55 protein-coding genes (1 of these 55 only partly in view) are annotated in these 55230 nt (G+C 74.2%); 26 read left to right on the plus strand and 29 right to left on the minus strand.

Annotation, left to right across the window (positions count from 1 at the left end; translation table 11 throughout):
- Window positions 1-118: the end of a gluconokinase gene (locus ACMXGY_RS18560; protein WP_483774439.1), read on the plus strand. Its footprint begins 443 nt before the window's first position; the window shows 118 of its 561 coding nt (coding positions 444-561); its start codon lies beyond the left edge, outside the window; the stop codon is at window positions 116-118.
- A 60-nt stretch (window positions 119-178) separates the two neighbouring features.
- Window positions 179-1561 carry a GntP family permease gene (locus tag ACMXGY_RS18565; RefSeq protein ID WP_483774440.1) on the plus strand — a complete coding sequence of 461 codons (1383 nt, stop codon included), beginning with the start codon at window positions 179-181 and terminating at the stop codon, window positions 1559-1561.
- 33 nt (window positions 1562-1594) lie between these two features.
- Here the strand turns inward: ACMXGY_RS18565 and ACMXGY_RS18570 are convergent, their stop codons facing one another.
- Entirely contained in the window at window positions 1595-2533 is a 939-nt protein-coding gene (locus tag ACMXGY_RS18570; RefSeq protein ID WP_483774441.1) for an alpha/beta fold hydrolase, read from the minus strand.
- Window positions 2534-2607: 74 nt separating this feature from the next.
- Here ACMXGY_RS18570 and ACMXGY_RS18575 point away from each other — a divergent pair, with 74 nt between their 5' ends.
- Window positions 2608-3204: a TetR/AcrR family transcriptional regulator gene (locus tag ACMXGY_RS18575; RefSeq protein ID WP_483774442.1), complete on the plus strand. Its 597-nt coding sequence runs from the start codon at window positions 2608-2610 to the stop codon at window positions 3202-3204.
- 114 nt (window positions 3205-3318) lie between these two features.
- Here ACMXGY_RS18575 and ACMXGY_RS18580 read toward each other — a convergent pair whose 3' ends face one another.
- The 3 genes from ACMXGY_RS18580 to ACMXGY_RS18590 all read right to left on the minus strand — a co-directional run bounded on the left by ACMXGY_RS18580 (window position 3319) and on the right by ACMXGY_RS18590 (window position 7224).
- Entirely contained in the window at window positions 3319-4722 is a 1404-nt protein-coding gene (locus ACMXGY_RS18580) for a hypothetical protein (protein WP_483774443.1), read from the minus strand.
- A gap of 86 nt (window positions 4723-4808) precedes the next feature.
- A complete protein-coding gene (locus ACMXGY_RS18585) occupies window positions 4809-5963 on the minus strand; it encodes a hypothetical protein (RefSeq protein ID WP_483774444.1) in 1155 nt (384 codons plus the stop codon).
- Window positions 5964-6069: 106 nt separating this feature from the next.
- A complete protein-coding gene (locus tag ACMXGY_RS18590; protein ID WP_483774445.1) occupies window positions 6070-7224 on the minus strand; it encodes a VIT1/CCC1 transporter family protein in 1155 nt (384 codons plus the stop codon).
- A gap of 107 nt (window positions 7225-7331) precedes the next feature.
- Here ACMXGY_RS18590 and ACMXGY_RS18595 point away from each other — a divergent pair, with 107 nt between their 5' ends.
- Window positions 7332-7712 (plus strand): FKBP-type peptidyl-prolyl cis-trans isomerase, encoded by a 381-nt coding sequence (locus ACMXGY_RS18595; RefSeq protein WP_483774446.1) that lies wholly within the window; start codon window positions 7332-7334, stop codon window positions 7710-7712.
- A gap of 310 nt (window positions 7713-8022) precedes the next feature.
- Here ACMXGY_RS18595 and ACMXGY_RS18600 read toward each other — a convergent pair whose 3' ends face one another.
- The gene (locus ACMXGY_RS18600) at window positions 8023-8736 is read right to left on the minus strand and encodes a DedA family protein (RefSeq protein ID WP_483774447.1); all 714 of its coding nucleotides are present in this window, start codon (window positions 8734-8736) and stop codon (window positions 8023-8025) included.
- A gap of 248 nt (window positions 8737-8984) precedes the next feature.
- Between ACMXGY_RS18600 and ACMXGY_RS18605 the strand changes: the two genes are divergently transcribed.
- Both ACMXGY_RS18605 and ACMXGY_RS18610 read left to right on the plus strand, forming a co-directional pair.
- Window positions 8985-9578, plus strand: a complete 594-nt coding sequence (locus ACMXGY_RS18605; RefSeq protein WP_483774448.1) for a ribonuclease H family protein — start codon at window positions 8985-8987, stop codon at window positions 9576-9578.
- 118 nt (window positions 9579-9696) lie between these two features.
- Window positions 9697-10716, plus strand: coding sequence for a DNA-3-methyladenine glycosylase family protein (locus ACMXGY_RS18610; RefSeq protein WP_483774449.1), 1020 nt, complete (start codon window positions 9697-9699; stop codon window positions 10714-10716).
- A gap of 81 nt (window positions 10717-10797) precedes the next feature.
- Here ACMXGY_RS18610 and ACMXGY_RS18615 read toward each other — a convergent pair whose 3' ends face one another.
- From ACMXGY_RS18615 to ACMXGY_RS18625, 3 genes are all read right to left on the minus strand, one after another.
- Window positions 10798-10980, minus strand: coding sequence for a hypothetical protein (locus ACMXGY_RS18615; protein WP_483774450.1), 183 nt, complete (start codon window positions 10978-10980; stop codon window positions 10798-10800).
- Window positions 10981-11125: 145 nt separating this feature from the next.
- Complete coding sequence (locus ACMXGY_RS18620) at window positions 11126-11818, minus strand: DsbA family oxidoreductase (protein ID WP_483774451.1); 693 nt, start codon at window positions 11816-11818, stop codon at window positions 11126-11128.
- Between the two features lie 25 nt (window positions 11819-11843).
- Window positions 11844-12485 (minus strand): DinB family protein, encoded by a 642-nt coding sequence (locus ACMXGY_RS18625; RefSeq protein WP_483774452.1) that lies wholly within the window; start codon window positions 12483-12485, stop codon window positions 11844-11846.
- Window positions 12486-12821: 336 nt separating this feature from the next.
- Between ACMXGY_RS18625 and ACMXGY_RS18630 the strand changes: the two genes are divergently transcribed.
- Window positions 12822-13469, plus strand: a complete 648-nt coding sequence (locus ACMXGY_RS18630) for a histidine phosphatase family protein (protein ID WP_483774453.1) — start codon at window positions 12822-12824, stop codon at window positions 13467-13469.
- A 56-nt stretch (window positions 13470-13525) separates the two neighbouring features.
- Entirely contained in the window at window positions 13526-14083 is a 558-nt protein-coding gene (locus tag ACMXGY_RS18635; RefSeq protein ID WP_483774454.1) for a PH domain-containing protein, read from the plus strand.
- Window positions 14084-14104: 21 nt separating this feature from the next.
- Here ACMXGY_RS18635 and ACMXGY_RS18640 read toward each other — a convergent pair whose 3' ends face one another.
- Window positions 14105-14866 carry an MOSC domain-containing protein gene (locus ACMXGY_RS18640; RefSeq protein ID WP_483774455.1) on the minus strand — a complete coding sequence of 254 codons (762 nt, stop codon included), beginning with the start codon at window positions 14864-14866 and terminating at the stop codon, window positions 14105-14107.
- Between the two features lie 110 nt (window positions 14867-14976).
- The gene (locus tag ACMXGY_RS18645; RefSeq protein ID WP_483776906.1) at window positions 14977-16479 is read right to left on the minus strand and encodes an FGGY family carbohydrate kinase; all 1503 of its coding nucleotides are present in this window, start codon (window positions 16477-16479) and stop codon (window positions 14977-14979) included.
- 43 nt (window positions 16480-16522) lie between these two features.
- Here ACMXGY_RS18645 and ACMXGY_RS18650 point away from each other — a divergent pair, with 43 nt between their 5' ends.
- Window positions 16523-17134 carry a class I SAM-dependent methyltransferase gene (locus ACMXGY_RS18650; protein ID WP_483774456.1) on the plus strand — a complete coding sequence of 204 codons (612 nt, stop codon included), beginning with the start codon at window positions 16523-16525 and terminating at the stop codon, window positions 17132-17134.
- Here the strand turns inward: ACMXGY_RS18650 and ACMXGY_RS18655 are convergent.
- The gene (locus ACMXGY_RS18655) at window positions 17121-17396 is read right to left on the minus strand and encodes a hypothetical protein (RefSeq protein ID WP_483774457.1); all 276 of its coding nucleotides are present in this window, start codon (window positions 17394-17396) and stop codon (window positions 17121-17123) included. The two genes, ACMXGY_RS18650 and ACMXGY_RS18655, sit on opposite strands and share 14 nt — an antisense overlap.
- 3 nt (window positions 17397-17399) lie before the next feature.
- Window positions 17400-18452, minus strand: coding sequence for a C2 family cysteine protease (locus ACMXGY_RS18660; protein WP_483774458.1), 1053 nt, complete (start codon window positions 18450-18452; stop codon window positions 17400-17402).
- A gap of 156 nt (window positions 18453-18608) precedes the next feature.
- Between ACMXGY_RS18660 and ACMXGY_RS18665 the strand changes: the two genes are divergently transcribed.
- From ACMXGY_RS18665 to ACMXGY_RS18690, 6 genes are all read left to right on the plus strand, one after another.
- Window positions 18609-19154: a hypothetical protein gene (locus ACMXGY_RS18665; protein WP_483774459.1), complete on the plus strand. Its 546-nt coding sequence runs from the start codon at window positions 18609-18611 to the stop codon at window positions 19152-19154.
- A 3-nt stretch (window positions 19155-19157) separates the two neighbouring features.
- On the plus strand, window positions 19158-19445 hold the full coding sequence (locus ACMXGY_RS18670; protein WP_483774460.1) for a hypothetical protein: 288 nt from the start codon (window positions 19158-19160) through the stop codon (window positions 19443-19445).
- A 57-nt stretch (window positions 19446-19502) separates the two neighbouring features.
- Complete coding sequence (locus ACMXGY_RS18675; RefSeq protein ID WP_483776907.1) at window positions 19503-21335, plus strand: AMP-binding protein; 1833 nt, start codon at window positions 19503-19505, stop codon at window positions 21333-21335.
- Between the two features lie 865 nt (window positions 21336-22200).
- Complete coding sequence (locus ACMXGY_RS18680) at window positions 22201-23529, plus strand: NAD(P)/FAD-dependent oxidoreductase (protein ID WP_483774461.1); 1329 nt, start codon at window positions 22201-22203, stop codon at window positions 23527-23529.
- Window positions 23530-23638: 109 nt separating this feature from the next.
- Entirely contained in the window at window positions 23639-24217 is a 579-nt protein-coding gene (locus ACMXGY_RS18685) for a PASTA domain-containing protein (protein ID WP_483774462.1), read from the plus strand.
- 99 nt (window positions 24218-24316) lie between these two features.
- The gene (locus ACMXGY_RS18690) at window positions 24317-25000 is read left to right on the plus strand and encodes an SDR family oxidoreductase (protein ID WP_483774463.1); all 684 of its coding nucleotides are present in this window, start codon (window positions 24317-24319) and stop codon (window positions 24998-25000) included.
- On the opposite strand, the gene ACMXGY_RS18695 is transcribed toward ACMXGY_RS18690, so the two are convergent.
- Together ACMXGY_RS18695 and ACMXGY_RS18700 are read right to left on the minus strand one after the other, a co-directional pair.
- On the minus strand, window positions 24957-26114 hold the full coding sequence (locus ACMXGY_RS18695; RefSeq protein WP_483774464.1) for a hypothetical protein: 1158 nt from the start codon (window positions 26112-26114) through the stop codon (window positions 24957-24959). The two genes, ACMXGY_RS18690 and ACMXGY_RS18695, sit on opposite strands and share 44 nt — an antisense overlap.
- Before the next feature lie 170 nt (window positions 26115-26284).
- Window positions 26285-28063: a M20/M25/M40 family metallo-hydrolase gene (locus ACMXGY_RS18700; protein WP_483774465.1), complete on the minus strand. Its 1779-nt coding sequence runs from the start codon at window positions 28061-28063 to the stop codon at window positions 26285-26287.
- A 213-nt stretch (window positions 28064-28276) separates the two neighbouring features.
- On the opposite strand from ACMXGY_RS18700, the gene ACMXGY_RS18705 reads away from it, so the two are divergent.
- Both ACMXGY_RS18705 and ACMXGY_RS18710 read left to right on the plus strand, forming a co-directional pair.
- Window positions 28277-29563: an exonuclease domain-containing protein gene (locus tag ACMXGY_RS18705; RefSeq protein WP_483774466.1), complete on the plus strand. Its 1287-nt coding sequence runs from the start codon at window positions 28277-28279 to the stop codon at window positions 29561-29563.
- A 28-nt stretch (window positions 29564-29591) separates the two neighbouring features.
- A complete protein-coding gene (locus tag ACMXGY_RS18710; RefSeq protein ID WP_483774467.1) occupies window positions 29592-30617 on the plus strand; it encodes a hypothetical protein in 1026 nt (341 codons plus the stop codon).
- A gap of 22 nt (window positions 30618-30639) precedes the next feature.
- Here ACMXGY_RS18710 and ACMXGY_RS18715 read toward each other — a convergent pair whose 3' ends face one another.
- Window positions 30640-31389 (minus strand): GbsR/MarR family transcriptional regulator, encoded by a 750-nt coding sequence (locus ACMXGY_RS18715; RefSeq protein ID WP_483774468.1) that lies wholly within the window; start codon window positions 31387-31389, stop codon window positions 30640-30642.
- A gap of 232 nt (window positions 31390-31621) precedes the next feature.
- Between ACMXGY_RS18715 and ACMXGY_RS18720 the strand changes: the two genes are divergently transcribed.
- The 6 genes from ACMXGY_RS18720 (at window position 31622) to ACMXGY_RS18745 (ending at window position 36506) form a co-directional block, all read left to right on the plus strand.
- Window positions 31622-32281, plus strand: a complete 660-nt coding sequence (locus ACMXGY_RS18720) for a DUF4097 family beta strand repeat-containing protein (protein WP_483774469.1) — start codon at window positions 31622-31624, stop codon at window positions 32279-32281.
- 94 nt (window positions 32282-32375) lie between these two features.
- Window positions 32376-33158: an ABC transporter ATP-binding protein gene (locus ACMXGY_RS18725; protein WP_483774267.1), complete on the plus strand. Its 783-nt coding sequence runs from the start codon at window positions 32376-32378 to the stop codon at window positions 33156-33158.
- Complete coding sequence (locus tag ACMXGY_RS18730) at window positions 33155-33919, plus strand: ABC transporter permease (protein WP_483774470.1); 765 nt, start codon at window positions 33155-33157, stop codon at window positions 33917-33919. Before ACMXGY_RS18725 ends, ACMXGY_RS18730 begins: the two co-directional genes overlap by 4 nt.
- Before the next feature lie 149 nt (window positions 33920-34068).
- A complete protein-coding gene (locus ACMXGY_RS18735) occupies window positions 34069-34593 on the plus strand; it encodes an Hsp20/alpha crystallin family protein (protein ID WP_483774471.1) in 525 nt (174 codons plus the stop codon).
- 171 nt (window positions 34594-34764) lie between these two features.
- Entirely contained in the window at window positions 34765-35349 is a 585-nt protein-coding gene (locus ACMXGY_RS18740; protein ID WP_483774472.1) for a hypothetical protein, read from the plus strand.
- The gene (locus tag ACMXGY_RS18745; protein WP_483774473.1) at window positions 35346-36506 is read left to right on the plus strand and encodes an OmpA family protein; all 1161 of its coding nucleotides are present in this window, start codon (window positions 35346-35348) and stop codon (window positions 36504-36506) included. Before ACMXGY_RS18740 ends, ACMXGY_RS18745 begins: the two co-directional genes overlap by 4 nt.
- A gap of 3 nt (window positions 36507-36509) precedes the next feature.
- Here ACMXGY_RS18745 and ACMXGY_RS18750 read toward each other — a convergent pair whose 3' ends face one another.
- Window positions 36510-36998, minus strand: coding sequence for a heme-degrading domain-containing protein (locus ACMXGY_RS18750; protein ID WP_483774474.1), 489 nt, complete (start codon window positions 36996-36998; stop codon window positions 36510-36512).
- 25 nt (window positions 36999-37023) lie between these two features.
- On the opposite strand from ACMXGY_RS18750, the gene ACMXGY_RS18755 reads away from it, so the two are divergent.
- Window positions 37024-38391: an ADP-ribosylglycohydrolase family protein gene (locus ACMXGY_RS18755; protein ID WP_483774475.1), complete on the plus strand. Its 1368-nt coding sequence runs from the start codon at window positions 37024-37026 to the stop codon at window positions 38389-38391.
- A gap of 131 nt (window positions 38392-38522) precedes the next feature.
- On the opposite strand, the gene ACMXGY_RS18760 is transcribed toward ACMXGY_RS18755, so the two are convergent.
- The 8 genes from ACMXGY_RS18760 to ACMXGY_RS18795 form a co-directional block, all read right to left on the minus strand.
- Window positions 38523-40676, minus strand: coding sequence for a purple acid phosphatase family protein (locus ACMXGY_RS18760; RefSeq protein ID WP_483774476.1), 2154 nt, complete (start codon window positions 40674-40676; stop codon window positions 38523-38525).
- A 257-nt stretch (window positions 40677-40933) separates the two neighbouring features.
- Entirely contained in the window at window positions 40934-42607 is a 1674-nt protein-coding gene (locus ACMXGY_RS18765) for a collagen-binding domain-containing protein (RefSeq protein ID WP_483774477.1), read from the minus strand.
- Between the two features lie 255 nt (window positions 42608-42862).
- Window positions 42863-43195, minus strand: a complete 333-nt coding sequence (locus ACMXGY_RS18770) for a nuclear transport factor 2-like protein (RefSeq protein ID WP_483774478.1) — start codon at window positions 43193-43195, stop codon at window positions 42863-42865.
- 59 nt (window positions 43196-43254) lie between these two features.
- Window positions 43255-44112, minus strand: coding sequence for a PaaX family transcriptional regulator (locus ACMXGY_RS18775; RefSeq protein WP_483774479.1), 858 nt, complete (start codon window positions 44110-44112; stop codon window positions 43255-43257).
- Window positions 44109-45434, minus strand: a complete 1326-nt coding sequence (locus tag ACMXGY_RS18780; RefSeq protein ID WP_483774480.1) for a kynureninase — start codon at window positions 45432-45434, stop codon at window positions 44109-44111. The genes ACMXGY_RS18775 and ACMXGY_RS18780 overlap by 4 nt, the downstream gene beginning before the upstream one ends.
- The gene (locus ACMXGY_RS18785; protein ID WP_483774481.1) at window positions 45431-46585 is read right to left on the minus strand and encodes an amidohydrolase family protein; all 1155 of its coding nucleotides are present in this window, start codon (window positions 46583-46585) and stop codon (window positions 45431-45433) included. Before ACMXGY_RS18785 ends, ACMXGY_RS18780 begins: the two co-directional genes overlap by 4 nt.
- On the minus strand, window positions 46582-47451 hold the full coding sequence (locus tag ACMXGY_RS18790; RefSeq protein ID WP_483774482.1) for a tryptophan 2,3-dioxygenase: 870 nt from the start codon (window positions 47449-47451) through the stop codon (window positions 46582-46584). Before ACMXGY_RS18790 ends, ACMXGY_RS18785 begins: the two co-directional genes overlap by 4 nt.
- A 60-nt stretch (window positions 47452-47511) precedes the next feature.
- The gene (locus ACMXGY_RS18795) at window positions 47512-48075 is read right to left on the minus strand and encodes a histidine phosphatase family protein (protein WP_483774483.1); all 564 of its coding nucleotides are present in this window, start codon (window positions 48073-48075) and stop codon (window positions 47512-47514) included.
- 214 nt (window positions 48076-48289) lie between these two features.
- Between ACMXGY_RS18795 and ACMXGY_RS18800 the strand changes: the two genes are divergently transcribed.
- Window positions 48290-49231, plus strand: a complete 942-nt coding sequence (locus ACMXGY_RS18800) for a ribonuclease Z (protein WP_483774484.1) — start codon at window positions 48290-48292, stop codon at window positions 49229-49231.
- Window positions 49232-49333: 102 nt separating this feature from the next.
- Here the strand turns inward: ACMXGY_RS18800 and ACMXGY_RS18805 are convergent, their stop codons facing one another.
- Window positions 49334-49759, minus strand: coding sequence for a ChaB family protein (locus ACMXGY_RS18805; protein ID WP_483774485.1), 426 nt, complete (start codon window positions 49757-49759; stop codon window positions 49334-49336).
- Window positions 49760-49872: 113 nt separating this feature from the next.
- Between ACMXGY_RS18805 and ACMXGY_RS18810 the strand changes: the two genes are divergently transcribed.
- Window positions 49873-50607, plus strand: coding sequence for a hypothetical protein (locus ACMXGY_RS18810; protein WP_483774486.1), 735 nt, complete (start codon window positions 49873-49875; stop codon window positions 50605-50607).
- Between the two features lie 95 nt (window positions 50608-50702).
- Here the strand turns inward: ACMXGY_RS18810 and ACMXGY_RS18815 are convergent, their stop codons facing one another.
- From ACMXGY_RS18815 to ACMXGY_RS18830, 4 genes are all read right to left on the minus strand, one after another.
- Window positions 50703-51449 (minus strand): glycerophosphodiester phosphodiesterase, encoded by a 747-nt coding sequence (locus ACMXGY_RS18815; protein WP_483774487.1) that lies wholly within the window; start codon window positions 51447-51449, stop codon window positions 50703-50705.
- Complete coding sequence (locus tag ACMXGY_RS18820; protein WP_483774488.1) at window positions 51446-52849, minus strand: ABC transporter substrate-binding protein; 1404 nt, start codon at window positions 52847-52849, stop codon at window positions 51446-51448. Before ACMXGY_RS18820 ends, ACMXGY_RS18815 begins: the two co-directional genes overlap by 4 nt.
- Before the next feature lie 116 nt (window positions 52850-52965).
- Window positions 52966-53904 (minus strand): carbohydrate ABC transporter permease, encoded by a 939-nt coding sequence (locus tag ACMXGY_RS18825; protein ID WP_483774489.1) that lies wholly within the window; start codon window positions 53902-53904, stop codon window positions 52966-52968.
- Window positions 53901-54884 (minus strand): carbohydrate ABC transporter permease, encoded by a 984-nt coding sequence (locus ACMXGY_RS18830; protein WP_483774490.1) that lies wholly within the window; start codon window positions 54882-54884, stop codon window positions 53901-53903. The genes ACMXGY_RS18825 and ACMXGY_RS18830 overlap by 4 nt, the downstream gene beginning before the upstream one ends.
- Between the last annotated feature and the right edge of the window lie 346 nt (window positions 54885-55230).

The following is a 55230-nucleotide window of genomic DNA, read 5'->3' on the forward strand; positions in this document are numbered from 1 at the left end:
CGAGCCCCTCGCCGACGACGAGCCCGGCTTCACGCTCGACGTCGCCGCCGCGCCCGAGCAGCTCGTCGACGAGATCCTCGCGCGCACGGACCTCAGCATCGCCCCGGGAACCCGCTGACGCGGGCCGCACGACCCGAGCACACCGCCCAGACCCCCACCCACCGTCGACGGAGACCCCATGCCCCCCGAGGACTGGACCCAGACCCTGACCGCCGGACCGCTGCTCGCGATCGCCGCGGGCGCGATCGCGCTCCTGCTGTTCCTCATCATCAAGCTCAAGCTGCACGCGTTCCTCGCGCTCATCATCGTCAGCCTGCTGACCGCAGTCGTCGCGGGCATCCCGACGGGCTCGATCATCGAGGTCCTCACCGCAGGCTTCGGCACGACCCTTGCGACCGTCGCCCTGCTCGTCGGGCTCGGCGCCATGCTCGGGCGCCTCGTCGAGACGAGCGGGGGCGCGAAGGTCATGGCGGACTTCCTCATCGGGAAGTTCGGCGAGAAGCGCGCACCGTTCGCGCTCGGTCTGGCGTCACTGATCTTCGGGTTCCCGATCTTCTTCGACGCCGGGCTCGTCGTCATGCTCCCGATCGTCTTCTCGGTCGGGCGGCGGCTCGGCGGCTCGCTCCTGCTCTACGGCCTGCCCGTCGCGGGTGCGTTCTCCGTCATGCACATCTACGTGCCGCCGCACCCCGGCCCGGTCGCCGCGACCGAGTTCCTCGGCGCGAACATCGGGTTCGTCATCCTGCTCGGGCTCGTCGTGGCGATCCCCACCTGGTACGTCACGAGCTACCTCTTCGGTCGCTACATGGGGCGCCGCATCGACCTGCCGATCCCCGCGATCCTCGGAGAGGCGGACGAGGACCAGCTCGAGAACCCGCCGAGGTTCGGCACCGTCGTCACGATCCTGCTCCTGCCTCTCGTGCTGATCTTCGCCAACACCGGGCTCGACGCCCTGCGCGCGGCGGGCGCCGTCGACGCGGAGAACCCCGCCGTGCAGGTCCTGCGCGCGGTCGGCGCGACACCGGTGGCCCTGCTCATCACCGTGCTCGTCGCAGCGTGGGTGCTGGGCAAGCGGCGCGGGGTCAGCGGGACGGCGCTCGAGAAGACCCTCGACTCCGCGCTCGGCCCGGTGTGCTCGGTCATCCTCATCACCGGCGCGGGCGGGATGTTCGGCGGCGTCCTGCGGGCCACCGGGATCGGCGACGCGCTCGCCGACGTGCTCGGCGACCTCGGCCTTCCCGTGATCCTCGCGGGCTTCCTCATCGCGGCGATCCTGCGCGTCGCGCAGGGCTCGGCGACCGTCGCGCTGACGACAGCGGCCGGGCTCATCGCCCCGGCCGTGGAGGCGGGCGGGTTCAACCCGGTCGAGCTGGCCGCGATCGTCGTCGCGGTGGCTGCCGGGTCCGTGGTGCTCAGCCACGTCAACGACTCGGGTTTCTGGCTCGTCGGCAGGTTCTTCGACATGGACGTCAAGACGACGCTGAAGACCTGGACGGTCATGGAGACCGCCATCGGCGTCATGGGCTTCGCCATCGCGGCGCTCGTCTTCGCGGTCGCCTAGGTCCGGACCCGGTCGGGCGGCCGCCCGACCGGGTCAGGGACGTGCGGGATCGTGCCGCGCGAAGAAGTCCCGCAGCTCGGCGCCGATCTCCTCGGGCTGCTCGAAGGGCAAGGAGTGAGTCGCGCCGGGCCAGACGCGGACCTCGACGTCGGGCACGTTCGCCCTCGCACGGGCGACGGCGGCGTCGGGGTCCGCGTTCACGGCGCTGTCGCCCGCCATGGCCGCGTAGACGGGCACGCGGATCGCGCGCAGCTCGTCGGTCGTGAAGAGCGCCGGGAACGACCGCCGCGACCGGAAGTGCCGCGTGCCGGCCGCGATCACGGCGGTCACCGGGTCCGCCGGGTCGATGCGGTCGGCCCCGCCGATGCGGGCGAGCGCGGCGTCGCGCCAGCGCTGAGGCAGGAACGGCACCGACGAGGGGATCGACAGCAGCACCACCTGCCAGCGGATCCGGGAGAAGGTCTGCACCGGGTCGAGCAGGCTCAGCGACGCGACGTGGACGGGCCGGCGCACCGCGAGGTTCGCCGCGCTCCAGCCGCCGAACGAGTGGCCGACGACGTGCACGCGGTCGACGCCGAGCCCGTCCAGGGTCTCGTCGATCCACGCCGCCTGGGCCTCGGGCGTGCGCAGCGCCGCCGTCTGGACGCTCAGCCCCGCGTCACCGAGGGCGTCGACGGCGTAGACCGCGCGGTCCTGGAGGAGGGCGGGCAGGTTGGTGCCCCACATCGGGACGGCGGCACCCCAGCCGGGCAGCAGCAGGGCGGGGGTCCGACGAGCCACGTCTGCGGTCGTGCCGGACGGCGCGAAGCGGTAGGCGCGGACCGTCCCGGACGCGGTGGGCACGTCCCACGTGCGCTCGGGATCGGGCAAGGTCGCCATCGCGGTCCGGTAGGCGGTCTCGAACTCGGCCCGGCCCGCCGCGTCGCGCCACCCGCCGGCCTCGGACGGCAGGTCGGTCTTCTCGTCGGCCATGGGGCCACCGTGCCAGCCGGCGGGTTGCAATGCAACTGCATCGTAACGGTGGACGGCCGTGCGAAGATCGCCCCGTGCCTCGCGACGTGGACCACGACCAGCGCCGACACGAGATCGTGCTCGCGGTCTGGACGATCGTCGCGCGCCGCGGCATCGAGGGCGTCACGCTGCGCGGCGTCGCCGCGGAGGCCGGGGTCTCCATGGGCCGCGTGCAGCACTACTTCGGGACGCGCGACGAGCTCGTGCGGCACGCGTGCCGGCTCATGGTCGAGGGCGCGCAGGCCGAGCACCTCGCACAGGGCGCGACGCTGCCGCCGGTCGAACGGCTCCGGCTGCTGGTCCGGCGCGCCGTGCCGACGACGCCGGAGTTCACCCTGGGCGTCGCCGTCTGGACCGCGTTCCACGCCAAGAGCGTCGACGACCCCGAGATCGCGGCGATCCTCGCCGACGCCCACCGCGGCGGCGTCCGCGAGGGCGCCGCGCTCGTCGCGGCCGCGCGCGAGCAGGGCGGCCTGCCCGACGGCGAGGACCCGGCCGCCGTCGCGCTGCGGCTCCTCGCCCTCGCGGAGGGCTACGGCGCCCGTGTCCTGGTCGGCAGCCTCGACGCCGACGACGCCCTCGCCGCGCTCGACCGGGAGCTCGAGGAGATCGGGGCGGCACCGCGCGCGTGAGCACGCAGCGCCGCCCCCGGCACGCTCACCGCGGGTGTTCCCTGGCCAGGACCGGCGACCGCGCCGCAAGGACCGCCCGGGCGCATGGCCCGGGCGGTCCCGTCGTGGCGGACGTCAGCGCCGGTCGGTGAAGACCGGCGTGTAGGCGTCCATGTCCGCGACCCAGGACTTCCGGCGGAAGCGCTGCATCGTCAGGCCGAGCAGCGTGAGCAGCCCCGCCATCACGAGCAGCCCGAGGTCGCCGCCCGCACCGGTCGTGGCGAGGGCCGTCGGGCCCGAGGCCGCGACCATGCCACCGGTCGAGGCGGAGGCAGCGGTGCCCGTCCCGGCGCTCACCGGGTTGAGGACGCGGACGACCGTGCCGTCCGTACCGTCCGTCGCCCCAGGGTCGGTCCCGTCCGTCGAGTCCGTCGGGTCCGTGGGGTCCGTCGGGTCCGTCGGGTCCGTCGGGTCCGTCGGGTCCGTGGGGTCCGTCGGGTCCGTCGGGTCCGTCGGCGCGACGGCCGTGGGGCAGGCCGCGGACGCGTCGCCGAGCAGGCCCACACCCACGCCGCAGACGGTCACCGGCACGGTCACCGGAACGTCCACGTCGAGGTCGGGCAGCCCACCGAGCAGACCGTCGTCACCGGTCACGCCGTCGAGCAGCCCGTCGTCGCCCAGGACTCCGTCGAGGAGGCCGTCGCCGGAGCCGTTCCCGAGCAGGTCGTCACCGAGCAGGTCGTCCACGACCCCGCCGTCACCGAGGACCCCGTCGAGGAGCCCGGAACCGTCGGTGCCGTCACCCGCACCGGCGTCGGTCCCGCCGTCGGTGCCCCCACCGACGACGGCGTCCCCGACGACCCCGACCGCGACGTCGGAGACGTTCACCGGGACGGTGATCGGCGCGTCGACGTCGACGCCCGACCCGGTGTCTGCGGCACCGTCACCGGCACCGGGCGCCGGAGCAGCCGGAGCCGAGCTGTCGCCGGGCACCACCGCCGCATCGCCCAGGACGCCGACGGCGACCCCGCTCACGTCCACGGGGATCGTCACCGGCACGTCCACGGCGACGTCCGCCGGGTTCGTCGGCTCCACCGGGGCGGGGGCGGGAGCGGGCTCGGCCGCGGGGGCCGGAGCCACCGCCGCGTCGCCCAGGACGCCGACGGCCACGCCGGACACGTCGACGGGGATCGTCACCGGCAGGTCGACGTCCACGTCCGCCGGGGCGGGCGCAGGATCGGGTGCCGGGACGGGCGCCGGAGCCGGGTCGGGCGCCGGGGCGGGCGCTGGCGCGACCGTCGCGTCGCCGAGGACGCCCGCCGCGACGTCGGACACGGTCACCGGGACGTGCACGGGCGCGTCCACGGACACGTCGGGCAGGACCTCGGCCACCTGGCTCAGCGGAGCCTCGACCGACACGTCCAGTCCGAGATCGCCGAGGAGGTCGCCCTCGGCTGCGTGGGCCGCACCGGCCCCGACGACCACGAGGCCGCCTGTGACGAGCGCTGTGCGCAGCGCGCGCCGAACGAAGGTGTGCATGATCTGTCTCTCTCCTGCTCAGAAGTGGCTGGCGCACCGGGCGCCGGGTCGCGTGTGCCGCGCGCGAGGGCGCGACGCGAGCCACGTCAGGCAGGAGAGACGGGGACCTCGAAGAACGTCGAGGGGTGCTTCGACCGCGCGTCGTCGACGACGGCGGTCCAGGTCGAGAGCGCGGGGGCGTCGGCGCCCGCGCCGAGCGCGGCGAGGTCGCCGCCGGAACCGGCGCGCTGGGCGCTGCCGGACGGCGCGGGCGCGGTACCGAGGTCGCCGTCCGCGGGGACGCCGGGCGCGGACGGGCGGCCCGGCACGGCGGTACCCAGGGGCACGCCCACCGATGCTTCGGTGGCGGCTCCGGGCGGCACGCCCCTGTCGTACGCGCGCCACGGGTTCGGCCCGTCGCGCTGCGGGGGGATCGTCGCGGGAACCGGCTCGCCGCCCGGCACAGCCGGGATCGCCGGGGCGTCCGCCGGCGTCGCGGCGCCGGGGGTCGCAGCGCCCGGGACGGCGTCGTCGGGGCCGCTCGCGCCGGGAGCCGTCGGGATCCCCGGGTCGGTACCGGGTCGCTCGGGAAGGACGGGAGCGAGCGGGTCGAGCGGTGCGAGGGGTTCCGTGATGGGACCGAGCACCGGGTCCGTGACCGGTGCGAGCAGGTCGAGGACCGGAGTCAGCGCGTCGAGGACCGGAGTCACCGGGTCGAGGGCCGGAGCCGCCGTCCCCAGCACCGGGTCCACGACGGGGGCCACGGCCTCGACCACCGGGGTCACGGCCGGGACGACGGCGTCGAGCACCGGCGTGGTCACCGGTGCGACGGCGTCCGTCACGGGCTGCACGACCGGCGCGACAGGCGCCACGACCTGCTCGACCACCGGCGCGACGGGAGCGACCACCTGGTCGACGACCGGGGCGACGGGTCGCGTGACCTCCTCGACCACCGGCGCTGCCGGGGTCACGACCGTCTCGACGACCGGGGCGACGGGCTGGACCACGGGGGCGACGACGTCGCGCACCACGGGCTCCACGACCCCCTGCACGACCGGGTCCAGGACCGTCTGCACCGTCGAGGTGACGGGCGACAGGGCCTTGCCGAGACCGAGCGGGTCCTCTGCGGCCGACGCACCGCCGGCCGTCGCGACCGCGAACGCCAGACCCGCGCCGAGCCCACCCGAAGCGACGAGCGCACGCACGAGCCAGCGACGGGCGGCTGGTGCGCGCCTGCCCTGCGCGTCGTGCGTCACGTCCATCGAGTGCCCCGTGGGTCGTCGGTGCAGCGAAGGAACGGGTCGCCGGACCCGTCCGCGCTCACGGTAGGCATGCCCCTGTGACGCTCACCACCGGACGCGCCGGATTTCACCCGACCGTTGCCCCGAACACCAGGCCGAGGAGGTAGGTCGCCGCAGCGGCACCGAAGCCGATGGCGATCTGGCGCAGCGCACGCGTCAGCGGAGAGGTACCGGACAGCAGGCCGACCGTCGCCCCGGTCGCGAGCAGCGCGATGCCGACGAGCCCCGCGGCGACGGCGACGGCGACGTAGCCCGTGAGGCCGAGGAGGTACGGCAGGACGGGGATCAGCGCGCCGGACGCGAAGAAGAGGAACGAGGAGACCGCTGCCCCCATGGCGGTGCCGTGGGTCTCGTGCTCGTCGGCGCTCGGCGGCGGCGCGATGAGGGTCTGCTGCGTGTACGTCGCGAGCACCTCCGCGGCGTGCTCCTCGGCGGCCGCCGGCGCCATGCCGCGCGCCCGGTACACGAGGGCGAGCTCGTTCGCATCGACGTCGAGGTCGGGCAGCGCGGCCGACGCCTCCGGGCTCGGCGTGGACGCGTCGAGCAGCTCGCGCTGCGACCGTACCGACACGTACTCCCCCGCGCCCATCGACAGCGCGCCCGCGAGCAGGCCGGCGAGACCGGAGAGCAGGACGGTCGTGTTCGACGCCCCGGACGCACCGATGCCCAGGATGAGGGCGAGGTTCGACACCAGTCCGTCGTTCGCGCCGAACACCGCGGCCCGGAACGTCCCCGACATGCGGTTGCGCCCGCGCGTCGCGAGCCCGCGCACGACCTCCTCGTGGATGCGCTCGTCCGCGGCCATCCTCGGGGTCGCGTCGGCGTCGGTCTCGTACGTCGAGCGCGCCTCGGCACGCTGCGCGAGCGCGAGGACGAACACCCCGCCGAAGCGTCGTGCGAGCCAGCCGAGCGTGCGGGTGCGCCAGTCACCGCGCAGGGGCCTGCCGACGTCCTCGCCGAGCAGGTCGAGCCAGTGCTGCTCGTGCCGCTTCTCGGCGTCCGACAGCGCGAGGAGGATGTCGCGCTCCTCGCCGCTGCGACGGCTCGCCAGGTCGCGGTACACCGCGGCCTCCGCGCGCTCGTCGGCGAGGAACCGCCGCCAGCGCCTGACCTCCCGCTCCGTCGGCGCGTGCCCGACGGCGGCAGCGGGCACCGCGCCGGGCGTCACCTCGCGCGGGGTCTCGGCAGGCAGGCCGGAGGCCGGCTCGGGTGTGCTGGGCATGCCTCCATCATGGCGACTTTCCGCCGTCCCGTGTTTCGCCGGGCCGAACTGCGCGAGGGGGACGGCCGCGACCGCCGTTCCGCACGTCCCCGTGGTTGGATCGGAGCATGACCACTCCTGAGAACGAGCTGTCCCGCCCCGAGGTCGACGCGCCCGAGGGCCCCGCCCCCACCGAGCTCGTCGTCGAGGACATCACCGTCGGCGACGGTCCCGAGGCGACGCCCGGCGCGACCGTGAACGTGCACTACCTCGGCGTCGAGTACGAGACCGGCGACGAGTTCGACGCCTCGTGGAACCGCGGCCAGTCGATCAACTTCCCCCTGCGCAGCCTCATCGCCGGCTGGCAGGAGGGCATCCCCGGCATGAAGGTCGGCGGTCGCCGCAAGCTCGTCGTCCCGCCGGAGCTCGCGTACGGCCCCGCGGGCGGCGGCCACCGCCTCTCCGGCAAGACCCTGATCTTCGTCATCGACCTGCTCGGCGTCTCCTGACCCCACCGCCGAGGTAGAACCCGGCCGCGCGAGGTAGAACCCCGGTCGCGCGAGGTAGAACCGTGGTTCCTTGGGGCCGACGGCGCATGGTCGCCGTGGGTGTCGGGGTGGGTGGGGGCGCCGCGTCTGCCCGTGGTGAGGTGGTGGCTGAGCGGGCGGGGCGTCGTCGGAGGCGAAGGGCGTCAAGGCTGCGCTCCCCAGACCCACGCCCGACGGTCCAGGGTGACGGCGCGGACAGCCCGAGCAACGACGCCGTCCCGCACGCGGACCCGACCACGAACCACCCCGCTCTACGTCGGCGGCCGGGGTTCTAGCTTGCGGGCCCGGCGCAGGGAACCAGGTCCGGCTCCGGCGCCGACGGGGCCGGAGCCGGGGCCGGGAGCCCCGTCGCGGCCCCGGAACGCTCCCGGCGCGCGGCGCGCAGCCGGACCACGGTGTCGACCAGGACCCCCAGGAGGATCCCGCCGACGACTCCGACGACCACGGCGAGCAGCGGGCTGTCACCGACCCACGCGGCGGCGAGCGTCCCGATGAGGAACGAGTAGGTCGCCCAGGTCACGGACGCGACGGCAGAGAGCGCCATGAAGCGCCGGCGTGAGAAGCCCACGGCACCCGCGGTGACGTTGACCGCCGTCCGGCCGACGGGGACGAACCGTGCCGCGAGCACGACGGACGCGCCACGGCGGTCGAGCGAGCGCGTCGCCCAGGCGACGGCACGCTGTCCCCTCGGCCCGCGCAGGACCGGCAGGGTCCGGGTACCGAGCGCCCGACCCAGCGCGTACGCGAGCTGGTCGCCGCACCACGCGCCGAGCGCGGCGACGGCCAGGACCAGCCCCCAGGCGACGCCGCCACCCGACTGTGCGCCCACCGCGAGCATGACGATGACCGTCTCGCCCGGGATCGGCGGGAAGAAGCCGTCAGCGGCCGTCGTCGCGAAGAGCGTCGGGAGCGCCCACGCCGAGTCGACGAGCGCGAGCAACCACGACTCGACCTGTCCCCACAGCTCCCCCACCCACGTCACCATGTCGTCCAGCCTCGACGACCGGACGGCGTCCCACCATGGGGTATCCCCCCGGTTCTCCCCTGAGGTGACCCCGAGCCTGCGTCAGCGCGGCCGACCTGGGGACCGTCGATCCTCTCGGCGGCCGCCGAGACCGGTCCTGCTGTGGACGGTGGCACGACGACGCTCCTGGACGGGAGACAATGAGCCCCGACGCATTCGCCTCCCCGCCGCAGCACGGTGGCCGGGGACGTCCGTGATCGAGGAGCGCTGTGATCACTGTCAGCACCGACGGCTCGTGCCTGGTCAACCCGGGTGGCGCCATCGGGTGGGCGTGGATCAACCACGACGGCACGTTCGACTCCGGCGGCGCCGCGAGCGGGACCAACCAGGTCGCCGAGCTCACGGCGCTGCTCCAGGCCGTGCGCGCGCACCCCGGCGCTGAGCCGCTGCTCATCGAGTCCGACTCGCAGTACGCCATCAAGTGCGCGTCCGAGTGGGTCGTCGCGTGGAAGCGCAAGGGGTGGCGCACGGCGGGCGGGCAGCCGGTGAAGAACCTCGAGCTCGTCCAGGCCATCGACCGCGTCATCACCGAGCGCGCCGGACCGGTGCGGTTCCGCTGGGTCCGGGGTCACGTGGGCGACCCGTTCAACGAGCGGGCCGACCAGCTCGCCGGCCTCGCGGCGCAGGACTGGGCCGCTGGTCGGGGCGACCTCGACGGCACGCTCGTCCCTGAGCTCGGCGACCCCACGCGACCGGGCGGCCGGGTCTCCGCGGCCGTGCCCGCCACGACCGCCCCGCACGCACCGGCGTCCAGGCAGCCGACGCCCGAGCCCGTGTGGGGCATGGACACCCTCTTCGACTGACGCGCCACCGCCGAGCACGACCTTGGTGTCGTGATCGAGCGGATGACGACACCAAAGCCGTGCTCGACGCGGCGCGACGTCGTGCCCGGCGGTCGGTGGCGGGTGCGACCATGGGTCGGTGACCGTCTCGCCGAGCACGGGCCTGGAGCCCGCCGAGCACGCGGTCGGCGACCGTCCAGGGCGGGATCCGGTCGTGAACCCCGTGCTCGCCGGCGGGAGACCGCGGGTCCGGCGCGTGTCGTCCGGGCGCCCGCTCGACCTGCACCTCACGCTCGACCGGTTGACCCGCGGACCGTACGACCCCACCTCCCGACGGGGCCCCGGCGAGGTGTGGCGCACCACGCGGCTGCCGAGCGGACCGGCGACGTGCCGCCTCGTGCAGACCGGGCCGCGCGACGTCGTCGGGCACGCGTGGGGGCCCGGCGCGGAGGAGGCGCTCGACGCCCTGCCCCAGCTGCTGGGCGAGCAGGACGACGACCACGGCTTCACCCCGCCCGCTCCCCTCCGTGACGCGCACAGGCGCAGCACCGGCCTGCGCGTGCCGCGCACCGGACGGGTGCTCGAGGCGCTCGTGCCGGCCATCCTCGAGCAGCGCGTGCAGACCGTGGCCGCCTGGAGCTCCTGGGCCTGGCTCGTGCGTCGCTACGGCGAGCCGGCGCCCGGACCCGCGGGCGACGTCGGGATGTTCGTGGTGCCCGACGCCGCGACGTGGGCGTCCGTCCCCTCGTGGGACTGGCACCGTGCGAACGTCGACCCGGGTCGCGCCCGGACCGTCGTCGCCGCGGCGCGGGTCGCGCGCCGGCTCGAGGAGTGCCCGGCGCTGCTCGACGCTCGCGGGGCCAGCGCTGCCCACGCCCGCCTGCAGGCGGTCCCGGGGGTGGGTGTCTGGACGGCTGCGGAGGTCGCGCAGCGCGCGCTCGGCGACGCCGACGCGGTGTCCGTGGGCGACTACCACCTCGCGAAGGCCGTCGGCTGGGCGCTGGTCGGCGAGCGTGTCGACGACGAGCGGATGCTCGAGCTGCTCGCGCCGTACGCCCCGCACCGCTACCGCGTGGTCCGACTGCTCGAGGTCTCCGGACGCGCTCGGCCCCCGCGCCGCGGCCCGAGGTTGTCGATCCAGGACCACCGCCGCAACTGACCACCCACCACACCGCTGAGTGCATGAAAAAGTCGCCGGATCATCCGATTCCGGCGACTGTTTCATGCACCCAGCGCGGGGTTACTCGGGAAGCGCGCACGCCCCGTCGACGCAGACCGCCGCGTCGTCCGCGCCGACGAGCGTGAGCCCGGGAGCGGGCTGCTCGCGGTGCGGTGCCGCGGCGTCGGACGGGCTGACGCTCAGGAGCGTCGTCCGCCGCGGGTTCGCGATGGAGTGGTAGAGGTTCGTCGTCATGTCGGTCATCTGAGGCCTCCTCGTGGGATTCACGGGCGCCGGTGCACGTGTGGGCCGGCGTCGGTGCGGGCTGCGTCCCAGTCTCGGTGATACCGAGTCGCAGGTCCACCGCACCGGGTGTGAGATAGGTCGCTGCGCCGCGCGGCGCCACCGATCAGGCCGCCGCGCCCTCCGTGGCGGCCTGCTGGAGCACCTGCACGAACACAGCCGGGTCCTGCGCTCCCGAGACGCCGTACCGACCGTCGACGACGAAGAACGGCACGCCGTTGATCCCGTACGCCCGGGCCTGCTCGATGTCGGCCTGCACGTCGTCGGAGTAGCGCCCGTCCTCCAGCGCCGCCAGCACGTCCGCCCGGTCGAGACCGACCTCGGCGGCGAGGTCCGCGAGGACCTCGACCCGGCCCACGTGCTTGCCCTCCTCGAAGTACGCCTTGAGCAGGCGCTCCTTCATCTCGACCTGCTTGCCGTGCGCCTTCGCGTGGTGCAGCAGCTCGTGCGCGGTGAGCGTCTTGGTGTGCTGGAGGGCGTCGAAGTCGTACGACAGCCCCTCCGCGGCGGCGAGCTGCGTCATCTGGGCGAGCATCTGCTCGACCTGCTCGCGCGGCATCCCCTTGTGCCCCGCGAGGAAGTCCACCTCGGTCCCGTCGAAGTCGACCGGGGTGTCGGGCGCGAGCTCGAACGAGTGGTACTCGATCTCCACCTGCGGGCCGTCCCCGCTCTCCGCGAGCCGGTCGAGGGCGGTCTCGAGCCGTCGCTTGCCGACGTAGCACCACGGACAGGCCACGTCGGACCAGATGTCGATCTTCACGGTGCGCGCGCTCGACCCGTCAGGGCTGTTCGTCGTCATGTGACCGTTCAACCATCTGCCAGACCTACGGATTCCCACCGCCCGTCGTGACGTGCGACGCACGGAACAGGTCCTGCAGCACCATGATCTCGGCGCCGTGGTGGATCAGCTCGCGGTTCATGTGCGCGACGAGGTGCGCGAAGGGCGACGCCGCGTCGATCGGAGTGGCCTGGCTCAGCCCGACGGTGAACACCTGGTCGTCGGGCAGCGCGTCCACACCGGCTCGCCACCGGTCCACCTCGTGCCGCAGCCCCGCGACCGCAGGGCCGACCTCCCCCGAGAACGTCACCGAGTCCCGGCGCCGCTCCCGGGCGCCGAACGTCCACTCCCACCGTTCGAAGTACGCCTCGGTGAGGTGCGCGACGAGCCACGCGATCGTCCGCGGCTGGGGCGAGTCGGGCCCCTCCGGCCACTCCATGACCCAGTCCCCGCCACCGGACGTCCGCGGAGCGCGCTCGGCCCCGCGCCGCACGACCCGCAGCGCGTCCGGGCCGGGTTCCCACTCGAGCTCCGCCTGCGTGAGCGTCCCCAGCCGCTCGGAGACCTCGAGCCACGAGAACCCGAGCTGGCCGCGGACGACCGCCGCCGCCGTCGGGACCTCGAGGATCGACCAGTCGAAGTCGGGGCTCCCGTAGGCGACCTCCCCGTCCGCCGTCTCGTGCACCATCTCGCTCCCCTCTCCGGTGGCCTCGTCGCCACCCTCGATCCGCTCCGGGACCGACGCTAGCGGGGACCACCGACGCCGTCTTGAGAGACAATGGGTCTGCCCCTCCCCTCCCCGCCACCGGAGTTCTCGTGCGCATCCGTCCTCGCACCGTCCTGCTCGTCGCCACCGGGGTCGCGGTCGTCCTCCTCGGCGCGCTCGTGGTGTTCTTGGCTCTCAACGGCGTGGACGGCGTCGCGGGCTGAGCCGGGTCGCCCACCGCACGACGAGCGCCCCGCCGCGCGCCCGAGCCGCCGTCGGGCGATCCTGCTGGAGGACACCCCACCAGGAAGGCCGACCGTGAGCGCGAACGACACCGCCCCAGACCCGCAGCTCGTCCTCGTGCGCCACGGAGAGACCGAGTGGAGCGCGAGCGGTCGGCACACCGGCCGCTCGGACATCCCGCTCACCGTCGCGGGCGAGCAGCAGGCCGTCGCCGCGGGCGTGTGGCTGCAGCGGTGGGCCGACCGGCGGGGCCGGCGCGCCGCCGTCGTGCTCACGAGCCCCCGGCAGCGCGCGCAACGCACTGCCGACCTCGCGGGGTTCCCCGACGCACCGACGGACGACGACCTCGCCGAGTGGGACTACGGGCCCGTCGACGGGCGCACGTCGGCCGACGTCGGCGCGGAGCTCGGGCGCGAGTGGCTGATCTTCCGCGACGGCGTCAACGTCCTCGCGGCGGCGAACGGGCACCGCGGCGAGGCGCTCGACGACGTCGCCGCACGCGCCGCACGGGTGCTCGCGCGCGTGGAGCCGACGCTGCAGGGCGGCGACGACGTCGTCCTGTTCGCGCACGGTCACCTGCTGCGCGTGCTCGCGACGGTCTGGCTCGGGGTCGACCCCGCGCTCGGCGCGCGGCTCGAGCTCGGGACCGCTGCGATCTGCCTGCTCGGGTACGGGCACGGGCTGCGCACGATCGAGGGCTGGAACCTGTCGCCGGTGTCGTAGCGCCCGGCTCCGGACGGGCCTCCCGGCACGCGCCGCGAGGTGGCACCATGCTCCCCATGGGACTGAGCGAGAAGCACCTCACCGAGGGTGAGCACGTCGTCATGGAGCTCAAGGAGCACGCGAAGGCGCTGTTCTGGCCGTTCGTGCTGCTCGTGGTGCTCGTCGCGGCGGTCGTCGTGACCGTCCTGCTCGTCCCGAACGACGTCGCGCGCTGGGTGGTCGCCGGGCTGGCGCTCGTCGCCGCCGTGGTCTGGGTGTTCGTGCCGTGGCTGCGCTGGCGCACCACCGAGTACACGGTGACGAACAAGCGCATCGCGATGCGCTCGGGGATCATCACGCGCACCGGTCGCGACATCCCGCTCTACCGCATCAACGACGTCAACTACGAGAAGGGCCCGATCGACCGCCTCTTCGGCTGCGGGACGCTCGTCATCTCGGACGCGACGGACAAGCCCGGCCTGAACCTCCACGACGTGCCCGACGTCGAGAACGTGCAGGCGCGCCTGCACGACCTGCTGTTCTCCGCCGACGACGGCTCCGACGACGGCGAGTGGCCGCCCAACGAGCCGCCGCGCGGCCCGCGCGCCCCCCGCATCCCGCGCGCGGAGCGCTGACAAACCCGGGCCGGGTGCCGCTCAGTCCTCGATCCGACGACCCGCGGCGATCTCCACGCGCGCGAGCATCTCGTCCGTGAGCGTGACGTCCCCCTCGAGGTGCGCGGTGAGCAGCCGGCGCGCGACGTCGGTCGCCCGCTCCGGGTCCGTCCCGCGCGCGTTCCACGCACCGAACCAGTCGGTGAGCGTCACGCCGTGCTCGGGCCGGTAGCAGACCGTCACCGCGTCGCCCGTGCGCAGCTCGCCGTTCCGCACGACCCGCAGGTACGCGCCCGTGCGGTTCGCGTCCGCGAACCGCTTGACCCACCGGTCCTCGCCGAGGCGCCGGGCGAACGTCGCGCACGGCGTGCGCGGCTGGGTGACCTCGAGCAGCGCGGTCCCCACCGACCAGCGCTCCCCGACGACGGCGGCGCTCACCGGGATGCCCCGCACCCGCAGGTTCTCGCCGAACAGCCCCGGCGGGATCTCGCGCTCGAGCTGCCCGGTCCACCAGTCGACGTCGTCCTGCCCGTACGCGTAGACGGCCTGGTCCTCGCCGCCGTGGTTCGCGCGGTCGGCCTGCAGGTCGCCGTAGAGGCCGAGGCGGCGGACCTTGACGGGACCGTCGACGGGGCGCTTGTCGATCGCCGTGACGCCGACCGGGCCGGCGTCGGGCAGGAGCGCGTGGACGCGGCACACGGCCAGCACCTCGCCCGTCGGGGCGCTGGTCGCGACCTCGGTCACGGGAGCGGTGGCGGGCGCAGGGCCGACGGGAGCGGGGGGCGCTGACGATGCGGGCGACATCCCTCGATTCTCGCAGTGCGTCGGGCGTCGAGCACGACCCTGCGCCCGGTCGAGAACGACCTGTGTGCCGTCACGAGCCCGATAACGACACTGATGTCGTGTTCGGCGGGTCAGGCGAGGGCTGTGGTCGTCGCCCGCCAGCGGTCGTACGGTCCGACGACGCCCGCGCGCCCGGGTCCGGGAACGTCCGGTTCGTCCGTGGGCGCCACGGGATCGACCTGCTCCCCCGCGCCGCGGGCTGCCAGGATCGCCGCCCCGACCGCCGTCGCGCTGCGCAGCGCCACGCGCCGGACCGGGCGGTCGAGGACGTCCGCGAGCAGCCGCCGCGCGAGCGGCTCCCTCGCGCCGCCCCCCGTCACGACGACGTCCCCGGTCGGCGCGTCGAGAAGCGCCGCTGCCGCCGCGACGGCGAAGACCGTCCCCTCGACCGCGGCGCGGACCAGCTCGGCTCGACCGGTGTCCTCGGCGAGCCCCGTCCAGGCGCCCTGCGCACCGGGACCGGCGATACCCCCGCGCTCTCCCGTGAGGAACGGCAGGAACGTCACGCCCCGCGCCCCGTCGGGCACGGTCCGGGCGAGCGCGAGGCCGTCGTCCCAGGTCAGGCCGAGGACCCGCAGCGCCCAGTCCAGCGCGAGGCCCGCGTTCTGCACCGCGGCGAGCCGGTACCACCCGGCGCTCGCACCCGACCCCGTGTCCGCGAAGGTGTTGACCAGGGGGTCGAGCACCGGCTCCGGGTGGCCGGGCCGATCGAGCACAGCCATGACCTGGGCCCCCGACCCGAGGTTGACGTGCAGACCCGGCGCGCCGACGGCGAGGCGCGCCACCGGGGTGTCGCCGCCTCCCACCACCACGGGCACCGCGTCGCCGGACGCGGGGAACCAGGACGCGAGGCGTGACGTCGTGCCGGCCACCGCGTCCGAGGGCGCCACGCCCGGCAGGAGGCGACCGGGCAGGTCCAGGTGTGCGACGACGTCGCCCGCCCACGCGTCGCGCGTCACGTCCCACAGGAGCGTGCCCGCGGCGTCGGAACGGTCGGTCGTCCCGACCGGGAGCGCCGGAGCGTCCACGAGCCACGCCCGCACCACGTCCTTCGGCAGCAGCACGTGCGCGGCGCGGTCGAGGACCGCGGGGTCGTGGGCCGCGAACCAGTCGAGCACCGGCCCGGTCATGCCGGGGACGAGGGGGTTGGCGAGCCGTGCCCGGACGGCGTCGGGCAGCGCTCGCCACCGCTCGAGGCGACCGTCCGCGCGGCGGTCCGTCCACAGCACGGCGGGTGCGACGGCGACCCCCGCCTCGTCCACGAGCGCCGCCGCGTGCATCTGGCCGGCGAGGCCCACCGCGCGCACCGCGACGCCGCGGGCCGGCCCGTCGTCGGACGCACCGAGGGCGGCGACCCCTGCGGCGAGGTCGTCGAGGGCCCGGCCGAGCGCCGTCGTCCACGTGGCGGGGCCGGTCTGGGCCCAGCCGGGACGCGGGTGCTCGACGGGGTAGCTCGCCTCGGCCTCGGCGACGACCGTCCCGTCGCGGCCGAGCAGGACGAGCTTGAGGCCGCTCGTGCCGAGGTCGATGCCCAGGAACGTGTCGAAGAACCTGCCGCGGAAGGTCGGGACCATGGTCACGGGACCGACTCTCCCACGCACGGGTAGCGTCGGGGCCATGAGCGCCACCCGCCCCTCGCGCTGGGAGCAGAAGACCGCCGCCGACCCGTCGCACTCCACCTGGTACGTCGAACGGTTCCGCACCATGGCCGCCGAGGGCGCCGACCTCGCGGGCGAGGCGCGGCTGGTCGACGCGATGCTGCCGCGCGGCTCGCGCGTCCTCGACGCCGGGTGCGGCCCGGGTCGCGTCGGCGCGGAGCTGCACGCGCGCGGGCACACGGTCGTCGGCGTGGACGTCGACCCGGTGCTCGTCGACGCGGCGCGCGCCGACCATCCCGGCCCCGACTGGCGCGTGGGCGATCTCGCGGAGCTCGACCTGCCCTCCGAGGGCGTCGCCGAGCCGTTCGACGCGATCGGGTGCGCGGGAAACGTCATGACGTTCCTCGCGCCCGGCACCGAGGTCGAGGTGCTGCGCCGCTTCCGCGCGCACCTGGCACCGGACGGGCGCGCGGTCGTCGGCTTCGGCACCGGGCGCGGCTACGCGCCCGAGCGGTTCTTCGCCGACGTCGAGGAGGCGGGCCTGCATCTCGACGTCGCCCTCGCGACGTGGGACCTGCGCCCGTGGACCGCAGACGCCGACTTCCTCGTGGCGGTGCTCAGGCCGGCGTAAACGTGAACGTCACGGTCCCGCGCGACGTCCCGGGCTCTCCCTCGACGTCGACGACGTGCAGCAGACCGGCACCGTGCAGGTCGATCGCCTCGCCGAGGTCGACCCGCAGCACGTCGCTCCCGCGCGGCGAGCGCACCGCGAGCTGCGCGAGCGCGCGGCCCGCCCCGACGCCGACGCGCATGACCCCCACCCGCACGTCCGCGAACTCGGCCTGCGCCCCCTGGGCGACGCGCGCCGTACGTGTCTCGTCCTTGCCCGCCATGGGTCAGCCTCCCGTGTAGACGGAGTCGAAGTTCTCGCGGTACTCCTGCTCGGTGAGCCACACGTCGCCCACCTTGTCCCCGCTGCCGCCAGGCCCCCACGGGTTGACGACGTGGATCTTCAGCTCCCCGTCGACCTCCTTGACCTCGGTGACGACGTAGGCGTGGTTGGGGACGATGCTGTTGTCGTTCACCTCCTCCTCCCACCACCAGAACGCGTCGTCGTCCTCGGTGCCGACCGCGACCGGACCGTCCTCGAGGCGCTCCTGGATCTCGGAGAGACTCAGCTCGCCCGACCGCTCCGCCTCCCGGCCCGTGATGGCCTCGAACGCGTCGTCCGAGTGCCCGCCGTCGATGTCCTGGTAGTCGCCGCCGTAGTACTCCGCGGCGGCCTTCTCGTAGATCGACACCCAGTTCGGCTCGCCGTTCTGCCCGCCCACCCCGTTCTCGGGGACCGTGGGCTCGACGACGATCTCGACCGGCTCGCCGTCCTTGTACATCGTGACCGTGTACGTGCCGTCGTCGTTCAGCTGGATGTGCTCGCGCAGGAAGTTCGGGTCCGTCGTGGTGACGGCGCCCAGGCCGGCGAGGAACCAGCAGTCCCCGACCTGGCCCTGGTTGATGTCGTCGATCGAGAAGTCCTCGTTCTCGAGGTCGATCGGGGGGACGTCCTCGTAGTCGCCGAGGTCGTCCGTGAGGTCGGGGTCGCCGGGCCGGTCGCCGTCCTCGCCCGGCGTGCTCCGGTCGCCACCGCCCCCGCCGGACCCACCGCCGCCCGGCCCGCCGACGCCGTCGGTGCTCGTGCTCTCCTGCTGGTCGGCCTGGCGCGCGACGGCGGTCGCCGCGTCGCCGAGGACCGCCCCGACCGCTGCGACGGCGGGCGCGTGCGACGTGGACCACGCCCCGCGCAGCTCGTCGCCGTCGGGCCCTTCCCAGGCGCTCGACGTCACCAGCGCGTCGAGCTCGCCGCGCAGCGACGTCAGCTTGTCGGCGGCCTCGGACAACCGCTGCCCGAGCTGTCGCAGCTGTGCGACGTCCGCCCCGTACATCCCGCTCATGTCTCCCCCTCGCCCGCAGGTCGTGGCGACCGTACACCCGCCCTGACGTGCGCCGACATGGGTCGTCCTCCCCATGTCCGGCCCGGGATCGACCGCGCGGGCGCTGGTAGCGTCCCCCTCGGCGGACCCGTCGTCCGCGCGACACCGAGGGGGACCATGACCGAGCGGACCGTGACGCGACCACGGGCGAGGGACCTCGCCCGCGCCGTGCTCGTGCTGGGCGTGGTGGGCGCCCTCGCCGCGTGCGGCGGCACCGACGAGGAGCCGGCCGCCGAGCCGAGCCCGGCGGCCGAGGCCGTCCCCGCGTACGACGCCGCGCGCCAGGACGTCCTCGCGGCCGTCCAGGGTGTCGTCGGCGACGAGGGATGGACCGACGACGACGACGCGTCGGCGACCGGGCAGGACGACGGCCGCTGCGTCGTCTTCCTCCCCGACGCGAGCACGACGCGCGAGGGCGGCGCCGGCTACGACCTGCTCGAGGACCTCCCGGCCGAGCTCGCCCCGGTGCTCGAGGAGCACGGCTTCGGCGAGCCGTCCGACGTCGTGCACCCGGAGCACGGCGGCTCGGCGTACGTCGAGGCCACGGACCCGACGGGATGGTCCGTGACCGTCACGGCCGACGGCGACCTCGTGCGACTCGACGTCTCGGGCCCGGTCGAGCTCGACCCGTGCGACGAGGCCGGCCTCCCGGCCCTGGGCTGAGACGTGCCGTCGTACCGCGTCACGCTCGTCATCGGTCTGCTGCACCCTGGCGCCGACCCGGAGGTGGTGCTCCCGGCGGCGGCGGAGGCGGCGCGCGCCCTGACCACGGTCGAGGCGTACGACGTCGGCGTCGTGCGTGGCGAGGCCCGCGTCACCGTGCGCTTCCTCGCCGACAGCGACGTCGCCGCGCACGCGGTCGCCGACGTGGTCGAGGCGGGCGTGCGGGCCTACGCCGCCACGTCCGACGGACGCCTGACGCGCCGGTGGGGCGCCCGCTGGCGCCCTGCCTGACCGGCACCCGGCCCGCACACAACCTACGCAACCGTAAGTTACGGTGGCGGGGTGAACATCTTGGCGACGAGGCCGTGGACCGACCGCTACGCACCTGGCGTCCCGACGGACGTCGAGGTCCCTGACGAGCCGGTCACGGCCGCCCTGTACCGCGCGGCGGAGCGCTGGCCCGACCGCGTCGCGGTCGACTTCTTCGGCGCGACGACGACCTACGCCCGGCTCGTCGCGCAGGTCGAGCGCGCCGCGAGCGCCCTGCACGACCTGGGCGTCCGACACGGCGACCGCGTCGCGCTCGTCCTGCCGAACAGCACGTCGCACGTCGTCGCGTTCTACGCCGTGCAGCGGCTGGGCGCGGTCGTCGTGGAGCACAACCCCACGTACACCGCGGACGAGCTCGCGCACCAGCTCGCCGACTCCGGCACGAGCGTCGCCGTCGTGTGGACGAAGGCCGTCCCGGCCGTCGTCGAGGCCCGCGCCCACGTGCCCGGGCTGCGCACCGTCGTCGGGCTGGACATCGCCCGCGACCTGCCGCGCGGCAGCCGGCTCGCGCTGCGCCTGCCCGTGGCGCGCGCCCGTGTGCAGCGCGACGCGCTGCGCGGCCCCGTCCCCGCGGGCGTCGCGGACTGGCACGACCTCGTCCGGCGCGCGCGTGCACTACCGCCGACGCTCGCCCACCCCCGGGCCGACGACGTCGCGCTCCTCCAGTACACCGGCGGCACCACGGGCACGCCGAAGGGCGCGGTGCTCACGCACCGCAACCTCGTCGCGAACGTCGTGCAGGGCCAGGCGTGGGCGGGATTCGCCGAGGGCGCCGAGACCGTCTACGGCGTGCTGCCGTTCTTCCACGCCTTCGGTCTGACGTTCTGCCTCACGCTGCCCGCGCGCATCGGCGCGACGCTCGTCGCGTTCCCGAAGTTCGACCCCGAGGCGTTCGTCGCCGCCCAGGCACGTCGGCCGGCGACGTTCCTGCCGGGCGTCGCGCCGATGTTCGACCGCATCGTCTCGGCCGCCGAGTCCCGCGCCCCCGGCGCCGGGTCGGACCTCACGTCGATCCGCCTCGCCTTCGCCGGGGCGATGCCCCTCACCGCCGAGACGGCGCGCCGCTGGGAGGACGCCACCGGCGGGCTGCTCATCGAGGGCTACGGCATGACGGAGACGTCCCCCGTCTGCCTCGGCAACCCCGTCTCCGACGCCCGCCGTCCGGGCACGCTGGGGCTCCCGTTCCCGAGCACCGAGATCCGCGTCGTCGACGCCGACGCGCTCGACGCGGGCGACCTGCGCGACGCCGAGCCCGCTGAGCCTGGCGCGGCGGACGTGCCCGGCGCGGCGGACGTGCCCGGCGCGGCCGCCGACGGCGCGCGCACCGTGCGCGGCGAGCTCCTCGTGCGCGGCCCGCAGGTGTTCCGCGGGTACTGGAACCGCCCCGAGGAGACCGCCCACCAGCTCCTCGACGACGGCTGGCTGCGCACGGGCGACGTCGTGCGTGTCGCGCTCGACGGCCCGGACGCGGGTCTCGTCACCCTCGTCGACCGCATCAAGGAGATGATCGTCGTCGGCGGGTTCAAGGTGTACCCGTCGCAGGTCGAGGACCAGCTCCGGCAGATGCCGGGCGTGAGCGACGTCGCGGTCGTCGGGCTGCCGGGTGAGGGCTCCGACGAGCACGTCGCGGCGGTCGTCGTGCTGGAGGACCCCGACGACGCGTCCGCCCCTCCGCGCGTCGACCTCACCGCCGTGCGCGAGTGGGGCGAGAAGCGGCTCGCGCGCTACGCGCTCCCCCGGTCTCTCGCCGTCGTCCCCGAGCTCCCGCGCTCGCAGATCGGCAAGGTGCTGCGCCGCGTCGTGCGCGAGGACCTGCTGCACCGCGACGACGTCGAGCGCCACGGGGCCTGAACGACCGACACCCGCGTGGTCGGGTCTCAGGCCCGCGTGGTCGGGTCTCAGGCCCGCGTGGTCGGGTCTCAGGCCCGCGTGGTCGGGTCTCAGGCCCGCGTGGTCCGGTCTCAGGCCCGCGCGGTCCGGTCTGCGGTGGGGGTGGCCTCGGCGCTCGGGGCTGCCGCGCCGTCGCCCTGGTCCGTCGGCCGTGGGTTCTGGGAGCGCGGCTCTGACGCCCCTTCGCCACCGAGCCCACCCCCACCGCTCCGCCGTCCAGTCACCCGGCTAGGTGGCCCAGCCGCGGCGAGAGAGCCCGGTCTGCCGACGGAGAACCTGGGTCCGGCGAAGTAGAACCATGGTCCGCCGAGGTATAACCCTGGTCACGCGAGGTAGAACAGTGGTCCGGCGACGGCTCCGCATGCTGGGTGAGGTGGTGCGCGCCTGGGCTCGTGGCGACCATGCGGTTCCGGCCGGTCGAGCATGCGGTTGCCGCCTGTCAGGCGATCAGGACGAGCCGCATCGACATGCTCGTCGCAGCACCGCGGGGCGGTCGCCCGGGTGAGCGATGGCCAGGGCGAGACGACGCCGGGAGGGGTGGGTGGGGGCGCCGAGTCGTGGTCGGGCCTGGCGGGAGCCGCGAGGAACGAGCGGCGGATGGAAGACGCGGCGCCCCCACCCACCCCGACACCCAAGCCGACCACCGCCGTCCGACACGACCACGGTTCTACCTCGGCGGAGACGGTTCTACTTCGGCGGGGACGGTGAGCGCCCGTTCGGCGCGGGCGTGCCGTTCGCCGTAACCTGTCTGACGTCGTCGGCGACGTCCGCGACGCAGGCGGACGGGCACCGGCGCTCTCCCGCCCCGTCGCCCTGAGGAGGCCCCGTGCCCGAGCCCGTCCCTGTTGTGCCGGAACGCGCGACGTCTCCCCGGACACCCGACCGTCTGCCGCACGTCGTGGTCGTCGGTGCGGGGTTCGCGGGTCTCGCCGTCGTCAAGGGGCTCGCGAAGGCGCCCGTGCGGGTCACGCTCGTCGACCGCCGCGTCTACAACACGTTCCAGCCGCTGCTCTACCAGGTCGCGACCGGCGGCCTGAACCCCGGCGACGTCACGTACTTCCTGCGCGGCCTGCGGCTCAAGCAGAAGAACGTGCGCGTCGTGCACGAGCACCTCGTGGGCGTCGACCACGAGAACCGTCGCATCCGCCTGCTCAACGACGAGTGGGTCGACTACGACTACCTCGTGCTCGCCAACGGCGTCACCGCGAACTTCTTCGGCACCCCCGGTGCCAAGGACAACGCGTTCCCCATGTACACGCGTTCCCAGGCCATGAAGATCCGCGACACGCTGTTCATCCGCCTCGAGAAGGCGGCGGCCACGCCGGGGACCGACGACGGCCTGCGCGTCGTCGTCGTGGGCGGCGGCGCGACGGGTGTCGAGGTCGCGGGCGCGCTGGCCGAGCTCCGCACCGCCGGGCTGCGGCCCGCCTACCCCGAGATCCACGGCGACGCGTTCGAGGTGAAGATCGTCCAGCGCGGCGGCGAGGTGCTCAAGTCGTTCCACCCGAAGCTGCGGCGGTACGCCGCGGACGAGCTGCGCCGTCGCGGGGTCGACCTGCACCTGGGTGCCGGGGTCGCGGAGGTCCTGCCCGACGCCGTCGTGCTCACCGACGGCACCCGCATCCGCTCCGACCTCACGGTGTGGTCGGCGGGCGTGCACCCGCACGAGGAGGTCGACGACTGGGGTCTGCCTCGCGGTGAGGGCGGGCGCGTCGTCGTCGGCGACGACCTCCAGGTCGACGGGCGCCCGGGCGTGTTCGCGGCGGGAGACATCGCGATCTCTCCCGCCGGCCTGCCGCAGCTCGCGCAGCCCGCGATCCAGTCGGGCACGCAGGTCGCGCGCAACGTGCTCGCCCTGCTGGAGGGCCGTCCGACGACGTCTCTGCGCTACTTCGACAAGGGCACCATGGCCGTGATCGGGCGGCGCGCGGCGATCGCGGAGGTCGTCGGGCGGCTGCGGCTCACACGCGGGGTCGCCTGGCTCGCGTGGCTGTTCGTGCACATCATGGGCCTGATCGGCCCGCGCAACCGCCTCACGACGCTCGCGGGCCTGGTCACGCGGTACGGGTTCCCGTTCCACCGCCGCCCGATCCCCATCGTCGGCGACGTGCCGACCGTCCGGCCCCCGAAGCGGAACGCGCCCGGCGACCGCTGAGCCCGCCGAGGATCACCCTCCCCCGGACCCTCCCCCGGCCGCGGACGCCGGACACGTCACGTACCCTCGAAGAGCAGAAGATTCGCAGGGGCAACCGGGGGCACGTGTGGTGGCAGGACGAACGACGGCACCGTCGACGGCGACGGGCCAGGACGAGGACGACGCGCAGAGGTGGGCGCCGCGATACCGGACGCGCACCCGGGTGGCGCATGGGGCGCGCGTCGCCGTGCTCGCGGGCGTGGCCGTCGTGGCGCTCACGGGGTGCCGGGTCGAGGGCCTGCCGGCCGGTCCCGGCGACCCGACGCCGTCCCCCACGGTCGAGCCCACAGTCGTGCCCACGACCGTCCCGACGACCGATCCCACCGACGGCCCCACCGGCCCGACGGGACCCGGTACGGCCCTCCCGCCCGGCGGGTCCGACGGTGTCGACGTCTCCGTCGAGATCGAGCCCGCGTTCTCGATGCCGAACCTCGTCGAGACCCGGCTCAAGCAGGCCCGCGCCGACCTCGGCGAGCGGGAGCTCGCGGGCGTCGTGGTGGTGGACGCGCGCGACCCCGGGGCGGGTGTCCTGAGCGGTGGACGGGACGGCTGGACCGTGTGCGCCCAGGACCCGGCGGGCGGCGACCTCGTGCGCGCGTCGCAGACCGTGACGCTGGGCGCGGCCCCGAACGCGCGGCAGTGCCCGTGACGCCGGTCCGAGGTACCCGGCACTGACGCTCCCGGGTGGCGGCGCGGACGACCGCGGAGCACGGTGGGAACCTCGAACCACGAGACAGGAGACCGCCGCATGAAGATCGCCCTCGTCGGAGCCCACGGCAAGGTGGGCCGGCTGCTCGTCCCGATCCTCGTCGACCACGGCGCCACCGTGTCCGGGATCGTCCGCGCGGAGGAGCAGCTCCCGCTCGTGCGGCGGGTCGGCGGGGAGCCGCTGCTGCTCGACGTCGAGCACTCCTCCACGGAGGAGATCGCCGCCGCGCTCGGCGGCTTCGACGCCGTCGTGTGGTCCGCCGGCGCGGGCGGCGGCAGTGCCGAGCGGACGTACGCCGTCGACCGCGACGCCGCGAGCCGCACGATGGACGCGGCCGCGCAGGCGGGCGTGAGGCGCTACGTCATGGTGTCGTGGATCGGGTCGGTGCCCGAGCACGGCGTCGACCCCGGCTCGAGCTTCTTCCCCTACGCGGACGCGAAGCTCGCCGCCGACGACCACCTGCGCGGTACGGGCCTCGACTGGACGATCCTGGGCCCGGGAACCCTCACCGACGACGACCCGACCGGCGCGATCCGCGTCGTGGGCGACGGTCCCGACGGTCTCGACGGCGCCGACGACGTGCCGACCGGGGCGGCGTCGCAGGTCTCCCGCGCCGACGTCGCGATGGTCACCGCGCAGGCGCTGCGCACGCCCGCGACGGTCGGGCGTTTCATCCGGTTCACCGCCGGCGAGACACCGATCCTCGAGGCGCTCGACCGGTAGAGCCGTCACGGCCGACGCGGCGGTTCACGCGATCGCGGAGGTCGAGGGCCGTGCGCCGCCAGGTCGCGGCGCGCGCGGCGACCACGCCGATGCTCGTGTCCTCGGCACGGTCGTGCACCACCTCGACCCCGCGCGCCGCAGCGGTGCGCACGATCGTCTCGGTCGACCCCGCGAGCGCGAGCTGCAGGAGGACCGACGTCGTGCTCGCCTGCGCCTCGCCGGTCCCGAACCGGCGTCGGTACACGACCTGCGTGACGACCCGGTCGAACATCGCGTCCGTCGGCTTGCGTGCGTCGCTCGCGCCGTCGTCCGCCGCGCCGTCATCCCCTGCGGCCTCGTCCTCTGCGGCCTCGTCCGCCAGAGCATCGTCCGACCCGGCGCCGGTCTCGTCCTCGTCCGGCGGCAGGACCGCGAGGTACAGCGAGAGCAGGAGCTCGCTGATCCGGCGCAGCACCCACGCGCGGCCCGGCAGCGGCGGGAGCGCGACGACGTACTGCGCGAGGTTCACCTCGAGCGCCTCGGCGGACAGGCACGTCCACGCCGGTGCGGTCCGCACCTCCACGACCCGCTCCCACTCGACGTCCTTGCCGTCGAGGCCGACGCGGTCGGGACCGATCGTCACCGCGCCGAACCGGTCGAGCAGCGCGAGGGGCGCCGTCGCGAACCGCGGCACGTACGGGACGAGCCGGACGACACCCTGGACCGAGACGTCCCACTCGCGCTCGGGCGGGAAGGTCGGACGCGGGTACGCGGCGATCGCGCGGCGGACCCACTCCGCCACGAGCTCCTCGAACGACCCGTCGTCGACCGGCTCGTCCTCGACCCGCTCGTCCTCGACCGGCTCGTGCTCGACGAGAGCGTCGACCAGGGCGTCCTCGAGCGCGCCGTCCAGGGCCGGGTCGACGGGCCCTGCGGCGTCCGCGCCGGTGCGGCGGGGTCGCCGGAGGCCGGGAAGCGTCGGGCGCGGAAGGTCGGGGAGGGAGGGCATCCGGAGCCTGCGCTCGCCGAGGAGCCGCGCGAGCGCGCTGCGCCCGTCGCCGGCCGACACCCCGGGGACGTCCGGGCCGTCGCCCGGCTCGTCGTCCGTCGTCGTGAGGAACGGTTCTTGTGCCACGTCAGCCCCTGTCAGAGTCCGCAGGCGTGCCGCAGGACGGCGCACCGCGGGTCAGCGTAGACGCCGCGCGCACGGCCGTGCCGCGCCGGACCACGCGCCCGCCGTGCACGACGACGGGGCCGCCCGCTGCCCGGGGACAGCGGCCCGACCCCGCCGTGGCGGTGGACCCGTCAGCCGCAGTCGATCGCGTCGTACGCGACGTCGTACCGCTGGTAGACCGGGTCGCCGTCACGCCACTGGTACGCGGCGACGGTCGCCGTCCCGGCCTCGACCGACGACGACCGGGTGCTGAACGACTGGTAGAGGTTCTTGTCCGGCGCGAGCGCGAAGACCTTCTTCTCGCCGAACGGCGTGATGAGGCGCACGTCGGCGGGCGTGTCCTCGCCGTTCGCCCCGCGGAGCGCGACGTAGGCCGTCCCGTTCAGGCAGCGCGCCTCCGCCTCGACGTCGTCGATCCGCGGGTTGCCCACGCCGTTGATCGCGAACGTGTCCTCGGACAGCGACGCGACGGCGTGCCCGATCGCGCGCGACATGATGTCGAGCGCGGTCAGGTCGACGTTGTCGATCGTGTCGCCCGGCGAGTGGTAGTTCGGGTCGTAGAAGATGCCCTCGGTGCCGCCGAAGAGCGCGACCTCCTCGGCCGTCTTGGACCCGTCCGCACCCGTGAAGAGGCCGGACGCCGGGATCCCGTTCTCGATGAACGCCTGGTAGTCGGAGCGACCCGAGAACTCGGTGTCGACCCAGGGCTGCTCGATGCCGTCGAAGTAGTCCGTGAACACGGCCTCGGTCTCGGCCGAGCCCGGCGGGACCTCGACCGGTGCCGGGTACGTCGACTCGTTCGCGTCGTACACGCCGATGATGTAGTTCGGCGAGCCGACCATGTCGAAGTTGAGGTACGTCGCGATGTCGTCGAGCGCTGCGGGGTCGTTCGCGACGAGGTCGCTCACGTAGTGCGTCGAGCCGCGCAGCCCGACCTCCTCCGCGCCCCACCATGCGAACCGCACCGCGTTCTCGAGGTCCTGGCCGCCGTCGGTCGCCGCGGCGAGCTGGACCGCGACCTCGAGGATCGCGGCCGAGCCGGACGCGTTGTCGTTGATGCCCGGCCCGTCCTCGACGCCGTCGAGGTGCGCGCCGACCATGACGACGTTGTGGTCCCGGCCACCCGGGGTCTGCGCGAGGACGTTGAAGGTCTCGAACTCCTCGACGTGCGTCTGCAGGTCGTACGTCGCGACCGGTTCCGCGCCGCCCGCGATCGCGGCGAGGATCGACTGGCCCGCGGCCTGCGTGATGCCGACCGTCGGGACCCAGGCGTCGTTCTCCGCGCCGAGCGTCGGGCTGAGCGGCCCGTCGGTGTTGTTGTAGAGGATGACGGCGGCGGCCCCGGCCTCGGCCGCGTACAGCGCCTTGTCCGCGAACGGGCAGGTGCCACGGCTGATCAGCGCGACGGCGCCCGTCACGGCGACGCCGTCCCACGTCTCGGGCGTGCAGCCCTGGACGAGCTCGTCGGCGGGCTGCACGATCGGGCCCGTGACGCCGTCGTCCGGGGTGTCGGGGGCGAACTCGGCGGGGTACACGTCGCTCGTGACCGCTACCCCCGCCGCGGTGAGCGACAGCTCGTCGGTCACGAGGTCCTCGAAGGTGAAGTACTGGCGCTCGGGCTCGTACCCGGCGGCGGTCAGGGCCTCCTCGACGTACACGGCGCTGGCCTCGTAGCCCGGGGTCTCCATCGCGCGGTTGCCGCCGTTGGCGTCCGCGATGTCCTGGAAGTCCTGGAGCCGCTCCATGACCGCGTCGCCGGTGACGAGGTCCTCGAGCGGGGGTGGGCCGGCGGCCGCGCGCAGGCCGTCGGGCGCTGCTCCGAGGGGCTCGGCCCCCACGGGAACTGCGGTCAGCACGGCGAGCACGAGGCCCGCTGCTGCTGCGGACGGGACGATCGTTCGTGGTCTCACGCATCCTCCTCGACAGTGGCCCCCGCCGGCCGACCCCGGTCGTGTCGGGGCCCGGCCGAGTCGCACACGAGACGCGACGCTGCGAAGGCTCGTGTGCTCGCGAGCGTAGGCCCGCGGGCGCGCGCGCGAAACCCCTGCGAGCCGCGGACGACCGGAGTTCACGCGACGGTAACGCGTGCCGGTCACGTGGGCGGCGTCGGGCAGACTGTGCCCGTGCCCGGATTCGCCGTCGTCGACCTCGAGACCACCGGGTTCTCCCCGCGGCTCGGCGACCGTGTCGCGGAGGTCGCCGTCGTCCTGGTCGACGACGCCGGGCGCGTCGAGGACGAGTGGTGCACCCTCGTCAACCCCGAGCGGGACCTGGGGCCGCAGCACGTGCACGGGATCACCGCGGCCGACGTCGCGCTCGCGCCCACGTTCGACCGCGTCGCCCCGGCGCTGCTCGGGCTGCTGGCCGGGCGCGTGCTCGTCGCGCACAACGCGTCGTTCGACACGCGCTTCCTGCGCGCCGAGATCGGCCGGGCCGGCATCGCCGCGGCGATCGACCCGCTCGCGTGCCTGTGCACGCAGCAGCTCGCGGGCCGCTACCTCACCGGCTCACGTGCGCTGGCCGCATGCTGCGCGACGGTGGGCGTCGTGCACGACGACGTCCACTCGGCACTCGGCGACGCGCGCGCCACCGCGGGGCTGCTGGGGTACTACCTCGACACCGCGGGCGACGACGAGTGCTGGGACGTCGCACGCCGCGCCGCGGACGGCGTGCGGTGGTCGCTGCCCGCGGCGGTGCCCGGCATCGAGCCGGTCCTGCGCGGCGCGAGCCGTGCGCGCGGGCACTGGCTAGCCGAGCTCCGCACGTCCGGTGACCTCGGCCCCGCTCCGGCGGAGCCGGGCGGCACCGACACGTACGTGCGGCTGCTCGACGCGGCGCTGCTGGACCGGTACGTCTCGCACACCGAGCGCGCCGCGCTCGTCGCCGAGGCGCGCCGTGCGGGACTGGACCGGGCGGCGGTCGAGGGCGTGCACCGCGACTACCTGGCGGCCCTCGCGCTCGCCGAGCTCGACGCCCGCGGCGGTGCGACGACCACCGGCGCGCGCGACGTCCGCGAACGCACCCTGAGGGACGACCCGGGCCTGCACGAGGTCGCGGGGCAGCTCGGGCTCGACGCCGACGACGTCGCGGGCGCCGTGGAGGCGGCGCTCGGCACGCTGCTGGCCGAGCACGCGGCGATCGGCCGGCGGCCCGCGTTCGTGCTCGACGACGGCGCCGAGGTCGTGCTCACGGGCTCGATGTCACGCCCGCGCGAGACCTGGGAGCGCACCGTCCGGGCGGCAGGCCTCTCCCCCTGGCCGTACGTCACGCGCCGCACGCGGCTCCTGGTGGCGGCCGACCCGGACTCGCTGTCGACGAAGGCGCGCACGGCGCGGCGCTACGGCATCCCGATCGTCACCGAGGCCGCGTTCGAAGCGCTGCTCTCCGCGCGGGACCGTCTCGTCGCGTGACGCCCGCGTGGGTGCGACGCTGGGCGGCATGAGCCCGGACGCCTCGGTCGACGTCGACACCCTCCTCGACGAGCTCTTCGCGCTGCCGCTCGAGCAGTTCGTCGTCGCCCGCACGGCGGCGTCGAAGCGGATCAAGGCCTCGGGTGACGCCGTCTCCGCGGAGCGCGTGGCGCGGCTCGCGAAGCCGACGGTCGCGGCGTGGGTCGTCAACCAGGTCGCGCGCGAGCGCGCCGACGACGTCGCCGCGCTCGCGAGCCTCGGCGACGAGCTCCGCGACGCGACGGACGACCGCGACCGCACGCGCATCCGCACGCTCGACCGGCTGCGCCGTGAGCGCGTGGAGCGCCTCGTCGGCGAGCTGCGCGACGCGGGCGAGATCGCCGGCCGCGCCGTGTCCGCGACGGCGCTCGACCGGCTGGCAGAGACCCTGACGGCCGCGGTGATGGACGCCGACGCGGCGGAGCTCGTGCGCGCCGGCCGGCTCTCCCAGGCGCTGCAGTACTCCGGGTTCGGCATCGTCGACGAGGGCGGCGAGCCCGCGGACGTCGTCGAGCTGCGTGAGCGCACGGGGACGACGGCGCGGCGCGGGACCGGCGCGCGGGCGTCGGCCAGGGGGAAGAAGCAGGGTGAGACGGAGGCGCCCGACGGGCCCGACGGGCGAGGTCCTGACCGGTCCGCGCGGCGTGCGGGGGCCGGAGCCGGGACGTCCGACGAGGAGACGGGCGACGAGGATGCCGCCGCCGTCGCCGAGCGCGAGGTGGAGGAGTCCGCCGCCGAGGTGGACCGGCTCGAGGCCGAGCGCGACGACGCCGACGCCCGGGCCCGCGAGGCGAGGGACGCCGTCGGGCAGGTGGAGGACGAGCTCGGGCGCGTCGAGGACGAGCTGGCGCGGCTCGCCGACGAGCGCGAGGAGCTGCGTGCCCGGCTCGCCGAGGCGCGCGAGGCCGAGGAGGCCGCGCGCGAGGCGCTCGACGCCGTCGACGAGCGGCTCGACGCCGCGGAGGAGCGTGCCGCCGCAGCTCGCAAGGCCCGCCGGGCGGCCAGACGGCGCTGACGGCCGGGCCGCAGCGCGCCCCCTACGAGCGGGCGGGGCCGCCCACCGGCTCGTCCGACGGCACGTCGGTCGGCGGGGTGAGGATCTCGCGCGCCTGCTCGGCGGCGCGCGCGATGTGCTCCCCGACGAAGTCGAGGAAGCGCGCCATGTTCTCGAGCCGGGTGCCGGCGGGCGAGTCCCCGCCGAGAAGACGGGCACCCTGCCGCGCCGTCTCGGCCATCCGGGTGTTGTTCTGCGCGGCGGCGATCATCGACTGGTACCAGACGTCGCCGTCGGCGACGTAGCGCTCGCGGCGACCCTCTCCGCGCTCGCGCAGGACGAGGCCGTGGCTCTCCAGGACGGGGATCGCCTTGGAGATCGACGCAGGGCTGACCTGCAGACGCTCGACGAGCTCGGCGGCGGAGAGGCTGCCCGCGTCGGCCGTGTAGAGGCACGCCAGCACGCCGGACGCGACGCGGGGCATGCCCTGCTGCATGAACAGCGCGGTGAAGGTCTCCCGGTACTCGCGGACCGCCTCCTCCCGTGCGTCGGACTGCGCGGCCGTCGGCGCACCAGAGGCCTCGGTCGGTCGACGACGGCGCGCTCGCCGCTCGGTGGCGTGCTGCGCCAGGTCCGGGCGGTAGCCGGTCGGGCCTCCGTTGCGCAGGACCTCGCGCGTGACCGTCGAGGTCGGGCGGTCCAGCCGGCGGGCGATCTCCGCGTACGGGACGTCGTCGGCCAGGCCGAGCGCGATCTGCTGGCGTTCCTGCTTCGTGAGCCTGCCTCCCGGCATGGTGCTCCTCCTCCGTGTCGCTGACGGGTCGACAGTAGCGTTCAGCAACGTCGGATGCAACGCGAACGACGCGCAGCGTTGCGTTGTGCTCTCGTTCGTTGCAACAGTTTATGCGCTGTGACCTGCGGCTATGCGCGTTCATCGCAAAATAGGTGTTGCCCTGATGGTGAACGCTCCGTAGCGTTTCCGTTGTCAGAAAGAGAACCGAACACCAGCCCAGGAGCCGATCCCCATGTACACCTTCGCCACCCCCACCACCGTCTCCCTCTCGGTCGACGTCCCGGTGGGCCGCATCCAGGTCATCGCCGCCGACCGGACCGACACGACGGTCGAGGTCCGGCCGTCGAACCCCTCGTCGGGCCGCGACGCGAAGGCCGTCGAGCGCACCACGGTCGAGCTTCACGACGGCGCGCTGCGCGTCGCGACGCCGACGGTCAACGAGCTGTTCGGCCCGTCGGGGAGCGTCGAGGTGACGGTCCAGCTGCCCGCCGGTTCTCGCGTCGAGGTCACGGGCAGCGGCGAGCTGCGCGGCGTCGGCCGCCTCGGCGACGTCGTCGCCGCGGACTCCTACGGCGCGATCAAGCTCGACGAGGCCGCGAGCGTCCGCCTCGCGACCCAGGCCGGCGACGTGTCGGTCGGCCGCCTCACCGCTGCCGGCGAGATCAGCACCGCCAAGGGCGACATCCGCGTCGAGGAGGCCGTCAGCGGAGCGCTCGTGCTGAGCACCCAGATGGGCGACGTCTCGGTGGGCGCCGCCGTCGGCGTCTCGGCCTCCCTGGACGCCGGGACGAGCCTCGGTCGGGTCACCAACGCCCTGAAGAACGACGGCACCCCCGAGCTCGAGATCCGCGCGACGACCTCGTACGGAGACATCACCGCACGCAGCCTCTGAGCCGCGCATCGCCCCGCGAGGTCGGGGCGCCGGACGAGGGCAAGTGCCACAACCACAGTCTTGCCAGCAGCACGACAGGAACGGAGCACCAGACATGAGCACGGAACAGTCCCTCGGCCCGGCGGTGCGGGTGCGGGGTATCGAGAAGTCGTTCGGGGAGCTGCGCGTGCTGCGCGGGGTGGACCTGGACGTGACCGCCGGGAGCATCTTCGCGCTGCTCGGGTCGAACGGGGCGGGCAAGACCACGCTGGTGCGGATCTTGTCCACGCTGCTCCAGGCCGATGCGGGCACGGCCACGGTCCACGGGTTCGACGTCGCGACCCAGGCCGGGCAGGTCCGGGAGTCGATCAGCCTGACGGGACAGTTCGCCGCGGTCGACGAGGTCCTGACCGGCCGCGAGAACCTGGTCCTGGTCGCCCGGCTGCGCCACCTGAAGAACCCCGGCCAGGTCGCCGACGACCTGCTGGCCCGGTTCTCCCTGACCGACGCCGGCGCACGCCGCGCCGGGACCTACTCCGGCGGGATGCGCCGCCGGCTGGACATCGCGATGAGCCTGATCGGCGACCCGCCGATCATCTTCCTCGACGAGCCCACCACCGGCCTGGACCCCCAGGCCCGGATCGAGGTCTGGGACACCGTCAAGGGCCTCGCCCGGCGCGGCACGACCGTGCTGCTGACCACCCAGTACCTCGACGAGGCCGAACAGCTCGCCGACCGGATCGCGATCCTGCACCAGGGCACGATCATCACCCACGGCACCCTGACCGAGCTCAAGGCCCTGCTGCCCCCCGCGAAGGTCGAGTACGTCGCCAAGCAGCCCTCCCTCGAAGACGTCTTCCTCACCCTCGTCGGTAGCACCGGAAAGGAATCTCGATGACCACCCACGTCCTGACCGACACCCGCGTCCTGACCGGCCGCTCCCTGACCCACATCCTGCGCAGCCCGGACACGATCATCACGACCGCCGTCACCCCGATCGCGCTCATGCTCCTGTTCGTCTACGTCCTCGGTGGCGCGATCGACACCGGCACCAGCGAGTCCTACATCGACTACATGCTGCCCGGCATCCTGCTCATCACCATCGCCTCCGGCATCGCCTACACCGCCTACCGCCTCTTCCTCGACCTGCAGGGCGGCATCTTCGAACGCTTCCAGTCCATGCCCATCGCCCGCTCCGCCGTCCTGTGGGCCCACGTCCTGACCTCACTGGTCTCCAACATGATCTCCGTGACGATCGTCATCGCCGTCGCCCTCCTCATGGGCTTTCGCACCAACGCCTCCCTCGGCGCCTGGGCCGCCGTGCTGGGCATCCTCGCCCTGTTCACCCTCGCCCTGACCTGGCTCGCCGTCATCGCCGGACTCTCGGCCAAGACCGTCGACGGCGCCTCCGCCTTCTCCTACCCCCTGATCTTCCTGCCCTTCATCTCCTCAGCATTCGTCCCCACCGACACCATGCCCGCACCCGTCGCCTGGTTCGCCGAGAACCAACCCGTCACCGCCATCGTCGACACCCTGCGCGCCCTGTTCTCCGCACAGCCCGCCGGCACCGACATCTGGACCGCCCTCGCCTGGCTCCTCGGCATCCTCGCCCTCGCCTACGCCTGGGCCGTCGCCACCTACCGGCGCAGGCTGCGCTGAGGGCCACCCGGCGCACCGACGAACGCCCGCCACCTCGCCTCAGGTGACGGGCGTTCGTCGTGCGCGAACGCGGGATTGAGCCGGGCCCGCTCAAGGTTGGACCGGTCAGACGCCACGGACCCGTGGCACGACAGACCTGGAGGACCACCATGATCAGCACCTACACCGTGGCACCGTTCCGCCCGCTGCCCACCGAGCGCGTCGTGCGCCAGCTCTGGACGCGGCCGGCCGGCACCACCGTCGACCGGTCCGGCTACGCACCGGCCGCCGACGTCTACCGCGAGGGCGACGACCTCGTCGCCCGTTTCGACCTCCCGGGTGTCGACCCGGAGCACGACGTGACCGTCGAGCTCGAGGGCCGCCGTCTCGTCGTCCGCGGCGAGCGCCGTGACCAGCGTGTCGTCGAGGCCCCCGCGGAGGAGGCTCCTGCCGACGGCGAGGAGACCGAAGGCACGGCGCCCGAGGCAGCCGGCGAGGCGGTCCCGGCCGCACCGGCCGGGCGCCGCATCCGCGAGGTCCGGTTCGGCGAGTTCCGCCGCACCGTCACCCTGCCGAAGGCTGCCGAGGCGGACGTCGTCCGTGCGTCGTACGACGCGGGCGTGCTCACCGTGACCGTCGCCGGCGTGTTCGCCGGCCGCGCACCCCAGCGCATCGAGGTCACGCGCGCGGCCTGACGCGCACCCGGCGTCGACCGACGCCCACAGACCCGGCCGCGCCGCCCCTGCGCGGCCGGACGCGAACGGGGCCAGCACCGAGGTGCCGGCCCCGTTCGTCGTCCCGGCATGGGTACCTCTCCCCCGGGACGGACCGGGGCTCCACCGCGGACGTCCGCTAGCCTCCGTGCCATGCCGAGCCCCACCCGACCTCGCTCGCCCCTGCCCGCGCCCCGCTCCTCCCGCGCACGCCGCGCCGTCGTGGCCTGTGCCGGCGTCGTCGCCGTAGCGCTCACGCTGGGCGCCTGCTCGGGCGACGCCGAGGAGGGCCCGACGCCCGTGACCGTCGGCGCCGAGGAGTACGAGCCGATCCTCGAGACGCGGCTCCCGGTCCCCGGCTCCGTGGACGACGAGGCGACGGTCGGGCTCGTCTCGCTCACCGCCGACGGCTCCACCGTCGAGCTGCGCGTCCTGTTCACGCCCCACTTCGCGGGCGACGACCCCACCGAGACGTACTCCGTCTACGACATGCTCGGCGGTGACCACAACCCGAGGATCGTGGACGTCGGCGCGCTCACCCAGTACGACGTCGTGTCGGGGTCCGGGACCGATCTCGCGACGGACGTCGTCGCGGCCGAGACGGTCAACGGCCGTCCGGTGATCTACCAGGCGTGGTTCCCCGCCCCCGAGGGCCGGCCGGCGACCGTCGACGTGCGGCTCCACGACGCGTGGCCCGCGTTCGAGGACGTCCCCGTGACGTGGGGGCCGGTGGAATGAGCCGTCGTACCGCACGACCCGCCCTCGCGGGGACCGTCGCCGGGGCGCTCGCCCTCGGTCTCGTCGCCGCGGCCCCGGGCGCCGCTGCCGAGGAGACCCCCGCGGACGGGACGCAGGATCAGGGCTTCGTGCCCGGCGTCGACCCCCTCACGCTCGACGACCTCGGCGGCACGCCGAGCCGCGAGGACCTCGACCGCGCCATCTCGCGGATGGATCCCGGGGTGGCCACGACGTTCGAGCTCGAGGGCGCCGTGACGTCGTTCGAGTACGTCGAGGTCGAGGACGAGGAGGTCGTCGTCACGCTCGAGACCGACGTGCTGTTCGACGTCGACTCCGCGGACCTCTCGGAGGCCGCCGTGGAGCGCGTGCGGGAGATCGCGCGCGAGCTCCCGGAGGGCGTCGCGGCGAGCGTCGACGGGCACACCGACTCGGTCGGCGACGACGCGGCGAACCTCGACCTCTCGCAGCGCCGGGCCCAGGCGGTCGCGGACGCCGCCGCGGCCGAGCGGCCCGACGTGACGTTCGAGGTCCAGGGCTTCGGGGAGTCGGAGCTCAAGGTCACCGAGAGCGGCGACGACGTCGCCACGGCACGCGCGCAGAACCGGCGCGTCGAGCTGCGCTACTCCGGGACGGCTCCCGGCGAGGGCGGCGGCATCGAGATCGAGGAGCACGACGTCGAACCGGTCCGGGGCGAGTTCTCCCCGGGTGACGGGCCGCGCGTCGACCTCGTCGAGGACGCCGAGGCCGTCGCCGAGAAGACCGTCGTCGTGCCGAACGACGAGGGACGAGAGGAGCGCGTGCGGGTCGCGGTCGAGCCGATCGTGGTCCGCGGCTCGATGATGCGGTTGCGGGTCCTCCTCACCCCGCTCGACCCGGTCGACGGTGAGTCCGACCGGATCACCGTGTACGACCTCACGGGCCAGGGCGAGCTGCGCCCCGCGGCCGTGGACCCCTACGCGCTCGTGTCCTACACCCCGGTGCGCGACGGCGGCACCCGGCTCGACTCGGACCCGCTCTACGCCCGGACCGTCGTCGACCGCCCGGTCCGCTACGAGGTGTACCTGCCGCGGCCGGTCGACGAGTCGATCGAGTCGCTGTACGTCAACGTGGAGCCGACGTGGCCCACGTTCGAGGACGTCCCGGTCGTCTGGGACTGAGCCTCAGCCCGCCTGACCGAGGAACCCGCGGAGCGCCTCGACGACGAGCGCGTGGTCGTCGCCCTGCGCGAGCCCGGACACGGTGACGACGCCGACGATCCCCACGCCCTCGACCCGCACCGGGAACGCGCCGCCGTGCGCGGCGTACTCCTGCAGCGGGAGCTCGTGCTTGTCGTTGAACGACGTCCCCTGCGCGCGGTGGCGCAGGCCCACGAGGTACGACGACGCCCCGAACCGCTGCACGACGCGGACCTTGCGCTCGACCCACGTGTCGTTGTCCGGCGTGGTGCCCTCGCGCGCGGCGTGGAACACCTGCTGGGTGCCCTTGCGGACGTCGATCGTCACGGGCAGGTCCCGCTCGTCGGCGAGCTCGACGAGGAGGCACCCGAGCCGCCAGGCGTCGGCGTGGGTGAAGGTCCGGAGCACGAGGTCGCGCTCGTCGGCCTCGACGGAGGCGATGAGGGTGGCGAGGTCGTCTGGCGTCGTCGTCATGGCGTCATCGTGGCACGATCGCGGCGTGACGACGCCTCCCCCCGCTTCCCCGGCCCGTACCGACCCGCTCGACCACGGCGTGCTCGACCGCGCCTCGGGCGTGCTGCTCGCGCAGGCCGCGGGCGACGCTCTCGGCGTGCCGTACGAGTTCGCCATGCCGCCCGGCCCGGGGCAGCGCGACGAGGTCGCGGTCATGCGCGGTGGCGGCCTCGGCCCGTACGCGCCGGGCGAGTGGAGCGACGACACACAGATGTCGGTGTGCGTCGCGCGCGTGACCGCCTCGCACGACGTGCTCTCCCCCGTCCCCGACGCGCTCGGCTCCACGCCGCTCGACGACGTCGCCGCCGCGTTCGAGGCCTGGAGGACCGGCGGTGCGAGCGACGTCGGGACGCAGACGGCGGCGGTGCTCCGGGACGCGGCCGCCCGACGCGGTCCCGCCGCGCGACGCCTGCGCGCGGCGGCCGAGGCGCTGCACGCGGCGACGGGCCGGTCGGCGGGCAACGGCGCGCTCATGCGCACGGGGGTCGTGGGGCTGGTCGCGCTCGACGACCGCGACACCACCGCCCGGGCGGCGCGCGCCGTCGCCGAGCTCACGCACACCGACCCGCTCGCGGGCGAGTCGTGCGTGCTGTGGTCGGAGGCGGTCCGCGTCGCGGTGACCGAGCAGCGGCTCGACGTGCGCGCGGGGCTCGACCTCCTGCCGTCCGACGCCGCCGCGCGCTGGGCCGCCTGGATCGCCGACGCCGAGCTCCCGAGCCCGGCGGTCGACCTCCGCCAGAACGGCTTCACGGTGACGGCGCTCCAGGCGGCGTGGCACGCGATCGCGACGACGGCTCCCGCGCAGCCGTCAGGCCGGCACGACCACCTCGGCGAGGCGCTGCAGGCCGCGGTCGCGATCGGCGGCGACACCGACACCGTCGCGGCGATCGCCGGGGCGTTGCTCGGGGCGCGCTACGGAACGCGAGCCGTGCCGCGGGAGTGGGCGGCGGCCGTCCACGGCTGGCCGGCGATCCGTGCCCGCGTGCTCACCGCGCTCGCGCGCCGCACGGCGCAGGGCGGCCTCGTCCGGGCCGGCGCGCTCACCGGGCCCGACGGCGCCCCGCATTCCTCCCAGCACTGCCCGGTCTGCGGGACGCTCGTCCGGGAGAACCCCCGCTACCCGCGCCACGTGTGCGCGTGGTGCTCCGCGGCGGTCACGGACGAGGCCGGCCGACCCGTGACCCTGTCGAACACGACCTTCACGGGTGGCGGCTACACCGCGTTCGCCCCGGACGGCTCGCCGGCGTCACCTGCCGTCCTCGCGGGTCGCGTGTGGATCGGCGGGGTCGAGCACATCGCGCGCGAGGCGTACTTCGGCGGGATCGTCGTCCAGCCGCTCGACGACGCGTCCTGAGGGCACCGGAGACGACGAACCCGGGGATTCGTGGCCACGGCGGAGTGCCGAACCCGGGGTTGCGCGCCAGCCGGACCGTTCGCTGACGCACAACCCCGGGTTCGGCAGCCGAGCTGCCGCCGGCAGACCGGTCAGCCGCAGGCGAGCGCCGCGAAGGCGACGGTCTGCGCCGAGGACGCGCCGCCGTCGGGCAGGGTCCCGGTCACGGTGACCGAGCCTGCCTCGACCGCCGCCGACCGCGCCGCGAACGACTGGTACGCCGCCGTGCCGGGCGCGACGGCCTCGACCGTACGCTCACCGAAGGGGGTCTCCAGCGTCACGTCGGCCGCGACGTCGCCCGCGTTCGTCGCCCGGACGGCGACGTAGGCCTTGCCGGCGAGGCAGCGCGTGCTGGTCTCGACGTCGAGCGCCGGTCCGGCGGCGTCGGAGCGCTGCAGCGTGACCTGGTCGACGACGCGCTGCGTGCCGGTCGTGTACGTCGTGACGGTGAGCGCAGACGGCGTGACGTCGATGTCCGAGTAGCTCGCCTCGCGCGACTGCTCCCAGCGCGCCGTCCACGGCTTCGCGCCGTCGAAGTCGTAGAACTTCGAGGCCGACGACGAGTTGCCGGTGAGGTAGAGGACCTGGTCCTCGTCCGGGGTGAGCACGTCGCCCTCGGCAGGCACCGCGTCCTGGACGACCGGCGTCGTGCCCTCCATGAGGTGCGACCGCGTGTAGATGTGGTCGTGGCCCGCGAGCACGAGGTCCACGCCGAGGTCGCTGAGCACCGGCGAAAGGGCCTCGCGCAGACGGACGACGTCCGTGTCGCGCGAGTGGAAAGCCTGGGAGTACAGCGAGTGGTGGAACGTCACGACGACCCACGCGTACTCGTCCCCGTGCGTCCCGATCACGTCGCGCAGGAACGTCTCGTGCTTCTCGATCTCGGCCGGGTCGGAGTCGTTCGAGTCGATGGCGACGACGAGCACGTCGTTGTAGCCGTACCAGTAGTCGCGTCGAGGGTCCGTCGAGAGGTTCGGCATCGCGTAGTGCTGGTCGTAGAGGGCAGACGCGGTGTCGTGGTTGCCGTCCTGCGTCGCGAACCGCAGCTCGCGCATCTGGCGCGGCGCGAGGAAGCCCGTGTACTGGGCCGTGCTGCCTGCGCTGTCGACCTGGTCGCCCGCGGAGACGAGGAACGCGCTGTCGGGGTGGCGGCCGGTCATCGTGTCGAGGTTCGCGGCCCAGCGGGCCGAGTCGTTCGCGGCGTTGCCACTCGCGCCGATCTGCGCGTCACCGACGAAGAGGAACGAGAACTCGTCGCCGAACGTGCCGGTGTCGAACGTGCTCGGCTCCGACCACCCGGTCGCGGCGCCGCCCACGCGGTACGCGTACGACGCGTGCTCCGCGAGACCGGTCATGGTCGCGTGGTGGTACGTCGCGCCGTCGGCGGCCGTGCCGCTCGTGGACGACGACGTCGCCGCGGCCGACCAGTCGACCTCGCCGACCGCCTCGTCGACGCGGGCCCACTGCACCTCGCCCGCACCGGGCAGGGTGGAGAACCACGCGACGTTCGCCTGCGTCTCGTCCGCGCCGACGTTCAGGGCGACGTCGCGCACCTCGCCGTGCGTGGGGACGAGCGAGCGCACGTCCAGGTAGATGTCCGAGCTCGTCGGCGCGTCCTGGTAGAGCGCGACGGAGATCGTGTTCTCGCCCGGGACGAAGGCGTCGGAGGGGACGACGAACGTGCCCGTCACCGGGTCGGTACGGCCGTTGCCGTGGTACTGCAGGTTCTCGGTGATCTCGCGGCCGTCGTCGCCGAGGCGCACGACCTCCTCGCCGTTCACGTAGACGATCACGGCGTCGTCGTAGACGATCTCGCCCTCGAACGCGGGGACACCGTCGAGGTCCGCCGCGGTGAGCTCCACGTCGGTGCGGAAGAAGAAGGTGGGGACGTCCGTCGTCGTGCCCTCGACGTACTGCGTGAGGAGCGTGGTGATCGGGAACGCGTCCCCGATGCCCGTCGCCGCTCCGCGCTTGGCGCCGAACGCGCCGGTCGCGGTCTTCCATGCGGAGTCGTCGAACGCGGTGGTCGTCCACGCGCGCTGGTTCGCCTCGGCCCCGGCCGGGTTCGTGTTGTCGTCGAGGTAGCGCCACGCGGTGCCGGTGGTCGAGAGGAGCGACTCGTCGGCAGCGGCCGCAGGTGCCGCGGTCGTCGCCGCTGTGGCGAGCACCGCGCCGGCCAGCGTCAGGGCGAGCACGGAGGCCGTGCCGCGACGGGTCGCGCTGCCTCCGGAGGAGTGCGGGGTCATCGGGTTCCTTCGCTGGTCGGAGGGCCGCGTGGCGACGGCCGTCGGACCACCGTGGCCACGCCGCGCCGGAACGGGAAGCGCTGTCACGCTAGGGAGCCCAGGTGGCGCAGACCGGTACTCGCGGTGAACGGCGCGCGTCGATCGGGTGGCCTCGCCGACGACCGACCACCTGAGACGGCCGAACCCCGGGTTGCGCGGCCTTCGACACGGCGAAGGACGCACGACCCGGGGTTCGGCGGCGGTCGGTGGACGACCCGTCACACGCTCCGACGACGCCGGACGACGAGCGCCGTCACACCCAGCCCGGCGAGCGCGAGGGCCGCGACGACGACGCCGGCGGTCTGTGCTCCCGTCGTCGCCAGGCCGTCCGGCGTCCCGGCGCCCGGACCGGCCGCCCCGTCCGAGGGCTCCGTCGGCACGGCCGGCGTCGTGGGCTGCGTCGGGTCGGTCGGGTCGGTCGGGTCGGTCGGGTCGGTCGGGGTCGTCGGGTCGGTCGGCGTCGGCGTGACCGGCTCGCCCGCGTTGTTGGTCAGCACGACCTCGACGTCGGTGCCCGTGCCGACCTCGACCCGCACCGTGCCGTCGGCACCCGGCTCGACGGCGTCGCCGTCCACCTGCCACGTCGGCTCGCCCCACTCGACACCGGGGACCTGGGGGAACGTCGGCTCGGACAGCACGACCTCGGTGCCTGCCGGGAGCTCGTCGATCGTCGCCGACCCGTCGACGGGGACGGTCAGTTCGTCGGTGGCCCCGCCGTCGACGGAGTACGCGACGGTGAAGACGGTGCCGTCCGGGACGGCGGACGCGGCGTCGCCCGTGACGAGCTTGGTGAGGGTGACGCTGCCCTGCTCCTCGACCGGCGTCGTCGCGCACGGGATCGCTCCGGCGAAGAGGTAGGCGTGGGCCTCGCCGCCCAGGAGGGTGAGGTCGTGGGCCACGACCTGACCGTCGAGCGGTGCGGCGTCCACGGTCAGGTCGGCATCCGGCGCGTACACCGAGCCGTCGACGCGGGTCCCGGCGCCGTCGAGCGTCACCGTGCCGTCGAGCTGCGAGAGGTCCCACAGGACGAATCGCGCGACCTGCCCCTCGTTCCCGAACACCTTGCCCTTGACCTCGGTGGTCCCCGCAGGGACGGAGACGATCAGCGGCGCGTCGACCGACGGCAGCGTGCCGTCGGCGAACTGGACGGTGTAGGCGTCTGCGATCGCCGCGTAGTCGACGACGTTCGGCCGGCCCGGCTCGACGGCGGACAGCACGACCCGGTCACCGACGTCCTCGGTCACCGTGAGCTCGTGCGCCACGCCGGAGGGCACGAGGTCGGCGAGGCACTGACGGATCTCGTCCGGCCCGGTCGCGCCGGACTCGACGTACCCGGCGACCGAGTCGCCCACGGTCGCGACGGTCGCCGCGCCGTCGGGCCACTTCTGGTTGGTCGCGTCGATCGACGGCGCGTCGTCGACCGTCGTGCGGTACCGCACCCAGTCGGCGCGCTGGTAGGTGCCGAACGCCGGGTCCTCCCCGACCACCTTGAGGTAGCCCTGGAGCTCGGGACCGCTGCCCGCGGGCACGCCCGCGTTCGTGATCTGCGCCGTGCCGGACGACGTCGCGTAGCTCCCGACGAGCAGGCGCGTCGGGTCGCCGTCGACGGTGGGAATCATGTAGTCCGCGGTCCCGGCGACGTGGTGGACGATCGGGTACATGCCGCCGTGCGCACGGACGCTGAGCTCGCCGGCGACCGCGATCGCGCCCTCGGTCTCGTGGTTGTCGAGGTGGGCGTCCCCTCGGGCGTAGACGCTGAAGCCGCCGGCGAGGTCGAAGGGGTTGACCGGCTCCGTGGCAGCCTGGGCGCCCGTCGCCGGGAGCACGGTCCCGGCCGCGACGACGCCCGCGACGACGAGGAGCGCACCGGCCCGGCGACCACGTCGGGCCATGATGGTTGACTGGGACAACTTCAATGCGGACAGCGTCGAGCGGCTCATCACTACCTGGGGGGTTCGGGGTCACGGTCGGCGGGCCGGGGGCGGTCCGCTCTCCCACGGTAGGTCGACCTGGACGGTTGTCCAGGTCTCAGGAGCGGGTGAACCCGACCCGTTGTGAGCAACCCCACGGCGAGCGACGGGGACCTTCTCCCGGTGTGTCGGCGATGTCCCGAACGCGCCGGCGCACCACCGGACGGATGGTCGTGCTCAGGAGATGACGAGGCTCGCGATCAGGCCGTCGCGGAGGAGGATCATGAAGGTGGCCGGGCCGTTGTACCCGTCACCGGAGACGGTGAGGTCGAGCAGCAGCTCGCCCTGGCTCTCGCCGTCACGCAGGCCCGTGACGTCGAAGTGCGACCGCTTGCCGATGTTGTCCGTGCGATCCCAGCTCGCGAGCTCGTCGTGCCCCTGGAACCGGCGACCCCAGTCGTCCAGAAACCCGTCGTCGGTGAACGCGGTGAGGAACCGGGCGGAGTCACCGGCGTTCGTCGCGTCGACGAGCGTGCGCAGGGCGGGTGGGAGCTCGACGGTGTCGGCCATGGTCCCAGGCTCGCACGACGACCCCCGTCCGTCGCGCCGTCACCCGTGAGCCGGCCTGGCTAGGGCGAGGGCGAGGGCGAGGAGACGGTCGTCTGCGCGAAGCGGCTCGCCGGCCCGGCGAGCTCCCGGCGGAGCCCGTCGAACAGCGCGACGCTCGACGTGCCCGGCCAGTCCCGGGGCAGCGCCGAGGGAGGCAGCCCCGGGTCGGCGTACGGGATCGGCCTCCAGTCGTCGACGGCGCGCACCCATCGGGCGAACGCAGCGCGGGGCGAGCGGGCCCCCGTGTCGAGCGCGGCGCCGTCGGGCACCTCGCCGCCGTGCCGCGCGAGGAACGTGCGGTGCAGTGCGGCGATCCGCCCGAGGTCCCACCAGCGTCCGGCGGCGTCGGCGAACGGCCCGGCCACGCGGGGCGGCCCCGCCTCGAACACCGTCGCGGCGTCGCGGACGTCGAGCCCGACCAGCACCTCCTCGACCTCGCCCGTGAGGTGGCCGGGTGCGATCCACAGGCCGTCCGCGACGGTCCCCGCCCCGAGCCACGCCAGGTGCCGCCGGAGCTGGTGGCGCGCGTCGCGCCGCTCCTCGGGCAGCGAGTACGACACGAGGCACCACGGGTCGCCGTCCTCCTGCTGGCGATACGTGAAGATCCGCCGGTCGCCGCGCGCGAGCATCGCCTCGGCACCAGGCGCGAGACGGTACCCCGCGCGGCCGTCGCCGACGTCGGGCACGAGCAGACCGCGCGCCTTGACGCGTGAGACCGCACTGCGCGCCCCGGCGGACGGGACGTCGAGCGCGGCCATCAGCTCGACGAGGTCCGCGACCGCGACCCACCCGCCCAGGTCGCGCAGGTACAGCCCGACGACGGTGCGCAGCAACGACGTGGTGCTCCCGGGCCGCGCGTCGAGGTCGTCGAGGATCACGCGCTCGCCGCTCCCGGCACGTCCTGGTCGCGCGCGTCAGCCGCTCCGGCGCGGGGCGACGCGTTACCGTCGAGCACCTCCGCGAGCGCGTCCCGGACCGCCTCGACGCCGACGCGCACCTCGTCGAAGCGGGTGGAGAGCGGCGACAGACCGAGGCGCAGGCCGTTCGGACGCCGGAAGTCGGGGATGACGCCGCGCTCCCACAGCAGCGGGAGGGTCGCCTCGAACGCGTCGTGGTCGACGGTGACGTGGCTCCCTCGGCGCTCGGCATCGCGCGGCGACGCGTACCGGGCGCCGAGCGGGAGGAGCAGGTCGTCCGCGAGCGCCGTGGCGTACTCCGTGAGCGCGACGGACTTCTCCCGGACCGCAGGCATCCCCGCGGCGTCGACCAGGTCGAGCATGTCCTGCATCGCGAGCATCCCGACGATCGCTGGCGTCCCCGAGAGGAACCGCCGGATCCCGTCGTGCGGCGCGTACGCGGGGCCCATCTCGAACGGCGCGGCGCTGCCCATCCAGCCCTGGATCGGCTGGGTCAGCTCGACCTGGAGGTCGGCGCGCACGTACCCGAAGGCGGGCGCGCCCGGGCCGCCGTTGAGGTACTTGTACGTGCAGCCCGCCGCGAGGTCGACGCCCCACGCGTCGAGCTCGAGGGGCACCGCCCCGACCGAGTGGCACAGGTCCCACAGGACGAGCGCGCCGGCGTCGTGCGCGAGGCGCGTGATCGCGGCGGCGTCGCTCACGTAGCCCGACCGGTACGCGACGTGGCTCAGCACGACGAGCGCGGTCCGCTCGGAGAGGACGGCGGCGACCTGCTCGGGCGTGACGCCGCCGTCGTGCGTCGGGGTGATCCAGCGCAGCGTCGCGCCGTGCTCGCGCGCGACGCCCTCCAGCACGTAGCGGTCGGTCGGGAAGTTGCCGGCGTCCAGCACGATCTCGTCGCGGCCCGCGACCTGCGGCGCAGAGAGCGCGGCCCGCACGAGCTTGTAGAGGATCACCGTCGTGGAGTCGCCGACGAACGTCTGGCCGCTCGCCGCGCCGAGCGTCACCGCGCCGATGCGGTCACCGAGCGTGAGGGGCAGCTCGTACCACTCCTCGTCCCACCCGCGGATGAGTCGCGCACCCCACCGCTCGGTCGCGAACCGCGCGAGTCGGTCGGCGGACGCGCGGGTCGGACGGCCGAGCGAGTTGCCGTCGAGGTAGGCCGTCACCTCGTCGGAGTCGACGAACGCGTCCCGGAACCGCGCGAGCGGGTCGGCCGCGTCGAGGGCGGCGGCACGTGCGGCGTGGTCGGTCGACCGCGTGCCGGTCGTCGCGTCGGTCATGGCTGCTCCTCCGGGGTGCGAGTTGTGTGCTGATCGGGTGCGGGCTCGGGCCGCTCGACTACGACGGCGCGCGCGAGCCACGCGACGGTGGCCTCCGTGCTGTCGGGGTCGGGCGGGTCGCCCGGGATCCACGTCGCGAGAGATGCACTCCCGGTCGAGCGATGCACTCCCGCGTGCATCTCTCGACCGGGAGTGCATCTCTCGGCGGCGGAGTCGTGGGTGAGGGCTGCGAGGAGCGCGCGTGCGTCGAGACCTGCCGCCGCGAGCGCCCGCAGCTCGCGCACGTTCACGCCGAGCGGCAACGGCCCGTTGCCGAGGTCCGTCCCGTAGACGACCGTCCCGCCGAGCGCGACGAACCGGCGGACGTTGTCGATCGCGACGTCCTGCTCGGCCGTCGGGCTACCCCAGCCGTGGATGTCGAGCGTGCTCACCCAGGCCATGCGGCTCCGCCCCGCCCCGCCGAACACGACGTTGCCCACGTTATCGGGCCTATCCCGTGCGTAACCCCGTGCTCGACGGCGCGCAGTGTCGTGCTCGGCGTGGGTGGCGGCAGGGTGGGTGTCGGGGCCCCAGGGGCGCGGGCGGCCCATCGCGGCGAGCAGGGCGTCGGGCAGGCGCTCGCTGAACGGCGCGTGCGCGAGCCGGTCGACACCGGCCTCGAACGCGTGCGCCGCCATGCCCTTCCCCTCGGTGTGCGCGACGACGTCCTGGCCCCGCGCGTGGGCGTGTCCGACGAGCGCGGCGAGCGTGACGTCGTCGGGCACGGGACCGGCGTCGGCGTGCAGCGCGACCTTGACGAACGCCGCGCCCGCCGCAACCTGGCGGTCGACGGCGGCGACGGCCTCGTCGGGGTTCGCGACGGCCTCGACGGACCCCGGAGGGGCCCACGACCGGTCCGACGGGTAGCCGCCCGGCGCGGTGAGGAACGCGCCTGCGAAGGCGACCTCGGGGAAGCCGGGCGTGCCGGGCCAGGTGCGCGCGACGTCGGGCACCCACCCGAGGTCGTGCACGACGGCGATCCCGCCGCGCCGCACCGCGACGGGATCGACGAGGCCGAGGTGCACGTGCGCGTCGACGAACGGCGGCAGGAGCGTCCCCCCGTCCACGACCTGGCCGAAACGGCCGGACCCACCCGCCCGGCCGGACGTCACGACCGACCGATCTCGGTGCGGACGGCGAACAGCTCGGGGAAGAACGTGAGGTCGAGCGCCTTCTGCAGGAACCCGACGCCGCTCGACCCACCCGTGCCGCGCTTGGTGCCGATGATGCGCAGCACCGTCTTCATGTGGCGGAACCGCCAGAGCTGGAAGTTGTCCTCGAGGTCGACGAGCTCCTCGCACGTCTCGTACTCCGACCAGTGCGCCTCGGGGTCGTCGTAGATGCGGCGGAAGACCTCGACGAGGTCGTCGTCGAGCGCGTGCGCGACGGTGAGGTCGCGGTCGAGGACCCGCTGCGGCACGTCGTGGCCCTGGCGCGCGAGGTGGCGCAGGAACTCGTCGTAGACGCTCGGCTCGGCGAGCAGCCGGGCGAGCTCGGCGCGCGCCCCGGGCTCGGCGTCGAACACCGCGAGCATGCGCGCGTTCTTGTTGCCGAGCAGGAACTCCACCGCGCGGTACTGCCAGGACTGGAAGCCCGACGCGTGCCCGAGGAACCCGCGGAACTGGGCGTACTCGCTCGGCGTGAGCGTCGCGAGGACGGACCACTGCTCGGTGAGCGTGCGCTGGACGTGCTTGACGCGCGCGATGCGCTTGAGCGCGGCGCCGAGCTCGTCGGCGGCGAGGAGGTCGCGCGCGGAGAGCAGCTCGTGGAGGACGAGCTTGAGCCACAGCTCGGTCGTCTGGTGCTGGACGATGAAGAGCATCTCGTCGTGGTGCTCGGGGTCGCTCACCGGCTCCTGCGCGGCGAGCAGCGTGTCGAGGTGCAGGTACGACCCGTACGTCATCTGCTCGCGGAGGTCCGTGACGATGTCGGACTCGAGCGCGCGCTCGTTGGGCGCGGGCAGCGGTGCGTCGGCCATCCGGCGAGCGTATGTCATGATCGTGACGAGCGCCAGGACAGCGTCACATGGCTCACGAGCTCAGTCCGCCTCGGCGCGCCGCTCCTCCTCCGCGACGGACTCGCCCGTCGGGTCCTCGGCGACGTGGTCGTCGAGGAACGCGCCGCCCAGCGGGCCGTCGCTCAGGCCGACGAGACGCCAGCCCGACGTCGGGTCCCCCTCGACCTCGATCAGGCCCGTGTTGGCGAGCGGCGTCCACGCGAGCAGGTCGACGTCCACCCCCGCGACCCGTGCGCACACCCACGCGCGGATCGCCGCGCCGTGGGACACGACGACGGCGGTCTCCCACCCGGTCTGCGCGACGCTCTCGAGGGCGTCGTCGTAGCGGCCGAGGAACTCGGTGCCGTCGGGACCGCCGGGCATCCTGCGCCCGGGCTCACCGCGACCCCACGCGAACACCGTCTCCAGGTAGCGCATGTGGTCGTCGTGGTGGGCCGACATCTCGAGGTCCCCGGCGTCGACCTCGCGCAGCCCGTCGAGGACGAGCGGCTCGCCGCCTCCTCCACCGCCGTCGAGGCGCTCGAGGAGCGGGGCCGCCGTGAGCCCCGTGCGCACGAGCGTCGAGACCGCGACCCCCTCGATCACGCGGTCCGCGAGCGCGTCGGGGATCGCGGCGGCCTTGACGAGCGCCGAGCGCGGTGAGGCCGGGCCCCGGCAGGGCGGTGTCGAGCAGGCCGGCGACGTTGGACGGGGTCTGTCCGTGACGGACGAGCAGCAGGCGCATGGTTCTCCGGGTTCCGCGAGTCTCGACAGTGGTCTCCCGCCACCCTACGAGCCGTGCGCGTGGCACGCTGGCGCCATGTCCCGCCGCGAGCTCGTCGTGCTGGGGACCGCGAGCATGGTCCCGACGCGCACCCGCAACCACAACGGCTACGTCCTGTTCTGGGACGACGAGGCGATCCTCTTCGACCCCGGCGAGGGGACGCAGCGCCAGATGACCCTCGCCGGCGTGTCCGCGACCGACCTCACGCGCATCGCGATCACGCACCTGCACGGCGACCACAGCCTCGGCCTCGCGGGCGTGTCCCAGCGCATCAGCGGCGACGCGGTGCGGCACACGATCGGGGTGACCTACCCGGCGTCGGGCCAGCGGTGGGTCGACCACCTGCTCGACGCGAGCGCGCACTTCCGCCGCGGGCACCTCGAGCTGCAGCCGCTCACGACGGACGGTGTCGTCCCGCCCGTCTCCGGCCGCCCGGAGCCGGGCTTCACGCTGCGCGCCGAGCGGCTCGACCACACGCTCGAGGCCATGGGGTACCGCCTCGACGAGCCGGACGGCCGGTCGCTCGACCCGGCGCTGCTCGTGCGGCACGGGCTCGCGGGCCCGGTCGTGGGTGAGCTGCAGCGCACGGGGGTCGTGACGGCTCCCGACGGCCGGACCGTGACGCTCGACGAGGTGAGCCGGCCTCGTCCCGGCCAGTCATTCGCGTTCGTCATGGACACGCGCCTGTGCGACGCGGTGCACCGGCTCGCGGACGGCGTCGACCTGCTCGTCATCGAGTCGACGTTCCTCGACCGCGACCGCGACCAGGCCGAGCGCTGGGGCCACCTCACGGCGCGCCAGGCCGCGACGGTCGCCGCCGAGGCGGGCGTGCGGTCGCTCGTGCTCACGCACTTCTCCCAGCGCTACCCCGACCCGACCGAGTACTGGCGCGAGGCGCGCGAGGTGTACGACGGCGAGCTCACCGTCGCCGCCGACCTCGACCGCGTCCGCGTCCCGCCCCGCCGCCACCCCGCCTGACACCTCGAACGACCACGGTTCTACCTCGCGAGGTAGAACCCTGGTCCGCCCAGGTAGAGCTATGGTCCCGCGAGGTAGAACCGTGGTCGTGCCCGACGGCGGTCAGTCGCCGCGCGCGCGGCGGGTCTCGCGGTCGTTGGCGCGCTGGATCGCGTCGACGAGCTCGTCCTTCGACATCGACGACCGGCCGTCGACGTCGAGCCGGCGTGCGACGTCGAGCAGGTGCTCCTTGCTCGCGTTGGCGTCGACGCCGCCCGCGGTGTCGGAGCTCGAGTCGAGCCCACCTTCCTCGGCGCGTGCGTCCGACGGGCCGGGCTCGTCCTTGGGCTCCCAGTGGTCGCCGATCTTCTCGTGCGTGTGCTTGAGCGCCGCGAACGCCACGCGTCGCGCGCGCTGGTCCGAGCCGTACTGCTCCATCGCGGCGTCGTACGCCTTGGCGAAGGTGCGCTGCGCCTTCTCGTCGGAGCGCTGCAGCGTGCTCGGGATCTCGGACTGCTTCGCGTCGCCGTCGCGCGTGGTCTTCGGCACGGGTCACACCTCCTGCTGTACGACGGCGGTCGCCGCCTCCCCCGAGCGTCTCGCCTCAGGCTGCGGCTCGCTCGTCGGGCGCGAGCCGGCCGGGTCCGGCCTACGCTGCGCGGATGTCGAGCGTGCTCCGCTTCCGTGGCCGCATCGCCGGTTGGGGCACCGCGTCGGGGACGCGTGTCGTCGTCGGCCGCTGGGACGCGTCGCCGTTCGGCGCGTTCTCCGACGTCATGGTCGAGCGGCCCGACGGCGAGCGGCTCCTGCTCGCGCCGTCGCGCCAGGTCGCGGACCTCGTCGGAGCGACGTACCGCTTCGACCGCGTCGAGGTCTGTCCCGTAGCGGTCACGGACCTCGATCCGGAGACGGAGCTCGACCGACCAGAGTTCTACCTCGACCAACCACGGTTCTACCTCGCGCGACCAGGGTTCTACTTCGGCAGACCAGGGTTCTACCTCGGCAGACGGGGGTACTCGCTCGCCGGGGCCAGCGCCTGGCGGGTCGTGGCCGGGCCGCTCGAGGCGACGGTCGTCGTCGGGCGCCGGACCGCCCTGGGCCGGGTGCTGCGCGTGCTGCCACGGCGCCTCACGACGTCGCGCCACGCCACCGCGCTCACCGACCCGGTCGCGCGGGTGCTGCTGCGCGGTGTCCGGACGCGCGGCAGCGCGGGGCCGGGGCGCGTCGAGCACTACGGCGCGACGGACGTGCGCGCGATCGTGGCCGCGCGCACGGCGTGGGACGGCGAGCCCCTCGGTGACCTGCGCGACGTCGACCCGACCGTGCGGTTCGGGTTCGGGTCGACGCCGCGGCGCCCGGCCGTGACCGACGTCGTGACGACGATCGTCACGCGCTGAGGCCCAGAACACGCCGAACCCGGGGTTTCACGTCAGACGACGGCCGTCGTGACGCGCAACCCCGGGTTCGGCGGCGAGCAGTGACCCCGATGCGGTCAGACGCCCCGGGCGGCGAGCCACCCCGCGAGGCGGTCCGGGCGGTCGGTGATGATGCCGTCGACGCCCAGGGCTGCCGCGGCCGCCCAGTGCTCGGGCTCGTTGAGCGTCCACACCGAGACCTCGCGGCCGTCGTCGTGGAGGCGGTGGACGAGTCCTGGGTCCTCGAGGAGCAGCGTGCCGATCGGGTTGCACGTGACGACGTCGAGCTTGTCGGCCCAGGCGAGCACGTCGTCGTCGAGCGAGGCGACCAGGAGCCCTCGGCGCAGGCCGGGGTCGGCGTCGCGCAGGGCGGCGACGGTCTCGGGCCAGAAGCTCTGCCCGAGGACGCGGTCCGTGAGGCCCGCGAACCGCAGCGGCCCGGTCACGCGCCGCACCTGCTCGACGGTCCACGAGCCCTTGAGCTCGAGCAGCAGCTCGATGCCCGGCCGCCGCTCGAGCAGGCCGATCACCTCGGCGAACGTCGGGACGCGCTGCCCCGCGAACGCGGGCGAGAACCACGACCCCGCGTCGAGGGCCCGGACCGCCGCCCGGTCGAGGCGCGCGACGGTCCCGCTGCCCGACGTCGTCGCGTCGACGGTGTCGTCGTGGATGACGACGACCTCGCCGTCGGCCGTGAGCTGCACGTCGAGCTCGATCGCGTCGGCGCCGGCGCGCCACGCCGCCTCGAACGCGGCGAGCGTGTTCTGCGGCGCGACCGAGCTGTTGCCGCGGTGCGCGATCACCCGCGGCCGTGCGCCGGTCACAGGTACGGCTCCACGTTCTCGGTGTACGCCGTCTCGATGCGCGGCGTGACCGACTCGAACGCCGTCGCGGGGTCGACGCCCTCGATGACGATCTGCTCGATCGCCTCGTTGAGCAGCGCGTCGGCGCCGGGGACGAACACGCGGACGTCGTCCTGGATGCGGGCCTTGTCGGCGAGCTGGTCGACGGCGGTGCGGAACTGCGGCGTCGCCTCGTAGATCGCCTTCATGGTGTCGGACTCGACGGCCGACGTGCGCACGGGCATGTAGCCGGTGTTCTGCGAGAAGTACGCCGTGTTCTCGGTGTTCGTGAGGAACGCGAGGAACATCGCCGCGGCGAGCTGCTCCTCGGGCGACTTGGACGACGGGATCGCGAGACCCGTGCCACCGGTCGGGGTGCCGCCGCCCGCGGGGCCGTCGGGCAGGTAGGCCGTGCCGACCTCGAACGTGGCGGCGTCGAGCGCACCCTTGAGCGAGCCGGTCGAGCCGATCGTCGAGGCGATGAGGCCCGACGAGAAGTCGACCATCGCGTCGTCGGCGGAGAGCGTCGCGACGCCCTTCTCGTGGAACAGGTCGTGGAGGAACTGGCCGCCCGCGAGCGACTCCTCGCTGTCGAGCGTGAGTTCGAAGCCGTCGGAGTACGCCCCGCCCTGGCCCCAGATCATGTTCTCGAACCACCACGCGCCCCACGACGGGCCGGTGGACAGGCCGAACGTCGAGCCGTTCGCCGGCACGAGCGGCTTGAGGGACGCGTCCCACTGCTCGAGCTCGTCCCACGTCTCCGGGCCGCGGTCGGGCAGACCGGCCGCCGTCCACAGGTCCTTGTTGTAGTAGAACAGCGGCGTCGAGCGCGCGTAGGGCACGGCCCAGTGCTGGTCCTCGTACTCGTAGTCCGCGTAGAGCGCGGGCTGGTAGTCGTCGGCGTCGGCCTCGACGAACTCGAGGACCTCGTCGAGCGGCATGATCTGGTCGTTGAGGTGGTAGCGGAACCACCACACGTCGGACGCGATGACGACGTCGGGCAGCTCGTCGGTCTGCGACGCGGCCTGGAAGCGCTGGGCGACCTCGTCGTAGTTCGCGCCGGCCGTGACGAGCTCGACCGAGATGCCGGACTCCTCCTCGAAGCGGTCGATGAGCTCCTGCTCGATCTCCTGGGACGTGCCCGGGTGGTTGCTCCACCAGGTGATCTCGGACGCGGGCTCGACGGTCGACCAGTCGACGGCCTCCGCCGTCTCCTCGTCGCCCGCGGTGCCGGCGCCGTCGGCACCGGCGACGCTCGGGCCGGCGCACGCGGTGATCGTGAGCGCGGCGACCGCGGTCAGGGCGGTGGCGGCGGCGCGGGCCCGACGGCGGCGCGCGGGCCGTCCGACGGGTGCGGTGAGGCGGTGAGACACAGGGGACACAGGTGCTCCTTCAGGTCGTGCACCGGGTCTCGGTGCGCTTCGGGGAACCCGGCCGCGCGAGGCGGGCCGGGGAGTCTGGGGGCGAGCGCCGGGGTGCGCGACGACGCCGGGCTGGGTCAGCCCGTGACCGCACCGGCCGTGAGGCCGGCGACGAGGCGGCGCTGCAGGACGAGGAAGACGACGAGGATCGGCAGCGTGACGACGACCGTCGCGGCGAGCAGCACGCCCCAGTTCGTCATGCCGTCGGTGTTCTGCAGCAGGGTCAGGCCGACGGGGAGCGTCATCTTGTCCGGGCGGTCGATGACGAGGAACGGCCACAGGTAGTCGTTCCACTCCGTCACGACGGACACGAGCGCGACCGCCGCGAGCGTCGGCGTGCTCATCGGCACGACGAACCGCCAGAGCCTGCGCCAGTGGCCCGCGCCGTCGAGCTCGGCGGCCTCGAGGATGGAGCGCGGGAGGGTGAGGAAGTGCTGGCGGAACAGGAAGGTCCCGAACGCGCTCGCCAGGCCCGGCACGAGGATGCCCTGATAGGTGTTGAGCCACCCGAGGCTCGCGACGAGCGTGTAGTTGGGGATGATCGTGATCTGCGGCGGGATCATGAGCGTCGCGATGACGAGCCCGAACACGACCTTCTTGAACGGGAAGTCGAGGAACACCAGCGCGTAGGCGCACGTCAGACCGAGCGCGACCTTGAGCCCCGCGCCGACGACGGTGATCCCGACGCTGTTCGCCAGCAGCCGCCCGAGCGGGATCGAGTCCGCGGCCTGGGCGTAGTTGTCGAGGTTCAGGCTGCCCGGGAGCCACTGCAGCGGGACCGTGTAGAGCTCCGCGGGCGTCTTCAGGCTCGCGAGCACCATCCACAGGAGCGGCGCGCCGAGCACGACGGTCGCGAGGACCAGGGCGAGGTACCCGCCGGGCTGGAGCCTGCGCCGTCGGGCACGGGGACCGCCGACGGCGCGTGGGCCGCCGGAACGCGGACCCCGGGCGAGGGCGGCCGGCGTGGCGGGCGCGGTGTCGGGGCGCCCGGTCGTGGTGGGCGCGACGGCGCTCATGCGTAGTGGACCTTCCGCTGGACGAAGCGCATCTGCACGGCCGTGACCGCGAGCAGGACGAGGAAGAGGACCGTGGCGACCGCCGACGCGTACCCGGCGCGGCCGTTGACGAAGCTCTCCTCGTAGATCGAGTACATGAGCGTCGTGGTGGACCCGAGCGGCCCGCCCTGGGTCATCGCCTTGATGATGTCGAACGACTGCAGCGACGCGAGGAGCATCGTCACGACGAGGAAGAACGTCGTCGGCGTGAGCAGGGGCAGCACGATCGAGCGCAGGGTCCGCGCCGGCGACGCGCCGTCGATCGCGGCCGCGTCCCGCAGGTCCTGCGGGACCGACTGCAGGCCCGCCAGGTAGATGAGCGCGACGTACCCGAGGTTCTTCCACAGGTAGACCACGACGATCATGACGAGCGGCCACGGGCGCTCGGTGTACCACTGCGGCGACGCGACGCCGACCCAGCCGAGCAGCTCCTGGACCAGCCCGTAGCGGGGGTCGAACATGAACAGCCACAGGATGCCGACCGCGAAGCCCGACAGCACGTACGGCGCGAACGCGACCGTGCGGGCGACCCCGCGGCCGCGGAGCTTGCGGTTGAGCAGCAGCGCGAGGGCCAGGCCGAGGACCATCGCGCCGCCGACGGTCGCGAGCGTGAAGACGAGCGTCGTCATGACGATCCGGCCCGTCGTCGGCGCGGTGAACCACTCGACGTAGTTGCCGAACCCGACCTGGCGCGCGACCGGAGAACCGAGGTTCCACTGCAGCGTCGAGAGGTAGAAGCTCTGCAGCAGCGGGCGGTACACGAACACGAGCAGCAGCACGAGGTTCGGGCCCGCGAGGAGCAGGGCCCACAGCAGGTTGCGGCGCCTGGTGCGTGCGGCGCGGCGGCTGCGGTGCAGCGCCTGGTGGGCCGGGGGTGGGGCGTCCTCGCGGGGTGGAGCACCCGCGGCGCCCGGCGCCCTCGGGGTCACGACGGTGGTCACAGCGCAGTCCGCTCGTCCGGGGATGAAGTGGTCGGCCGCGCGTTGTCGGGGAAGCTCCGAAGGTCGCTCCTCCGCGCCGCAGCCACTCGGAGCATAGGAAGTAGGAGTGGGGCTTATAGGCGTATTTGTCCGGGAGCCGATCCAGCCTTCCGGGAACGTTCACCTGCCCGCATCGCGCCCGTCACCGGGGTAGACGAGACGCCGCCTCCTGGACATGTCGGACCGGGTTGTCCACAGAACGGGACGAGAGGTTCCGTCGAGCGGGGTCGCTTCGCTAGGTTCTGGGGCAGTTCGTGCGACGGCGCCGGTGACACCCGCGGTCCGCTGTCGCTCGTCATCGACCTGC

It is taken from the genome of Cellulosimicrobium sp. G4 BAM 1002 (genome assembly GCF_057126935.1).

What these genes read in the sequence shown, in the direction of transcription:
- ACMXGY_RS18565 (WP_483774440.1), top strand. Translation starts at nt 179, where the DNA reads ATGCCCCCCGAGGACTGGACCCAGACCCTGACCGCCGGACCGCTGCTC.
- ACMXGY_RS18570 (WP_483774441.1), bottom strand. Translation starts at nt 2,533, where the DNA reads ATGGCCGACGAGAAGACCGACCTGCCGTCCGAGGCCGGCGGGTGGCGC.
- ACMXGY_RS18580 (WP_483774443.1), bottom strand. Translation starts at nt 4,722, where the DNA reads ATGCACACCTTCGTTCGGCGCGCGCTGCGCACAGCGCTCGTCACAGGC.
- ACMXGY_RS18585 (WP_483774444.1), bottom strand. Translation starts at nt 5,963, where the DNA reads ATGGACGTGACGCACGACGCGCAGGGCAGGCGCGCACCAGCCGCCCGT.
- ACMXGY_RS18590 (WP_483774445.1), bottom strand. Translation starts at nt 7,224, where the DNA reads ATGCCCAGCACACCCGAGCCGGCCTCCGGCCTGCCTGCCGAGACCCCG.
- ACMXGY_RS18595 (WP_483774446.1), top strand. Translation starts at nt 7,332, where the DNA reads ATGACCACTCCTGAGAACGAGCTGTCCCGCCCCGAGGTCGACGCGCCC.
- ACMXGY_RS18600 (WP_483774447.1), bottom strand. Translation starts at nt 8,736, where the DNA reads ATGGTGACGTGGGTGGGGGAGCTGTGGGGACAGGTCGAGTCGTGGTTG.
- ACMXGY_RS18615 (WP_483774450.1), bottom strand. Translation starts at nt 10,980, where the DNA reads ATGACCGACATGACGACGAACCTCTACCACTCCATCGCGAACCCGCGG.
- ACMXGY_RS18620 (WP_483774451.1), bottom strand. Translation starts at nt 11,818, where the DNA reads ATGACGACGAACAGCCCTGACGGGTCGAGCGCGCGCACCGTGAAGATC.
- ACMXGY_RS18625 (WP_483774452.1), bottom strand. Translation starts at nt 12,485, where the DNA reads ATGGTGCACGAGACGGCGGACGGGGAGGTCGCCTACGGGAGCCCCGAC.
- ACMXGY_RS18635 (WP_483774454.1), top strand. Translation starts at nt 13,526, where the DNA reads ATGGGACTGAGCGAGAAGCACCTCACCGAGGGTGAGCACGTCGTCATG.
- ACMXGY_RS18640 (WP_483774455.1), bottom strand. Translation starts at nt 14,866, where the DNA reads ATGTCGCCCGCATCGTCAGCGCCCCCCGCTCCCGTCGGCCCTGCGCCC.
- ACMXGY_RS18645 (WP_483776906.1), bottom strand. Translation starts at nt 16,479, where the DNA reads ATGGTCCCGACCTTCCGCGGCAGGTTCTTCGACACGTTCCTGGGCATC.
- ACMXGY_RS18650 (WP_483774456.1), top strand. Translation starts at nt 16,523, where the DNA reads ATGAGCGCCACCCGCCCCTCGCGCTGGGAGCAGAAGACCGCCGCCGAC.
- ACMXGY_RS18655 (WP_483774457.1), bottom strand. Translation starts at nt 17,396, where the DNA reads ATGGCGGGCAAGGACGAGACACGTACGGCGCGCGTCGCCCAGGGGGCG.
- ACMXGY_RS18660 (WP_483774458.1), bottom strand. Translation starts at nt 18,452, where the DNA reads ATGAGCGGGATGTACGGGGCGGACGTCGCACAGCTGCGACAGCTCGGG.
- ACMXGY_RS18665 (WP_483774459.1), top strand. Translation starts at nt 18,609, where the DNA reads ATGACCGAGCGGACCGTGACGCGACCACGGGCGAGGGACCTCGCCCGC.
- ACMXGY_RS18690 (WP_483774463.1), top strand. Translation starts at nt 24,317, where the DNA reads ATGAAGATCGCCCTCGTCGGAGCCCACGGCAAGGTGGGCCGGCTGCTC.
- ACMXGY_RS18710 (WP_483774467.1), top strand. Translation starts at nt 29,592, where the DNA reads ATGAGCCCGGACGCCTCGGTCGACGTCGACACCCTCCTCGACGAGCTC.
- ACMXGY_RS18715 (WP_483774468.1), bottom strand. Translation starts at nt 31,389, where the DNA reads ATGCCGGGAGGCAGGCTCACGAAGCAGGAACGCCAGCAGATCGCGCTC.
- ACMXGY_RS18720 (WP_483774469.1), top strand. Translation starts at nt 31,622, where the DNA reads ATGTACACCTTCGCCACCCCCACCACCGTCTCCCTCTCGGTCGACGTC.
- ACMXGY_RS18725 (WP_483774267.1), top strand. Translation starts at nt 32,376, where the DNA reads ATGAGCACGGAACAGTCCCTCGGCCCGGCGGTGCGGGTGCGGGGTATC.
- ACMXGY_RS18730 (WP_483774470.1), top strand. Translation starts at nt 33,155, where the DNA reads ATGACCACCCACGTCCTGACCGACACCCGCGTCCTGACCGGCCGCTCC.
- ACMXGY_RS18735 (WP_483774471.1), top strand. Translation starts at nt 34,069, where the DNA reads ATGATCAGCACCTACACCGTGGCACCGTTCCGCCCGCTGCCCACCGAG.
- ACMXGY_RS18740 (WP_483774472.1), top strand. Translation starts at nt 34,765, where the DNA reads ATGCCGAGCCCCACCCGACCTCGCTCGCCCCTGCCCGCGCCCCGCTCC.
- ACMXGY_RS18745 (WP_483774473.1), top strand. Translation starts at nt 35,346, where the DNA reads ATGAGCCGTCGTACCGCACGACCCGCCCTCGCGGGGACCGTCGCCGGG.
- ACMXGY_RS18750 (WP_483774474.1), bottom strand. Translation starts at nt 36,998, where the DNA reads ATGACGACGACGCCAGACGACCTCGCCACCCTCATCGCCTCCGTCGAG.
- ACMXGY_RS18760 (WP_483774476.1), bottom strand. Translation starts at nt 40,676, where the DNA reads ATGACCCCGCACTCCTCCGGAGGCAGCGCGACCCGTCGCGGCACGGCC.
- ACMXGY_RS18765 (WP_483774477.1), bottom strand. Translation starts at nt 42,607, where the DNA reads ATGGCCCGACGTGGTCGCCGGGCCGGTGCGCTCCTCGTCGTCGCGGGC.
- ACMXGY_RS18770 (WP_483774478.1), bottom strand. Translation starts at nt 43,195, where the DNA reads ATGGCCGACACCGTCGAGCTCCCACCCGCCCTGCGCACGCTCGTCGAC.
- ACMXGY_RS18780 (WP_483774480.1), bottom strand. Translation starts at nt 45,434, where the DNA reads ATGACCGACGCGACGACCGGCACGCGGTCGACCGACCACGCCGCACGT.
- ACMXGY_RS18790 (WP_483774482.1), bottom strand. Translation starts at nt 47,451, where the DNA reads ATGGCCGACGCACCGCTGCCCGCGCCCAACGAGCGCGCGCTCGAGTCC.
- ACMXGY_RS18800 (WP_483774484.1), top strand. Translation starts at nt 48,290, where the DNA reads ATGTCCCGCCGCGAGCTCGTCGTGCTGGGGACCGCGAGCATGGTCCCG.
- ACMXGY_RS18810 (WP_483774486.1), top strand. Translation starts at nt 49,873, where the DNA reads ATGTCGAGCGTGCTCCGCTTCCGTGGCCGCATCGCCGGTTGGGGCACC.
- ACMXGY_RS18825 (WP_483774489.1), bottom strand. Translation starts at nt 53,904, where the DNA reads ATGAGCGCCGTCGCGCCCACCACGACCGGGCGCCCCGACACCGCGCCC.